Source organism: Streptomyces sp. OR43 (assembly GCF_008042275.1).
In the GTDB taxonomy this organism is placed as follows: Bacteria; Actinomycetota; Actinomycetes; order Streptomycetales; family Streptomycetaceae; genus Streptomyces.
Genome location: NZ_RDBK01000022.1, coordinates 25,888 through 82,098, shown reverse-complemented (window position 1 = coordinate 82,098; position 56,211 = coordinate 25,888). Strand labels below are relative to the sequence as shown.

Here is a 56,211-nt window from a genome sequence, read left to right as displayed (position 1 = left end):
AAAACGTCGGCGGTGAGGACTCCGGTGGCGGAGGCCGTCCACCACAGCACCAGGAGGGCGACCGGGCCGATGGTGCGGACGGTCAGCGCGTAGCCCCGGCTGCGGTTCCTTCCGGTCCGGGGGCGCGGCCGGACGAGTCCGGCGGGCGCAGCGGTGTCGCTCATGTCAGCTTCCCGACGTCGAGCAGGTGCGCGGCGACGTCGACCCGGTCCTTGGTGACGTTCTGGTCGGCGTAGAACGCGGCGACGTCCTCGAAGCGCGCGATGTCCTCGGGCCCGATGGGATCGACGGTCCCGCCCTGCGCGGTGAACCCGGTCTGGACCTCCGCGGCCTTGCCGGTCACGGCGGTCGGGCCGACGTCCGTGAAGACGTTGAGGTACGCGGCCGGGTTCTGCTTCTCCTTGGTGCTCGCCTCGTGGAGGTACTGGTAGAGGGCCTGTACGACCTTCGGGTGCTGCTCGGCGAACTCGGTCCGCACGGCGTTGAGGCTGTAGTTGTCGGAGCCGATCGCGGCGCCGTCGGCGACGAAGTGCGCCTTGCCGCTGCCGATCTCGGCGACCGCGTACGTGGCCCAGACGGCCCAGGCGTCGACCTTGCCGGCGTTGAAGACCGCCGCCGTCTGGTCGGGGCGCAGATAGACCCGGGTGACCTTGTCCGCCGGGATGCCTGCCTTGGCGAGGGCCTTGAGCAGCAGGTACTCGCCGGTGCCGCCCTGGTTGACGGCGACCTTCTTCCCCACGAGGTCGGCCACCGAGCCGATGTCCGAGCCGTTCCTGACGAGGATGCCCTCCCCCGCGGCGTCCGGGTCGACGGCGGTGAAGAACTTGAAGCCGGGCCGCTGGGCGAGTGAGGTGATTCCGGAGGTGATGGAGCCGGTGGCGATGTCCAGCTGGTCCGCGTTCATCGCCTGGGCGGCGGGGGCGAACGGGCCGGCGCTGCCGGTCCACCGCACCTTGGCGCCCGCCTTGGACAGGGCTTTGTCGAGGCTGCCGTCCTTCTTGCCGAGGGCGAGCACCCCGGAGTTTCCGGGGTCGGGGATGCGGACGGTCACCGTGGCCTTCGAGCCCTCCGCGGCGCTGTCGGCCTCGGAGGTGCCGCAGGCGGTGAGGGCGACGAGCGCCGAGACCGTGAGGAGCGCCGGAACGGCGGTGGTGCGCAGTGGTCGGGCGAGATTCATGACGAGGGTTCCTCTGGGATCGGGGGCGCGGAGGTGCGGCGTACCAGTGCGGCGGCGCGGCGCAGCGGTTCGGGGTCGGCCCACGCCGCCACGTCGACGGGTTCGGGCAGGAAGCCGTGGGCGCGCAGCCCGGCCTCCTGTGCGGCGAGCAGGGCGAGGCGTTCGGCGGACAGGTCGGGGTGGAGGGTCAGGTGGGTGCCGGGCCGGTAGGCGCCGGCGACTCCGTCGGCGCCCGCCCCGGTCTCGGCGCCGAGGATGCGCCGGACCTCGCCGGGCTGTCCGGCGGCCCAGTCGGCCGCCCTCAGCAGGACGGCGAGGAAGCGGTCGACGAGGTCGGGGTGTTCGTCCAGGAGCTGCTCGTGGACGGTGATGGGACGCGGGGTCCCGTTGTTGACGCGGAAGCGGCGGTCGGGCAGTTCGTCGAGTTCGACGGCGACCTCGGCGCCGGCCCGGCGGGCCGCCTCGACGGCCACCGCACCCTTCACGTACACGGCGTCGACGTCGCCGCGCCGCAGTGCCACGAGTTCGGCCGCCCACTGGCCGCCGTTCCCGTCGGCGGGTACGTCGACGAACGAGGCGTCTTCCAGGGCGAGTCCGGCGGAAACGAGCGCACCCTCGAAGCCGCGCAGGGCCATGGCCCGCCAGAAGTCGATGGCGATGTCGTGCTTCGGCGCGGCGAGGCGCAGCCCGCGCAGTGCGGCAGCGCCCCGGATCCCGGAGCCGGGCGCGACCAGGACGGCCTGCCGTTCCTCGATCCAGGTGAGGCCGACCAGCCGGGTGCGCTCGCCGCGTGAACGGGCCCACAGGGCGGGCACGTTGCCGCCCTCCCGGAAGAGGCCGGGCAGGGCGTGGGTGTAGTGCGCGGCACGGTCGGCGTCCGGGGAGGCGTCCTGGAGGGAGCGCACGGAGATGCCGTCGGCGGCGAACTCGTCGGTGAGCCACTGCCGGTCGGCGGCGATGCCGGTGGCGGTGGGCACGGGACAGCGGGTGAACCAGAGGGTCCGGGGCAGGACGGCAGGCGTCATGGAGTCTTCCCGAGGATCGGCGAAGCAGGGGGAGCCCAGGGGCACGGCACGTACGTCCCGGATCCGGAACGCGGATACGTCCCGGAGCGGGGAGGTACGTACGGCACGAGCCCGTGACGCGTCGGATCGACGCGTCAGGCGTGAAGAAAGTACGTGGGGAGAAGAGCGTGTGCGAAGGGTCAGCGACAGGCGGCGCTGGAGACGCGGGCCAGGTCGATGTGACGGCGCAGCGTGAGGGCGAGCAGGACCGGAGCGGTGCGTGCGGAGTACGCGGATCGGCGGCCGGTCATGGCACTGCTCCCTTCAGCTCGTCGGTGGTGAGGGCTGCAGCCTGCCACGGGGGGCAGCCCGCCCACAACTTGCTTCCCATGATGTGGGATTGGGTATGAACGGCGTGTTTCACCAGGAGATTCGGGCCCCGATCGACTCCCGCAATGTGGCAAGGTCGGACCCCGCATCCCCCTGAGCGGAGAGTGAATCCCATGACCGAGGCCGCAGCGGTACGCGCTCCCGGTGGGGCGCAGGCGGTACAGCGCGCCCTGGACGTCCTGCACTGTTTCCACGACAACGGGCCCGATCTGAGCGCCTCCGATCTGGCCCGCCGTCTCGCGCTGTCGGTCTCCACCGCCCACCGGCTGGCGCGCACCCTGCTCGGTGCCGGGTTCCTGGAGCAGGACGCCCGGACGTCCCGCTACCGGCTGGGGCCCGCCGTGACCGAGCTCGGCCGGCTCTCCTACCACCAGCGCGGTCTGCATCTGGCCGCCCCCGAGCTGGCCGATCTCGCCGAGCGCACAGGCGCCACCGCCGACCTGGCGCTGCGCAGCGGGCCGCACGCGGTGATCGTCGCGGGCGGTTCGGTGACCCCCAAGGTGGGGCTGCGCCGGCCGCTGCACTCCACTGCTCTGGGCAAGGTCCTGCTGGCCTGGGCGAGGCCCGGCGAGGGCGGCCCTTCCTCGCTGCCGCCACTGCCCGCCTTCACCGACCGGACGATCGTCGAACCGGCGGCCCTGGAGGCGGAGCTGGCCCGGGTGCGGTCCGACACCTATGCCGTCAACGACGGCGAGTCGGCCCATGGGGTGCGGACCCTGGCGGTGCCCGTGCTGGACGGCGCCGGGTACGCCCGTTTCGCGCTGGCGGTACGGGCCACCCCGTCCGTGATCACCGAGGAGCGCGGCGACTGGTTCCTGGCGCGGGCGCGTTCCTGCGCGCGTGCCCTGGAGGTGCTGCTGCTGTCACCGGCGGAGCGTCGGCCGCCCGCGCCCTGAACCGTCCGCCGGGCCTGGCTGTCAGTCGCGCATGGGACGATATGAGTCGCTCCGGGCGGAAGCCGGGCGCAGCGGCAAGGCGGCGGGGACAGAAGGTACGACATGACTGAGGCCGGGTCCACGGAGGGCGGGGCGCCGACCGGGCGGGCGGCCCGTGAACTGCTGGCGCGGGCCGACGGGCTGCTGGAAGCGGCGCGCGGCGTTCTGGCGGATCACACCCGCGCCGTGGGGGCCGTGCGCACGGCGCTGGATCCGCTCCTCGACGCCCTCGTCCGCAAGGAGCTGTCGGCCATCCCGGTGTCCCGGCTCAAGGACGTCACCGAGGGCCGGCTGCGCCTCGGCGCGGTCGAGCAGGCAGGCTTCACGACGGTGGAGCAGGTGTACGGGGCCGGCCGGTACGAGCTCCGCCAGATTCCCGGCGTCGGTGCGCAGACGGCCGACCAGACCCTGGCCGCCGCGGGCCAGATCGCGCACGCGGTGCGGGACACCGTCGCCCTGCGGATAGACGTGGACACCCCGGACGATGCCACGACGTCCCTGGTCACGGCGTTGTACCGGCTGGTCGAGGCCGGGCCGGACGTGCGGCGGGCCGTGGACGGGGCCCGGCGGCTGGCCACCGGCCTGGAGCCGTTGCTGGCCGCTGCCGGACCGGCCCGCGGGCGGCTGCGGATGGCCTTCACCCGGCGGGAGGCGCGGGCGCGCGTGCTCGAAGCCGTCGCGCACGTGCGGGCGGCCGTCGCCGATGCGGTGGAGCGCGGACTTCCGCCGCTGTTCGCGCAGGTGTCGGTGGACCTGCTGCGGGACCCCGGGTCCGATGTCGCGGCCTGGGTCGACTTCGAGCTGCGGTCCGCGGAGTACTACAGCCTGCTGGCGGAGATGTCCGGCACCGGTCCCGACCGGGACGCGGCGGAGGGGTTCCTGCCGTCCGGGATCGCCGACCGGGTGCGCGGGCTGCGGCTGGACGACGCCCGGCTGCGGGTCTCGCTGCGCGGCTACCAGTCGTTCGGCGCGCGCTTCGCGCTCGCGCAGAAGCGGGTGATCCTCGGGGACGAGATGGGGCTCGGCAAGACCGTGCAGGCCATCGCCGCGCTGGCCCATCTCGCGGCGCGCGGGGAGACGCACTTCCTCGTGGTGTGCCCCGCGAGCGTGCTGATCAACTGGACGCGGGAGGTCCGTGCCCGCTCCACGCTGCGGCCCCTGCCGGTGCACGGACCGGAGCGGCAGGAGGCGTTCGCCGAGTGGCGCGAGAGCGGCGGGGTCGCGCTGACCACCTTCGACGCCCTGCACACGCTCCCCCGCGCGGGCGAGAGCGGGGTGCGGCCCGGCATGCTCGTCGTCGACGAGGCGCACTACGTGAAGAATCCAGCCACCCGTCGTGCCCGTGCCGTGTCCGGCTGGTCGGAGGGGACCGAGCACGTGCTCTTCCTCACCGGCACGCCCATGGAGAACCGGGTGGAGGAGTTCCGCAGCCTGGTCCGCCATCTCCAGCCCGAACTGGCCCCGTCCGTCAGCACCACGCACGGCGTCGCCGGCTCGCACGCCTTCCGCCGGGCCGTCGCCCCCGCCTACCTCCGCCGCAACCAGCAGGACGTGCTCACCGAACTGCCCGCGCTCGTACAGGTCGACGAGTGGGAGGAGTTCAGTGAGGCCGATCAGCAGGCGTACCACGAGGCGGTGGCCGCCGGGCACTTCATGCGGATGCGCCGGGCCGCGTACGCGCACCCGGCCACGTCCGCGAAGCTGAACCGGCTGCGGGAGCTCGTCGCGGAAGCCGAGGACAACGGCCTGAAGGTCGTCGTGTTCTCCTACTTCCGCGAGGTGCTGGACACGGTCCGCCAGGCCCTGGGGGACGGGGTGTTCGGCCCGCTGTCCGGCAGCGTGCCGGCCGCGCGGCGCCAGGATCTGATCGACGGCTTCGCCGCGGCGGACGGCCACGCGGTGCTGCTCAGCCAGATCCAGGCGGGCGGGATCGGGCTGAACATGCAGGCCGCGTCGGTCGTCATCCTCTGCGAGCCGCAGATCAAGCCGACGATGGAGCACCAGGCCGTGGCCCGCGCGCACCGGATGGGCCAGATACGCACGGTCCAGGTGCACCGGCTCCTCGCGACGGACAGCGTCGACCAGCGGATGCTGGACATCCTGGCCCGCAAGGAGCGGTTGTTCGACGCGTACGCACGGCGCAGCGACGTCGCCGAGACGACGCCGGACGCCGTGGACGTGTCGGACGGTTCGCTGGCCCGCCGCATCGTCGAGGAGGAACAGCAGCGCCTCGCCGCGGTGGCGGACGCGGCCGGCTAATGGCCCTCGTGCGCCGATGCCTTCGCCGAGGGGTCCGCCTCCGGCGCTGACGGCATGGCGTGTCCGTCGTGCCCCGGCACCGTCCCGTCCGCCTTGGCGACCAGCAGCATTCCGGCCATGCCCATGTCGGAGTGGCTCTGCACATGGCAGTGGTACATCCAGGCCCCGGCACCCACGTGTTCACCCGCGATGACCTGGAAACCGAAGGAGTCCGCAGGCCCGACGATCTTCGTGTCGATCACCCGGCTCGGATCGTCGGGCCCGGTGAGCAGGCCCGTGCGGTTGTCCGCCCAGCGGTGACCGTGGATGTGGAACGTGTGGTAGTACTCGCCATGCGTGATCATGACAACTTCGAGCCGGTCCCCCACCGTGGCCTCGAAGTCGGGGCTCTTGTCGGCGGGTTTGTTGTTGATCGTCATGTCGTTGAAGACGATCGTGATGGTCTTGTCGGGCAGGATGTCGCCCTTGCGCCGCACGACCACCGGCCCGTACAGCCCCTTGCGGATGCCGCCCGTGCCGTGGTCCGTGCCGACGACGTGGTCGTGGTAGTGCCAGTAGCCCGCGCTGCCCGGCTGCCAGGTGCCGTCCTTGCGCCGGCCCGGGGCGTGGGTTCGCCAGGTGTACGTACGGGTCTCGCCCGGTTCGACGATGCTCCGGTTCATCCGGGTGCCGTCGCTCGCGATGTCGTAGTCGACGCCGTGCGCGTGGAGGCTGGCCGCCACGTCCATCGTGTTCTCGAACTCGATGTGCAGGGTGTCGCCTTCGTTGATGTCGATCAACGGCCCGGGAACCGATGCCTTGCCCTTCTCGAACCCGTAGCCCATCGAGCCGTCCGCCAGCTTCTCGGCGTACAGCTTGAGATGACGGACCACTCCTCCCGCGGGTGCCGTCCGGGGTGGGTTCTCCGCCGAGGTGGCCTCGATCGCACCGAGAGACAACGATGTCACTCCGGCCGCCGCCGCCACCCCGCCGCCCATCAGAACCCGCCGGTTGAAGCTCCTTCGGTCCATGTCGAACTCCCCACTGTGGGATGGATGTTGCGGAGATCGGGCCATACCGTAGCCGGGGCGGCTTCGTTTATCCACACTAAGGACAAAGTTGGTGTCATTGCTGCCATAGCTATTGGCGAGTCGCGAAAAGAGGTCTAGCTTCATGCGCTGTTGCAGTGACCGATGCTGTTGCAGCGACCAAAGAGGGGTGGGTGACCACATGCAGCGCACACCACATCACAGGTCCGGATCACGACGCGGACTCGCGGCGGCCGTGGCGGCCGGCGCATTGACCGCGTCCCTGCTCGGCGGCAACGCCGCCAGCGCCAGAACGGATCCCGGCGCGCCGGAGTCCATGGCGACAACGTTGTCCCTGCCGTCGCCACCGGGCGGCGCCAACGTCAAGGTGCTCGTCTTCCATGCCTCCGCCACCGAGGAGTCCCCGACGGTCGACGCCGGGATCGCGGCGATCGAGAAGATCGGGCTCAGCGGGCCGGAGGCGGGCCGGTTCAGGACCGTGGCGTCCGACGACCCGGCCGTGTTCACCAACGGCAAGCAGCTCGGGAAGTACAACGCCGTCGTCTTCCTGACGGGTGGCGGCGACGTCCTGGACCCGGAGCAGGAGGCCGGTCTCGAGGCGTACATGGAGGCCGGCGGCGGCTTCCTCGGCATCCATGACGCGGCGCGCACCGAGCCGTACTCGGACTGGTTCACCGGACTGGTCGGCGCGCGTCCGGCGGCCGGCAGCCCCACCTCCGTACAGCGTGCGACGGTGGAGATCGGCGACCGGCAGCACCCGGCGACGAAGAACCTGCCGCTGGAGTGGAAGCGCCCGGACAAGTGGCTGAACTGGAAGGACAATCCGTCCGGGGACGTCCACACCGTGGCGCGGGTCCGGGAGATCACGTACAAGCCGGGCACGAGCGCCAACGGGTGGGACCACCCGGTCTCCTGGTGCCGTGACTACGACGGCGGCCGGTCCTTCTACACCGCCATGGGCGGCACGGTCGACAGTTTCGCCGAGGCGGACTTCCGTGACCATCTGCGGGGCGCCCTGGACTGGACGACCCGGATCTCACAGGCCGACTGCAAGGCGACGATCACCTCCAACTACACGGCGGAGAGAGTCACTCAGCCCAACCAGCCGGGCAAGAACGACCAGATCGGCGAGCCGCACGGCCTGGTGACCGCCCCCGACGGACGGGTGCTGTACATCGGCCGCGGCGGCGCGGACAGCAGCGTGCCGGTCGTCACCGACTGGACCGACCCCGACGTCGGCAAGGGCCTCGGCCAGATCCACGTCTACGACCCGGAGACCAAGAAGGTCACCCTCGCCGGGGAGCTGACGATCTTCGGCAACAAGGGCGGCGGAGACGAACTGGTCAAGGTCGAGGAGGGTCTGCTCGGCATCGAGCTCGACCCGGACTTCGAGAAGAACGGCTGGGTGTACCTGCACTACACACCCCATGACAAGCTCGACCGCGACAAGCAGATGGCGGTCCGGCAGGTCTCCCGCTTCACCCTCGACCTGGCGACGAACAAGCTGGACCTCGCCTCCGAGAAGGTGCTGCTTCAGTGGCCGGTCCAGGTCCACAGCTGCTGCCACGCCGGCGGCGGCATGGCGTGGGACTCCAAGGGCAACCTGTACATCGCGACCGGTGACAACAACTCCTCCGGATTCAGCGACGGTTACTCGGGCAACAACCCGCAGCCCAACTACAAGGGCGTCTCGTTCGCCGACGCCCGCCGCACCGCGGGCAACACGAACAACCTCAACGGGAAGATCCTGCGGATCCACCCCGAGGACGACGGCACGTACACGCTCCCCGCGGGCAACCTCTTCACCGGCAAGGAGCCGGACGAGGGCGGCGGCAAGACCCGCGGTGAGATCTACGTGATGGGCGTGCGCAACCCGGCCCGGATCTCGGTCGACAAGTCGACCGACACGCTGTACGCGGGCTGGGTCGGCCCCGACGCGGGCGCTCCGAGCACCACCTGGGGCCCGGCCAAGTACGACACGTTCGCCGCGATCACCCAGGCGGGCAACCACGGCTGGCCGTACTGCATGGGCAACAAGCAGCCCTACCGGGACCGCAATCTGCCGGATCCGGGCAAGCCGCTCGGCTGGTACGACTGCGACCACCCCAAGAACGAGTCGCCGAACAACGACGGTCTCGTGAAGCTGCCGCCGATCACCTCCAACACCATCTGGTACTCGCCGCAGGGCGGTGGCGTGGACTACCCGCGCGACGAGAACGGCATCCCGAGCTACAAGGTCGAGGACCAGAAGGAGCTCCTGCCGTGGCTCAAGGGCGGCGGCCAGGCCACGATGAACGGCCCGGTCTACCGGTACGACGCGGCGAGCACGAGCGCCGGCAAGTGGCCGTCGTACTGGGACGGCAAGTGGTTCGTCGGCGACTTCTACGACGACACCCAGCCGCGGCACGCCGTGCTGACCGATCCGAAGACGGTCGGCAAGGGCGGTCTGCCCACCCACGCCGAGTCGCTCAAGGAGATCATCCCGGTGGGCGCGGACGGCATCCGCAACCTGATGGACTGGAAGTTCGCCCCGGACGGTTCGCTGTACGTCCTGGACTACGGGCGCGGCTTCTTCACCTCCGACTCCAAGTCCGCGCTGTGGCGTGTGACGTACAAGGGCGGCGCGGCGACCCCGGCCGTCAAGGATCTGGCCAGGAAGGCGGCAGTGCAGTGAGTCACCGTTCGATCTTCTTCCGGAGGCGGCTGAGGCCCGCGCGGCTGTGGCTCGCGTTGCTGGGGTCGTTCCTGATGGTGCTGGGGCTGACGTCGACGGCGGCGTACGGCCGTGCGGCGGCGCCGGCGGACGCGGCGGCCGACCAGGTGCTGACCTGGACGGCCGGCAATCCCATCGACCACTACCTCTCCGCGCCGAAGACGGCGGTGGCCGGCAAGGCGACCATCGTCTTCGAGAACAGCGAGGCGACCGGCAACACCACGGGCATGCCGCACACGCTGACCTTCAGCGTGTCGGACCCGGAGTTCAACAACGACGTCCCGCTGAACCTGCTGGCCAACCCGGGCGACGACCAGGGCGGCAAGCAGACGGCGGAGGTCACCCTCTCGCCCGGCCGGTACTTCTACCACTGCACGATGCCGGGGCACGAGGCGATGCAGGGCATCCTGACCGTGACCGACGGGGGCGGCGGTGAGGACACCACCGCGCCCGAGACCTCGGCGAAGGTCGACGGCGACAAGAACGCCGACGGCGCGTACATCGGTCAGGCCACGGTCACCCTCGCCGCCACCGACGAGGGTTCGGGCGTCGACACCGTCGAGTACGCGGTCGGGGCGGACGGCGCCTGGCAGCCGTACACCGTGCCGGTCGTCGTGAACGAGGTCGGCGCGCACACCATCCGCTACCGCGCCACCGACAAGGCGGGCAACGCGGCCGCGGAGAAGACGGCCGAGTTCACGGTCGCCGCTCCGCCGACGGACGACACGACGGCACCCGAGACCTCGGCGACCGTGTCCGGGGAGAAGGACGACCAGGGGCGGTACCTGGGCATGGCGACGGTGACCGTCACCGCGTCCGACACCGGTTCGGGCGTCAACACCATCGAGTACGCGCTCGGGGCGGACGGCGCCTGGCAGGCGTACGCCGGTCCCGTCATGGTCCACGAGCCGGGAGCGCAGAAGGTCCGCTACCGCGCCACCGACAAGGCCGGCAACGCGGCCGCGGAGAAGGCGGTGGACTTCACCGTCGTCGAGCCGCCCACCCAGGACACGACGGCACCCGAGACGTCCGCGAAGGTCGAGGGCGACAAGAACTCGGACGGCGCCTACCTCACCAGCGCCAAGGTGACGGTCACCGCGACCGACGCCGGCAGCGGGGTGGACAAGGTCGAGTACTCCTTGGACGGCGGCCCGTACCTCGCGTACACGGCCACCGTCATCGTCGACCGGATCGGCTACCACACGGTCGCCCACCGGGCCACGGACAAGGCGGGGAACACCTCCGAGGCGAAGCAGACGTCGTTCACCATCGCGCAGAGCGGCGGCGTTCCGGCGCCGAACTGCCCGGAGTTCGACGAGCGGCTCACCGTCATCGTGGGGACCGTCGCCACCGGGGTTCCCAACCGCATCACCGGGAACCGGTGCACGATCAACGAGCTGATCGAGGACGAGAAGGACTGGTCGTCGCACGCGCTGTTCCTCAAGCACGTCGACACGGTCCTCGACAAGCTGCTGACGGCCGGGGTGATCGACGCCCGCGAGCACAAGAAGATCTACCGGGCGGCCAAGCAGTCAGGCATCGGCAAGCCGGGCCAGGACGAGGGCTACCGCAAGCTCTTCGACGGCACGGCCGCCTCGCTCGCCAAGTGGCAGCAGGTGGGTGGCGGGCAGTTCGCGCTCAACGAGGCGGACAGCGCGATCACCAGCTCCACCACGGTGGACGGCATGGGCATGCTGTGGTTCCCGGGCCGCCAGTACGGGGACTTCTCGCTGAAGCTCCAGTGGCGGGACGACGCCCCCGGCACGGGCAACGCCAACGGCGGGGTGTTCGTACGCTTCCCCAACGTCCACGACAATCCGGAGGAACCGCGTCCGGAGTGGGCCGCCATCAAGTTCGGTCATGAGATCCAGGTCAACGACCGGCCGGACGGCGACATGTACAAGACCGGTTCCGTCTACGGATTCGACCGGGTGGGTCTCGCCGGCGCCGGGGTCACCCCCAAGGGCACCTGGAACGACTACGAGATCCGGGTGGTGGACCAGCACTACTCGATCTACCGCAACGGTGTCCTGCTCAACGAGTTCGACAACACCGGCGGTCAGCTCTTCGAGCCGCCGCGGGGTGACGACCCGGGCACCGACGGCCGGCGGTACGCCTCCGGCTACATCGGGCTCCAGGTCCACAGCACCTCGGACGTGATCTCCTACCGGGACATCCGGATCAAGGAGCTGTAACGGCACCGTCCGGCATCAGGTGGCCGCGGCCGCATGCTCGGGCATGTGGTCGCGGCCTCCCGGGTGCCGGTGGCGCCACACCCAGAAGACCGTGATGGAGACCAGGCACCAGACCGCCAGCACCAGGAAGGGAAAGAGCTTCTGGTGGCCCTGGTAGTAGACGGCGGTGTGCTGGGCGTTGACGGACGCGCCCGGCGGCAGCCAGCGTCCGATGTGCCCGAGCAGTGACGGCAGCAGCGGCCAGGACACGGCCCCGCCCGAGGACGGGTTTCCCAGCAGCACCATCACGCCCCAGGTCGGAAGCATGGCCCACCGCCCCATCAGGGTGTTGAACATGGTGAAGACCATGCCCGAGGTGAACATCGTGAACGCCAGGATCAGCCAGGACTCGGCGAAGGGCAGATCGACGGCGCCCAGCAGCCAGTCCACCACCGCGGCGATGGCGAAGGCGCCCAGCAGCGAGTAGGCGATGGTGAAAGCGATCCGTTCCAGCGGGATCAGGCTCCTGGCGTGCACGCTCAGCTGGATGGAGCCGACGAAGCCCACGATCACGGCGGCGAGCGAGATGTAGAAGAGCGCGAGTCCGCGCGGGTCACCCTTCTGCAGTGGTTTGACGTCCGCGYCGGCGACGGGGATGTTCAGCGCGTCACCCACCTTCACGGCCGATTCGGCGAGCAGTTGGGCGACGGCGGCGCCGGAGGCACTGGCCACGTCGAGCTCCACCCCGCGGCTGCCCGAGCGCACGATCGTGAAGACCTCCTGCTCCTCCAGCGCCTCACGTGCCGCGGCCGGCGTCCGGTAGACGTGGATGACGAGGGAGGCGTCGAGGGCCTTGTCCATCGCGGCGACGAACTCCTTGCCGCGGGCCGTGTCCGGCTGGCTCACCACGGCGGTCGGAATCCGGTGGGGGGTCGGATTGGCCATGGCGTACGTGTACGAGCCGGCGAAGAGCCCCGCGGCGGCCGCGAGGATGAACAGCAGGACCGTCGCCGGGAAGTAGGGCGACTCCTTGTACGCCGCCCATTTCTCACCCCTGGTCAGCGGCCTGCCGTGCGCCCCGTGGTGTGTCTCCCGCGGTGCGTCGTGGTGCGCCTCGGGCTCCTGGCCGGATGTGCTCATGCGTCGCTGTCCTCGTCGTGGCGGGCGCGGCTGGGCTGTACGCGTTTCGGTTCGCCCGGCATCTTGGGGTACTCCGGCGGGTAGGGCAGGTCGCCGGGGCCGCCGTCGCTCTCGTGACGGTCGGCGAGCTCCAGCAGTGAGTCGAGGCGGAAGGCCTCCTGGTCCATGTCCTCGTGCACATCGCCCAGTTCCGCGTAGCGCACGGGCATGGTCCGGATGTCGAAGTCGCGCGGTTCGGCGTCGTCGATCTCGTCCCACCGCAACGGGGCGGAGACCGGGGCGTGCGGGCGGGGGCGTACGGAGTAGGCGGAGGCGATCGTGCGGTCCCTGGCCGTCTGGTTGTAGTCGACGAAGATCCGTTCGCCGCGCTCCTCCTTCCACCAGGCGGTCGTCACCCGGTCGGGCATCCGGCTCTCCAGCTCGCGCCCCACCGCGATGGCCGCCCGCCGGACCTCGGTGAACGTCCAGCGGGCCTCGATCGGCACGAAGACGTGGATGCCCCGGCCGCCTGACGTCTTGGGCCAGCCGCGGAGCCCGTGCTCGTCGAGGACCGACCGCAGCTCATGGGCGGCCCGGACAGCGTCGGCGTAGTCGGTGCCGGGCTGCGGGTCCAGGTCGATGCGCAGCTCGTCGGGGTGGTCGGTGTCGCCGCCGCGGACGGGCCAGGGATGGAAGGTGAGCGTCCCGAGGTTGGCCGCCCAGATCACGGCGGCGACCTCGGTCGGGCACATCTCGCGGGCGGACCGGCCGCTGGGGAAGGCGATCTCCGTGGTGGGGATCCATTCGGGGAGGTTCTTCGGGGCGCGCTTCTGGTAGAAGAACTCGCCCTCGACCCCGTCCACGAACCGCTGGAGGGTGGTGGGCCGGTTGCGCAGGGCGCGCAGGATTCCGGGGCCGACGGCCAGGAAGTACTCGGCGACGTCCCGCTTCGTGTAGCCCTTCTCCGGGAAGTAGATCTTGTCCGGACTGGACAGCCGTACGACCCGTCCCGCTGCTTCCAGCTCCACCGCTTTGCCCGCTGCTGCCATGTCGGCCACGGTAGGCCGGGCACACATATGCCGCATATCGGAAGACTCCGGTCGCCGCACGGTTCACAATCAGGGCATGGACCTGCCGGTGATGCCGCCCGTGAAGCCGATGCTCGCGAAGTCCGTGAAGCGCATCCCGCCGGGCATGCAGTATGAGGCGAAGTGGGACGGCTTCCGGGCGATCGTGCACCGGGACGGGGACGAGGTGGTGATCGGCAGCCGTACCGGCAAGCCCCTGACCCGCTACTTCCCCGAGCTGGTCACCGCGGTCCGGGAGAATCTGCCGCCGCGCTGCGTCGTCGACGGCGAGATCGTGGTGGCGTACGACGGCCGGCTGGACTTCGACCGGCTGAGCGAACGCATCCACCCGGCCGACTCCCGGGTACGGCTGCTGGCCGGGCAGACCCCGGCGAGCCTGGTCGCGTTCGATCTCCTCGCGCTGGGCGACGACTCGCTCCTGGACACCCCGCAGTCGGACCGGCGGACGGTACTGGAGGCCGCGCTCGCCGATGCGTCGGCCCCGGTCCATCTCGCTCCGTCGACCACCGATCCGGCCGTGGCGCGGGAGTGGTTCGAGCGGTACGAGGGGGCGGGCCTGGACGGGGTCGTCGCCAAGCCGCTCGATCTGCCCTACCGGCCGGACACCCGCGCCATGTACAAGATCAAGCACGAGCGGACCGCCGACTGCGTGGTGGCGGGCTACCGCTTCCACAAGAGCGGCCCGGTCGTCGGCTCCCTGCTGCTCGGGCTGTACGACGCGAGCGGAACCCTGCAGCACGTGGGCGTCTGCGCGGCCTTCCCCATGAAGCGCCGTGCCGAACTCGTCACCGAGCTCGAACCTCTGGTGACCGATGTTGCCGGGCATCCGTGGGGTTCCTGGGGCGACGCCGAGGCGCACGAGGGTTCCCGGATGCCCGGCGCACCGAGCCGCTGGTCGGGGAAGAAGGACATGTCCTGGGTGGCGCTGCGTCCGGAGCGGGTCCTGGAAGTGGCGTACGACCACATGGAGGGCGACCGCTTCCGGCACACCACCCAGTTCCGCCGGTGGCGGCCGGACCGCACCCCCGACAGCTGCACGTACGCGCAGCTGGAAGAGGTGGTGCGGTACGACCTGGCCGAGGTGCTGTCGGCGGGCGGCTGAGACCACCGCCCGCCGGGGCTCAGTCGGCGGCCGGCGGCACCGATGCCGTGGAGCACGGCTCCTCGGTGTCCGTCGGGTCGGGCGCGGGCGTCTGTGCGGTGCCCGCGGTGTCCGTCGGGTCCGGGGACGCCGGGTCCGCCGGGCAGCCGGGCTCCCCCGGGCCGGACGGCGTGGTGCCGGGATCGGGAGTGGTGCCCGGGTCGGGAGTCGTCGTCGGGTCGGGAGTCGTCGTCGGGTCGGGACTGGCGGAGCCGGTGCCGGTGGGGTCGGGCGTGGTGCCCGGATCCGGGGAACCGCCGGGGTCCGGGGAGTCCGTGTCGCCCGGCGAGGGGCTCGTGCCCGGGTCCACGGTTCCCGGGGCGGTCGGCCGCGTGGAGTGACCGGGCTGCGGGCCGACCTCGATGCCGCCACCGCCGTCGCTGTCCACGCCTCCCGTGCCCGGTCCGCCCACGGGGTGCGTCGGCTCGTTCGGGCTGCCGGCGCCGGGGCTCCTGGGCACCGTGCCCCGGCCGTCGGGCACCACGTGGATGCCGTTGCGGTAGAACGCCAGCCAGGACAGCACGGTGCGCAGATAGACGTCCGAGTGGTTGTAGCTCAGGATCGCCCGGTCGAGGTCGGCGCGCACCGTCAGATCGCGGGTGCCGGCGCAGAGATAGGCGCCGGCGGCCAGGGACGCGTCGTAGATGTTGCCCGGGTCGCTGCGCCCGTCGCCGTTGCCGTCCTTCGCCCAGTGCGCCCAGGTCGAGGGGATGAACTGCATCGGGCCGACCGCCCGGTCGTAGGTCCTGTCCCCGTCGTACGCGCCGCCGTCCGTGTCGGGGATGTTCGCGAACCCGGCGCCGTTGAGCACCGGTCCCAGGATCGGGGAGAGCGTCGTGCCGTGGCTGTCCACCCGGCCGCCGGCCGCGTGCCCGGACTCGACCTTGCCGATCGCCGCCAGTAACTGCCACGGCAGCCGGCAGCCCGGGTCACTGCGTCCCAGCGCGCTCTCCGCCTTGCGGTAGGCGGCGAGCACCGTGGACGGGATACCCGCCTCGGCCCACGACTGGACGACGGCCTTGCTCTGCTTCACGCCGGGCTTCGGCGGCTCGGGGCTCTTCAGGGGCGGGAGTTCGGTGTGGTACACATCGTCGTTGGGTACCTGTGACCACTTGACGTCGTCCGTCTCCGTGTTCCGCTGCTGCGCCTCGTCGTGCGCCACGAGCCCCGGCGCCTGGGACGCGGTGAGGGCTGCCATCGCGGCGACGGCGGCTGCGGTGCCGCCGATTCCGCGGCGCATGGTGCCGTTGAACCTCATGCGTGCTCTCCTCTCCCCGGGTCACCGGGTGAACGTGTCGATGGCAGATATCCGCCAGGTGCCGCCCCGGCGAACAGCGTCCACGGCGAACATGGCCGCGGCGTACGTGGTCTCCTCGGACTTGCCCGTACGGGTGTTGCTCTGGTCGGCGAAGATGATCAGCCGGGCGCGGTCGCCGTCGAGCAGTTCCACACCGCTCTCGGTGACGGTCGTGGTGAGGACGAGCTTCTGCTTCGGCGCCTGCGCCCGTACCTCGGCGAGCATGTCCTCGTGCTGCTGGACGGCCTTGCCCGTCAGGTACTTCTTCACCGCGGCGTCGGCCTTGGCGGGCGAGGCGTAGTCGAACGAGAACACCGCGCCGACGGCCTCGGTGATCTGCCCCTTCACCTCGCTGGTGCGGGCGATGTCGGTGAGCGCGGTGTTCTGCCGGCCCGGTTCGTCGTTCAGGGCGGCGGCCGAGGCGAACGCCCAGGCGGCGAAGCAGAAGCTCGTCCTCACCACGACCGTCACCGAGAGCGGTGTGGAACTGCTCGACGGCGACCGCGCCCGGCTGATCATCTTCGCCGACCAGAGCAACACCCGTACGGGCAAGTCCGAGGAGACCGCCGGCTGCCGTGGCAGTTACTGGCGGCGATCGGCAAGGTCGAGTCCGGGCACGCGGCCGGCGGCCGGGTGGACAGCCACGGCACGACGCTCTCCCCGATCCTGGGACCGGTGCTCAACGGCGCCGGGTTCGCGAACATCCCCGACACGGACGGCGGCGCGTACGACGGGGACGGTGGCCAGGCGGCGCTGCCGGTTGACGAGGTGACGGGTCGTCGACATGTCCGGGTTCCTCTCGGTGCGGGTGGGAGTCGGTGACGTCAGCCGTCAGCCGGCGGTGTTGCCGACGGGTGCCTGGCCGAGGGCGCTGAGCTTCCACCCTTCGGAGGTACGGGTGAGCTGGCCCAGCATCCGGCTCTCCTTGACCGCGGGCTCGCCCTTGGGCGCGGTCACGGTCACCCGCAGCGCCACCATCACGCCCGCCTTTCCGGCCCGTTCGTCGAGCTCGGTGACCGCGCCGGACAGCACCTTGGCCGTGCTGACGGTCTTCGCCTCCTGGATCTGCTTCACGAACCCGTCCCGCCCGTCCACGAGTTGCTGGTGCAGGTCCCCGGTGGTGGAGTCCTCCCAGCTGTCGAGCCCCTGGTCGAGCCGCTCGTGATCGAGCGTGTTCATGTTCTGCACGGCCTGCTCGCCGGCGGCCYGCGCGTCGTCGCGGACCTGGGCGTACGCCGCCGAGTCGTCGTGGGCCGCCTGGTACCGGGTCACTCCGCCCCAGCCCGCGGCGCCGGCCGCCGCGACGGTCAGCACGATCGCTGCCGCCACCAGCGGGTTCCTCGTCATCCGTACCCGTGCCATCGCTGCCTCTCCCTGCCGGCCTGTCCGTGCTGTGCCTGCTGCCGTGTGGTGCGGTCGTACGTCGTGCGGTCGGGGCGCGCTATCGGGCGTCGATCTCCACGATCGTCCAGCGGCCTTGCCGGAGTTGGGCCGTGACGGACAGCTGCGCCGCCGCGGTGCTCGCGGCCTTGCCCCGGCGTTCGTAGACCTGGTCCATGAAGACCAGGAGGTGCGCGCTGTCGTGGGTCAGCCGGGTGACCCCGGCGCGCACGACATGGGTGGTGAGGGTGAGCTTCTGGTCGGCGGCCTGCTTCTCGACCTGACCGAAGAGCGCCGCGTACTGCTGGAGGGCCTTGCCCGCCAGGAGTTGCTGTGCGGAGGCCTTCGTGGCGGCGGTCTCGCCGGGACCGTAGGAGAAGACCTTGCCGAGCGCGTTGGTCACATCGCCGGCGACCTGGGTGGTGGCCGCGCTGTCCGTGAGCGCCTTGTTCGAGGTGGCGGGGGTGTCGCGGAGTTGCCGTCCCGCGACGTAGAACGCGCCACCGGCCGCCAGCAGAACGACGACGAGCAGCCCGGCCAGCACGCGGGGCCACCGCCGGGAGGGCCCGGCTTCGGTCTCGTCAACCCCGGAGGCACCGTCGGCGGCACCGGTCTCGCCGTCGCTCGCGCGCTCGGCGGTTTCCGGCACGCGCCCTTCCGCCGCGCGCTCGGCATCCGTCTCATCGGTCACGACCTGCGTCGTGGTCCCGCTCCCCGGCTTCATGCGCCGCCCCCTATGCCGAGCGCCGTGAGCGCCTTGATCTTCCAGCCGTCCCCGGTCCGGACGAGCGTGGCCTCGAACCGTTTGCGTTCGGTGCCGGCCTTTCCGGTACGCGGGCTGACCTCGACGTCGACGGTGGCGATCATCAACGCGGTACCCGTCCGTTCGTCGACTTCGGTGAGGGCCGCGTCGGTGACCTTCCCGCGTGCGGTGGCGCCGGACTTCTTCAGCTCGGCGGCGTCCTTCTTGCGGGTGCGCTTCAGCTGGTCGTGCAGCGGGCCGGTGGAGGCGTCGAGCCAGGCGGCGAGACCGGCGTCGACGCTCGCGCCGTCCTTGCCGTCGAGGCTGTTGAGCCGGGCCAGGTCCACCCTGCCTTCGGCCAGCGCCGCGTCCCGGCTCTTGGCGTACGCCAGGTCGTCGTCGCCGCGAGCCTGGGCGTACGACCAGCCGCCGAGGGCGCAGACGAGCGCGGCGACGAGGACAACGGCCCAGCCGCTGAGGGTGCGGGTACGGGAGGTCATGCGCCGCCCTCCTGTCCCAGGCCCAGCAGTCCGGCCATTCCGCCGGCGGGGGGTGCGCTGTCCGCCGGGGCACCGAGCACCCCGGGCAGCCGGTCCTCGGTGCTGTCGTCGAGAAGCAGCGTGCCGGGCTTCGCCGGTGCCGGCAGGGCGCCGCCCTTCGGGGCGTTCGCGCTGCCGCGGACGTTGATCCCGGTGCCGGGCGAGGAGGCGCAGCGGGCCTTGGTGTTGAGCGCGGGCGCGGGTGCGAGATCGAGTCCGTTGCGGTACTTCGTGGCGCCGTAGCCGGCGGTGCAGGGCAGGGGTTCGAAGAAGGTGAGCGACATCCCGAACCGGGCACCGTCCTCGTCGACCGCGCTGGCACCGGCCGCCGCGACGGCGGGGAGTTTCACGAGGAGTTCCTCCAGTCCGCGCTGCCGGGTGACGGCGACGTCCGACGTGGTGAGGAGGTTGGCGACGACGACCCCGAAGCTCGGGTCGAGGTCGCGCAGCAGCCCGCTGATCTGACCGGTCGCGTCGGGTCCGGCGGCGATCAGCTTGCGCAGGTCGGTGTCCGAGCCCTTGAGCTGGGCGGCCAGTTCCTTCGCGCCCGAGGCGAAGCCCTTGAGGGCCTCGCCCTGTTCGACCTGGGTGCGCAGGACGGTCCTGCCGTCGGCCATCAGCTTGGTGTTGACGGGCAGTGCCTCGTCGGCCGCCTCGACGAACTCGCTGCCGGTGTCCAGGAGGACCTGGAGGTCGTCGCCGCGTCCGGAGAACGCGGTGCCGAACTCGTCGACCACGGTGCGCAGCGACTCCAGGTCGACCGAGGAGGCCAGGTCGTTGACGCTGGTGAGGACGTTCGTCACCGGAGCCGGGACGGTGGTCTCGGCCTGGTCGATGACCGAGCCGTTGGCGAGGAAGGGGCCCTCGGTGCGGGTCGGCCGCAGGTCGACGTACTGCTCGCCGACCGCGGAGAGGTTGGCCACGACGGCCTTCAGGTCGTCGGGGATGGACGGCGCGGACTTCTTGATCCGCAGTTCGGCCTCCACACCGTCGTCGGTGAGCTCGATGGGGCCGACGCGGCCCACGGAGACGCCGCGGTAGGTGACGTTGGAGTGGGTGAACAGGCCGCCCGTGCGCGGTAGTTGCATCTTCACCGTGTAGTAGTCGCGCATGCCGACGTAGTGGCCGAGGTCGGCGTAGCGCACGCCCAGATAGCCGAGCACCAGCACCGCGATGATCAGGAACGCGATGTTCTTCAGCCGGATGGCGAGGGTGATCATCAGTGGCTCCCCTCAGAGGCCGAAGTCGCAGGGGCCGAATTCGCCGGGGCCGGAGCCCCGGGCTTCGACGTGGCGGGCGCCGAGCTCACGGGAAGAGGCAGGGGCAGTCCGGCGCCGCCGACCGCCTTCGCCCCGGCCGGGGGCCGCGTCTTCTCCGGTTCGTAGGCGGGAATGATCTGGGTGCCGGGTTCCGCCGTCATGTCCAGGTACACGTTGAGGTAGTCGCCCTTCACGCCGCGCAGCACCTCGTCCGTGAACGGGTAGGTGAGCAGCACCTGGAGGGAGTCGGGCAGGTCGTTGCCGGAGTCGGCCAGGGCCCTGAGGGTGGGGGCGATGGCCTTCAGGTCGGCGATGGTGTCCGCCTTGCTCTTGTTGATCGTGGTGACGGCGACGGTGGAGAGCGTGTCCAGGGAGCGCAGCATCGTGAGGAGCGAGCCGCGCTGCTTCTCCAGGACCTTCATCCCGGGGCTGAGTTTCGTGAGTACCTTGCCGACGTCCTGCTTGCGGGTGGCGAGCGTGGTGGAGAGCCGGTTGACGCCGTCGAGCGCCGCGGTGATGTCGCCGCGGTGGTCGTCGAGGTTGGTGACGAGCGTGTCGACGCGTCTGAGCATGGACCGGACCTGGGGTTCCTGGCCGGTCAGGGCCTTGTTGAGTTCGGTGGTGATGGTCTTCAGCTGGTCGATGCCGCCGCCGTTGAGGAGCATCGACAGGGCGCCGAACACCTCCTCGACCTCCGGGTTGCGGTTGGTCCGGGTGAGCGGGATCCGGTCGCCCGAGGCGAGCGTGCCCACGGCGGTGCCGCTCGCGGGGGGCGAGAGCTGGATGTACTTCTCGCCCAGCAGGCTCGACTGCTCCAGGTGCGCGTAGGCGTTGGCGGGCAGTTTGATCTTCCCGTTGACCTTCATGGTGACCCGGGCCTGCCAGGTGTCCGGGGCGAGGGAGATCTTGGTGACGCGGCCGACGGCGACGTCGTTGACCTTGACCGAGGACTGGGGGGCGAGGCTGAGGACGTCCCCGAAGTCCGCCGTGATCTCGTACGGGTGGTCGCCGAGGTCCGCGCCTCCGGGCAGCGGCACGTCCTCGATCCCGGAGAAGCTCGGGGCTCCGCATCCGGTGACGAGGAGCGTGCAGCAGAGGCCGAACGCGATGAGGGTGGATGCGCCCGTGGTCGCGAGGGCGCCGGGTCTGCGCAGGGTCCGGCTCACTGGTTCGCCCCCTTCTTGTCGTTCTTGCTCTCCCGCGTCGTGCCGTAGACCGTGCCCACGGCCGGCAGGGGCAGGGCGGGCAGCGCCGCCTGCTGCTCGGCGTCCACCGGGGCGAGCCCCGCGATACCGAGGGACGGCGCGATGAGCGGACCGCCCATGCTGAGCTCGTTGAGGTCGGTCCGGCCGTTGAGCGTGCGATGGGCCGGGTCGTACGCGTTCAGGACGTTGCCCGCCGACAGCGGCAGGGTGTCGAGCGATTCGGCCAGGGAGGCGCGCTGGTCGACGAGAGTCTGCGTGATCGGCACCAGAGCGTCGACGTTCTCCTTGAGCGCACCCCGGTTGTCCTTGATGAACGTCTTGACCTGGCCGAGGGCGGTGCCGAGTTCCTTGAGCGCGGCCCCGAGGTTCTTCTTGTCGTCGGCGAGGAAGCCGGTGACGGAGTTCAGCTGGTCCTCGGCCGTGCGTACGTTGCTGTCGTTGTCCTTCAGCATCGTGGTGAACGTCTGGAGGTAGGCCAGCGTGTCGAAGAGGTTCCCGCTGCTCCTGTCGAGGGTCTTCGTCGCCTTGCCGAACTGCTCGATGGAGTCGCCGATGTCCTTGCCGTTGCCCCGGAGGTTCTTCGCGCCGGTGTCCAGGAGACCGGCGAAGGCCCCTTCCGCGTTCGCCCCGTCCGGACCGAGCGCGGCGGAGATCTCGGTGATGGACTCGTAGAGCTGGTCCACCTCGACCGGTGTGGCGTTCTTCTCGGCGGGCAGTTCGGCTCCGTCGGCGAGGACCGCTCCCCCGGTGTACGCGGGGGCGAGCTGCACGTACCGGTCGGCGACGAGGCTGGGCGCGACGACGACGGCGTGCACGTCCTTGGGGACCTGGATGCCCTTGTCGACGCGCAGGACGACCTTGACGTCCTTGCCGCGCGGCTCGACCGACTCGACGGTGCCGACCTGTACGCCGAGGATCCGCAGGTCGGATCCGGCGTAGACGCCGGTCGCCTGGTCGAAGTACGCGGTGACGGTCGTCGTGCCCTCTTCCTCCATGGCCATCACACCGGTGGTGGCCGCGACGGCGACCACCGCGAGGCCGGCCCCGATGCCGATGATGCGGGTGAGTCTCATCTCAGCTCCCGCCTTCCTGCTTGGGAGGCATGCATCCGGTCGCCGGCGGAGTGTTGGCGGGCAGGTAGTTCTTCGGGACGACGCCACAGACGTAGTTGTCGAACCAGCGGCCGTTGCCGAGGGTGTTGCCGACGAGCCTGTTGTACGAGCCGGAGAGCGCGAGCACCTTGTCGAGGCTCTTGCGATTCTTGTTCAGTACCGCGGTGACCCGGCCCAGCGCCTTGAGCGTGGGCTTCAGCTGCTTGTTGTTGTCGGCGACGAGACCGGTGAGCTGGACGCCCAGGTCGCGGGTGCCGGTGAGCAGCAGGTGAATGGAGTCGCGGCGGGCCTGGATCTCGCCGAGGAGCAGGTTGCCGTCCTCCAGGAGGGTTTCGAAGCTGCTCTTCTTGTTGGCCAGCGTCTTGGTGAGCTGCTTGCTGCCCTTGAGCAGGGTCGCCAGCTGGGCGTCACGCTCGGAGACCGTCCTGGAGAGGGCGGAGAGCCCCTTGGCGGCACTCTTCACGTTCGGCGGCGAGTCCTTGAACGTGGCGGAGATCGTCTCGAAGCTCTTGGCGAGCTGCGCGGTGTCGATCTCCTCGATGGTCTCACCGAGCCCGTTGAAGGCCTGGGTGACGTCGTACGGGGAGGTGGTGCGGCCGGCCGTGATGCGCTCGTCCGGGTTCTGCGGTGACTCGCCGAGCGGGTCCACGGCGAGGTACTTGTCGCCGAGGAGCGTCTTGATGGCGATGCCGACGGTGCTGGCGTTGCCGATCCAGGCGTCCTTGACCTTGAAGGTGACCTTGACCTTGGCGCCTTCGAGGGAGACCCCGGTGACCTTGCCGACCTTGACTCCGGCGATCCGCACCTCGTCGCCCTCGTCGAGTCCGGCGGACTCGGTGAAGTCGGCGCTGTACGTGGTGCCGTCGCCGATGAAGGGCAGGGAGTCGGCGCGGTAGGCCCCGTATCCCAGGAGGGCGAGCACGAGCAGTCCGACGAGGCTGACGGCGACGGGGTTGCGGTCGCGTACGGGCTTGATCCTCATGACAGGCACCTCGGCTGGGTGATCTCGATGCCGGTCGGCGGGGTGCTGCCGTCGCTGGTCGTCACTCCGCTGACCTTGGCTTCGCAGAGGTAGAGGTTGAGCCATGAGCCGTACGAGGCGAGGCGGCTGATCGCCTCCATCTTGGCCGGCGTCTTCCGGAGGAAGTTCTCGATCTTCGGCGAGTTGTCGCCGAGCCGGTCGGAGAGCCGGCCGAGCTGCTTGATGTCCTCCTTGAGTGGCGCGCGCCCGTCCTTGAACAGGTCGGCCGTGACCGTGGTCAGGGCTCCCATCGCGGTGACGGCCTCGCCGAGCGGCTTGCGGTCGCCCGAGAATCCGGTCACGAGCGCCTGGAGGGTGTCGACGAGGTCGTTGAAGCCGGCCTCGCGGTCGTTGACGGTCTTCAGGACCGTGTTGAGGTTCTTGATCACCTCGCCGATCACCTTGTCCTTGGCGGCGACTGTGCCGGTCAGTGATCCGACGTGCTGGAGGATGCTGTCGACGGTGCCGCCCTCGCCCTGGAGCACCTGGACGATGGAGCCGGCCAGCTGGTTGATGTCGGGCGGGGAGAGCCCTTCGAAGAGCGGCTGGAAGCCGTTGAAGAGCTGGGTGAGATCGAGGGCCGGAGTCGTACGGGAGAGCGGGATGGTGGCGCCCGCGGTGAAGCTCTTGCCGACGGGGCCCGCGCCCTGGTCGAGGTCGATGTAGCGCTGGCCGACCATGTTGAGGTACTTGATCGACGCGGTCACCGACGCCGGCAGCTTCCGGCTCTTCTCGACGTTGAAGCGGACCTCGGCGAGCCGCCGGTCCGCGACCTCGACGGACTCGACCTGCCCGACCTTGACGCCGGCGATCCGGACACTGTCGCCGACGATGAGTCCGGTCGCGTCGGTGAACCTGGCGCGGTACGAACGGGTGTCGCCGACACCGGTGTTGGCGATGGAGAGACCCAGCACCGTGGTGGCGAGGACCGTCACCAGGATGAAGACGATCGATTTCGCGAGCGGTCCCGCGAGGGAGCGGCGCTTCACTTGAGCTTCACCTCCACACCGCGGAAGGCCGGACCGATGAGCACGCTGCTCCACTCGGGCAGGGCCTGCGGCCGGACTTTCAGTGAGGGAGCGACCAGTTCGTTGACGAGCCGGCTCTCCTGCGGGGAGTTGGGCATACCGAGGGACGGGTCGGCCGCGGGTACCTCTTCGGGGGCGGTCGTCTCCGGGTCCGCGGTGCTCGTGTCGTCCGCGGCGGTCCGGGCGTCGGCGGTCGGCACGCTCTGGCCGACATAGGGGACGGAGTAGCAGTGCGGTCCGCCGGTCGCGTGGTAGACCGGGGTGTCCCTGCCCGCCACGTACTTCCCCTTCGACGGCACGGTCTTGAGCGTGACGTGGAGCCCCGGCTGATCGGTGCCCTTGCCGAGCGCCTTGTCCATGGCCGGCACGAACCCGGCGATGGTGCGCAGCGTGCAGGGGAACTCCGAGGAGTACTTGGCGAGGGTCTCCAGCGTCGGCCTGCCCGAGGTCGCGAGCCGGATGAGGTTGTCCTTGTTCTTCTCCAGGAACGCGGTGAGGTCCCGGGCGGAGGCGGTGGTGGAGCCGTACAGATCGGCGAGTTCGGCCTGCTGTTCGGCGACGGTTCCGCTGGTGGTGGTGAAGTCGGTGAGCGCGTCCAGGACGTCGGGGGCGGCGTCCGCGTACAGCGCGCTCACCTTGACGAGTTGCTTGATGTCCTCGTTGAGCGTGGGGAGTTGGGGGTTGAACTTCTGCAGGTGGGCGTCGAGCGTGACGAGGGTGTCGCCGAGTTTCTCGCCGCGGCCCCGGAGCGCCTGTGAGACCGCGTTGAGCGTGGCCGAGAGCTTCTCCGGCTTCACCGCGGTCAGCAGGGGCAGGACGTTGTCGAGGACCTCTTCGAGTTCGAGGGCGTTGCTGGAGCGGTCCTGCGGGATGACGGCCCCGGCCCGCAGTGTCTGCGCGGACGGTACGGCGGGCGGCACGAGGGCCACGAACCGTTCGCCGAACAGCGTGGTGGGCAGCATCTGGGCGGTGACGTCGGCCGGGATGCGGTCGAGCTTGTCCGGCTTGATCGCCAGGGTGAGGCGGGCACCCTCGCCGTCGGCCGCGATGTCGCGGACCTGGCCGATGACGACACCGCGCAGCTTCACGTCCGCGTTGTCGTGCATCTCGTTGCCCACGCTCGACGTCTGTACGGTGACGGTCGCGTCATGGACGAAGTCCTTCTCGTACACGGAGACCGAGACCCAGATGAGGACGGCGGGCACGAGGAAGAACGCGACCCCGGCCGTTCTGCGGCCGGCGGTCCTCGCGGCCCTGGTGCTCCTGATGCTTCTTGTGGTCCGGGATGTCATCAGCCGGCCACCTTCACGGTTGTCGTGGCGCCCCAGATGGCGAGCGAGAGGAAGAAGTCGGTGACGCTGATCAGCACGATGGCGTTGCGCACCGAGCGGCCCACGGCCACGCCCACGCCGGCGGGTCCGCCGGTGGCGTGGTAGCCGTAGTAGCAGTGCGCGAGGATCACCATCACGCTGAAGATCAGCACTTTGAGCACCGACAGCAGCACGTCCTGCGGGGAGAGGAAGAGATTGAAGTAGTGGTCGTACGTGCCCGCTGACTGCCCGTTGAACAGGACGGTGACGTAGCGGGAGGCGACGTACGAGGAGAGCAGCCCGATCGCGTACAGCGGGATGATCGCGACGACCCCGGCGATGATGCGGGTGGTGACGAGGTAGGGCATGGAGCGCACGCCCATCGACTCCAGTCCGTCGATCTCCTCGTTGATCCGCATGGCGCCGAGCTGCGCGGTGAAGCCGGCGCCGACGGTCGCGGAGAGAGCGAGGCCGGCGACGAGCGGGGCGATCTCCCGGGTGTTGAAGTACGCCGAGATGAAGCCGGTGAAGGCGGCGGTGCCGATCTGGTTGAGGGCCGCGTACCCCTGGAGCCCGACGACCGTGCCGGTGGCCAGGGTCATCGCGATCATGACGCCGATGGTGCCGCCGACGACCCCGAGGCCGCCGCTGCCGAAGGCCACCTCGGCGAGCAGCCGCTGCACCTCCTTGAGGTAGCGGCGCAGGGTCCGCGGGATCCAGACCAGCGCCCTTACGTAGAAGGTGAGTTGGTCGCCCGATCGGTCGAGCCAGCTGAGCATCGACATCGGTCAGCTCCCCTTCGCGGGGACGATCTGGAGGTAGATCGCCGTAAGGACCATGTTCACGAAGAACAGCAGCATGAAGGTGATGACGACGGACTGGTTGACCGCGTCACCCACGCCCTTCGGCCCGCCGCGCGGATTCAGTCCGCGGTAGGCGGCGACGATGCCGGCGATGAAGCCGAAGATCAGCGCCTTGACCTCGCTGACGTACAGATCGGGCAGCTGGGCCAGGGCGGAGAAGCTGGAGAGATAGGCGCCCGGGGTGCCGTCCTGCATGATCACGTTGAAGAAGTAGCCGCCGAGTGTGCCGACGACGGAGACGAGGCCGTTCAGCAGGACGGCGACGAGCATGGTGGCCAGCACGCGCGGCACGACGAGGCGCTGTACGGGCGAGACGCCCATGACCTCCATCGCGTCGAGCTCCTCGCGGATCTTGCGCGATCCGAGGTCGGCGCAGATGGCCGAGCCCGCGGCGCCCGAGACCAGCAGCGCCACGATGATCGGGCTGGCCTGCTGGATGACGGCGAGGACGCTGGCGCCGCCGGTGAAGGACTGGGCGCCGAGCTGCTGGGTCAGCGAGCCGACCTGGAGGGCGATGACCGCGCCGAACGGGATGGAGACGAGGGCGGCGGGCAGGATCGTGACACTGGCGACGAACCAGAACTGCTCGATGAACTCCCGTAGCTGGAAGGGCCGTCGGAAGGTCTCCCGGCACACGGTCCCGGCGAGCGCGAACAGCCGGCCGGTCTCACGCAGGGGGGCGAGGGCCTTGCTGGGGCGCGGGGCCTCGACCGCCTTCTTCGGGAGCGGCGCCGCCGCCGGGGGCCGGTCCCCCGGCGGCCCCGGGGGTATCACCGGCATGGGGGCCGTCATGGGCGCCCACCGCCCGCGGCTGCCGGGCTGTAGCTGTTGAGGATGGCGGTGCGGGCCGCCTCCGGCAGCTGCCCCAGCATCGACATGACCCGCTCCCTGCGGCGCAGGGCGCCCTGGCGCACCGGGAGGCCCGGCGAGGGCTCCAGCTGCGGGACGACGGTGCGCGGGGCGTTGGCCGAACTGATGCCCTGCCCGTAGCCGTTCAGCTCCTCGGCGGCGAGGGTCGCGGCGTCCTTCTCCTCGGACATGCCGATGGGGCCTTCGCAACGCCCGGCCAGGAACTGGTTGACCACGGGCAGATCGCTGGTGAGGAGCACCTCGCGCGGCCCGAAGGTGACGAGGTTGCGGCAGAACAGCATCCCCATGTTGTCCGGCACGGTGGAGGCGATGTCCAGGTTGTGGGTGACGATGAGCATCGTCGCGTCGATCTGGGCGTTCAGGTCGACGAGCAGCTGCGAGATGAACGCGGTGCGGACCGGGTCGAGTCCCGAGTCGGGCTCGTCGCACAGGATGATCTGCGGGTCCAGGACGAGCGCCCGGGCCAGGCCGGCGCGCTTGCGCATACCTCCCGAGATCTCACCGGGCAGTTTGTCCTCGGCGCCCAGCAGACCCACGACGTCGATCCGCTCCATCACGATGCGGCGGATCTCGGATTCCTTCTTACGGGTGTGCTCCCGGAGCGGGAACGCGATGTTGTCGAAGAGCGACATCGAGCCGAAGAGCGCACCGTCCTGGAACATGAGACCGAATAGCTTGCGGGCTTCCATGATGTCCCGCTCGGAACCGTTCACCATGTCGACGCCATTGACGAGGACGCGGCCCTGTTCGGGCTTGAGCAGACCGATGATGGATTTAAGGAAGACAGTCTTTCCCGTTCCCGACGGGCCGAGCATGACGCTCACCTCGCCGGCCGGGAGAGTGAGGCTGACGTCCTGCCAGATGTTCTGCTTTCCGAAGGATTTCGTCAGGCCTTCCACGACTACTTCGATTCCCATCGGCCCTCCCTCGACGTGTCGGTGAACGAAGTCATCAGTCAGCACTCCGGCTCTGAGAAATCCAATGGCAGCTCGTCACACATGCATCAGGAGGCGCACGTTATGTCCGCCGAAACCGCCAGGACAAGCCGTTGAGCAGCGGAAATCGGTGAATCGATGGCTCAGCTGGGGCCACTTGTCACTGATTGACAATCCCACCCGGTGGGCTTGTCAGAATCTGCGCACATGACCCCGGTGTTCGGACCGGGGGCCCGGGGCTGCCAGGAGCCCGGGTCCCACGCCTTTCGGACAAGACGGCTGTCGCCCCCCTCAGTGCGGACGCTACGGCCCGGTAACCTGAGTTCGCAATACTGGTTCATGAACTTTCTCGACCGGTATCTCCGGGTGCTGATTTCTTGTCCCGCAGTGAGTAACCGGCTTTCGAAACCTGTCCGGATGTGAGTTGTTTCCGGAGGGCCTGCCGCGCCGACCGGAAGACCTTCGCCGTCCCTGGGCAGGACGCAGCCCGCCCCGGCCAGGAGTGACCTGACCGGGGCGGGCGCGAACACGGGACGGCATGGGGCACGCACGAAGTGACAAATCCGCTTCGGCCGGCCCGGAAGGGAATGGGCTACTTCACAGCGGAATGCCAGTTGTCGGAAAGAATCTTTCCGGCGTCGGGGACGACGGCGCCGGGCGCGGTCAGGCCGACGGTGTACGTCGAGGCGTTGTTCAGTACCAGGTTGTTCTTTCCGGACCCCGCGGGCAGCCCGGTCTTGAGGTCGAGCACGCCGTTGAGGAGGCCTGCCAGCCCACAGCCGCTGGACTTGGGTACGGAGAAGGTGCTGTCACCCTGGGAAGCGCCGGTCAGGGCGAACTGGATCAGCGAACCCTCCGGGTTGGTCGCCCCGTTGGGGTCGAACAGCGTCACGCCGAGCTCCGGCTGACTGAGGTTGCCCGGGTGCAGCACGATCGGGTTGGAGGACGAGCCGAGGTAGCAGCCCGAGCCGAGGAACGGGTTCTCCAGGTGGATCCTGATCGGCAGGGAGACGATCGGTCCGGAACTGAGTCCCGCCACCAGGTCGAAGTCCTTCGGCGCTCCCGCCGACTCGACCGTGGCCGTGACCTTGTTCAGCGTGCCGTTGGTGATCTGGTTGCAGATGGACGTCACGAACGGGATGTCGCTCGGACACATCAGCCCGATCAGACCGCCGGGAATGGTGGTCCGGTCACTGATGATGGACCCGGCGGCCGGCGGCACGACGCTGTAGGTGCCCTCGGCCGGGTGCTGGACCACCCCGAACTGGAGATTGGTCGCCCCGGTCGTCGCGGTGGTGTTGCCGAGCTTGATCGTGCCGCTCGGGGACGTCGAGGCCACGCACAGGGCGATCTCGGAGTCGCCGTCCGTGGCCAGCATGGCGGGATCGTCCACCGGACACCGGTTGAACGGCGCCCAGTTCCCGTTGAGCTGAGGTACCGCCGCTGCCGCACCGGCGGGCGAGGCGATCACCGGTACGACCAGTGCCGCGGTGGCCGCGGCCGCGAGGAGGCCGGTTCGCCAGCTCTTCTGGACAGGTCTCATTGTTCCTCGATTCGTTTCGCGCATCAGTGTGGAATGCCGGACGCGGTGCGATAGGGGACCTGCTGGGGCGATCCGGTTCAGCGCTCCGCGACGGGTACGCTGACCGGTTGCCCCTCGGGCGTGCAGTACACGGGGTCGGCGCTCACGGTCGCGCACGGGGCTCCCTGGGTCTGCTTGACGTAGCCGGACTCGCCGGAGATGGACGCCGTGAACAGACTGTCGAGGTCCTCACCGGCGGTACCGCATCCGCTGAACGACGGGATGGTGACCGAACCGGTCAGCACACCACCGCTGACCAGGGTGTACCCGTCGATGACACCCTCCGGCGTCATGGTCATCCGCCCCTCCAGCGTCAGCCGGAAGGGCTTGCTCGTACGGCACGAGTTCCCGACGTCCATCGGTACGCCGTTGACCTCGACATCACGCAGCCGCAGCATGAAGTCCATCGTGATGACCGTGATGTTCTTGCTGGAGTTGTCCGAGAGGTTGATCGCGATGTCGGACTTGATGTTGGGGACGAGGATGCCGTCGGGCCCGGCCTTCGGCGGTATCTGGGTCATCTCCATGACTGCCGTGGTCGGCATGAAGCCGAAGGTCAGGAACGTCCCCGAGGCCGGCGGGAGCTGTGCCTTGCCCTGGTAGTCCAGTACCACCGCGGAGTCCTGGTACATGTGGAGGAAGCCGGGCTCGGAGAAGTCGGGACGGGTCTCCCCCTGGGTGATCTGCGCGCAGGCCAGCGGGAACTTGGTCGCGCTCCTGAGTTTCGTCACGTCGGCGTAGCCGGTGACGTAGGCGACCATGTTGAGCCCGTCGTTCGGGTCACCCACGCAGGGAGGCGCCGCTTCGGCCGCGGCCGACGGCTCCTTGCGTGCGCCGGCCTCGGGCGCGGCAAGGTCCTTCGGCCTGGCCTCGGCCTTCCCGCTCCCGGTGTCACCGGGCCAGGTGGGCTCCGGTGTGATCTCTGTTTCCCCGCCCGTGATCCGCACCTTTCCCAGACCGGTCGGCTGGTCGGCCCCGGGGGTGCAGGCGAGTGGCGTGGCGGCCGGTTCGACGGCGGTTCCGCCGGCCGCCGTGGCCGCAGGTTCCACCGCGGTTCCGTCGGCCTTTCTGGGCGTCAGCACACCCACGAGCCCGAGGGCGTCGAACGTGAGGTCGCCCGCTGCCAGAGGCCGGACGAAGGGGACCTCTCCGGCCGAACTCAGGGTCAGCGGCCCCGAGGCGGGAACCGGCACAGCGGTGCCGGTCGTGCCGAGCCACTCGGTCTCCGTACGGTGGCCCTGCTGCCCGACCCGGGTGGTGAGCCGGGTCTCGGCGCTCAGCGTGACCGCGCCCGCCCCGGCCAGTTCCCTGACCACGGCGTCCGGAAGGGTCACTTCCGTCACGACGTCGGTGGGAGTGATCCTCTCGCCGGCCTTGGCGGAGTCGGGCACCGTCGCGGTGACACCCACCTGGACCTGCTGCTTGCCCGAGGCGAAGTCGCAGGTGTACACGAGGTGGGCGTCGATCTCGTGATCCCCGGCCGTCGCCTGGGCTCCGGGCAGCATCCCGCCCAGAAGCACCGCGGTCGCCACGACGGCGCCGCGTGCCGTGGTTCGGCGCCGGACTCCCGGCGCGAGGAGGGGCATCACTGACGGTGTCTCCCTTCGGACGGACCGGGCGGCGGCTCGCGCGGCGGGGAGCTCCCCGCCGCGCGGACCCGTTCCGGCCGGATCGTGCGGTGGCCGGATCAGCTGTAGACGATGGTCGGCTTGGTCGTGCCGCCGGCCGGGGTGACCGCCCCGTAGGAGGAGGTGAACGTCGGGACGTCACCGACCTTGGCGATACCGCTGCAGCCGCTGGCGCTGATCGTCGCGACGGACAGCTTGTAGGTGGCGTTGTTCGAGACCGCCAGCTTGCCGGTGGAGTTGGTGTAGGTCGCCGCGACCCGGCCCGTCACCGTGAAGGTGCAGGTGAGCACCTTGATGGTGGCCTGGACACCGTCGATGTAGCCGCTGGTGACCCCACCGCTGTAGGTGTTGGCCACCAGGCGCCACGCCGGCGAGGTGTTGGTGGTCGGCGTCACGGTGCCGAACGGGCTGGTGCAGCCGCTGAACGTCAGCGGGGCGATGGTGCCCACCTGGACGTTCGTCGTGCCGCTCGCCGAGGTCAGCGTGCCGGAGGCAGCGGACCCCGAACAGGTCATCGGGATGCTGTTGAGGGTGAGCACCGCGCTGGTGGCGGTGGCCGAGAATGTCTCGGGCGACGAGGGACCGACAGTCCACACGGCCGTGGCGCCGGCCGTTGCCGCGGGGGCGGCGAGAACGACAGCACCGACGGTGGCGCCTGTCGCGACCACGAGCCTTCTGAGGGAGTTGTGCACAGTAGTTCCTCCGATTCGACAATGCGGATGCACTGTTGTGGGGACGCACCGGGAATCCTGCGCCGAGGCAGGAAGTGCGGGATGAACCGTGTTGCGTGAGGGCCGTGCCCTGTTCAGCCACACACGTTCTGTGACAGGCCGGGACGTTACTTGCGGGAAACTTTGAGCACAATCCTGCTGGTCAAGATTCTCCGTAAGAGATTTTTTCCTCGTCCGCAGGTCACTAATTCAGGTGAACGGCTTAGCACTTACTGCGCAGTTTCCCGGCCACGGGCGGGGGCCGACCCCGGCCACCCGAGCCGGCACATACCCGCACACCCCGCCGTTTCGTGCGGCCAGGGGCTCGCGCATCACTGGTCGGGCGAGGCGGAACCGCCCCCGTGCCGAATCCGCGCGGGCCCGGCACATGCGTTCCGCCCGCACGGCACCGCGAGATGCGCGAGGAGCCGGCAACCCGGCGGCGGGCCGCCAGGGCCCGCGCCGGCTTCGGGCCACCGAGCCCGGTCCGGTGACGGACAGTAAGCTCGGTGCGCCGGAGGCCGAACGGGCGCGCATATTCGGAATGCGCGCCTCCGACAACTCTTCCGGCGCGCGACGCCCCCATGCCTGGACGCCGGAAATCCCTGTGCACACGGCGGTTCCGAACGGTACAGGACACCTGCCGCACCCCCTCCCCGGAAACCCTCCGGAGGCATGGCGATTCCCGACTCCCGGAACAGTCGGCAACGAATCGGGCCGAGCCCGCCCAATTTCCCCATTACCCAGGGTTACATAATTGTCGTGAGAGGAGTAAACGGCCGGAAAACATTGTCTTGAAGTGAGCATTCGCGCCCCACCTGCACGGAAGTACCACAACCCGGCCAGGATGTGTGGCCCCTGCACTTCGATCTTGTTCAAGTGGTGTGCACGATGCCCGACTTGGTCTATCTTCATCGCGAACTTGGTACGCACCTGTCGGTTCGTGGGAGCGCTTTCCCCCACTGCCTCACCCCCACCGGGCGCCGGAGAGCAAGGGGAAAGTCATGCCGCACCGCATTCATCCGTCCGACGCCGACGATCCGCTGGGCCCTCTCCCGCAGGAGTTCGCCGCAATCATGCGGCCCGAACTTCCCAGTCTCATCAAGGAAATAGGCGTCGAGGTGACCCGGGCGTATCCGGTGTACGCGCGTCTGCTCGACGGCCCCAACGGACAGGCGTTACGGGTCGGCGTGGAGCAGAGCCTCGCCTCCTTCGTCGACCTCGTCGCGGAGCCCTCCACGTCCACCAGCCTGCGCGACGACATGTGCCGCCGCTTCGGCCGGTTCGAGGCCTACGAGGGCCGGAGCATGGAGGCGCTGCAGGGGGCCTACCGCCTCGGCGCCCGGGTGGCGCTGCGCCGGGCGAAGAAGGTCGGCCGGAGCTACAGCTTCTCGCCCGCGCTCATGCTCAGCTTCGCCGACGCGCTCTTCGCCTATGTCGACGAACTGGAGTCGCTGTCACGGGAGGGCTTCCTCGAGGTCCAGTCCCAGTCGGGCGAACAGAGCGAGGCCACGCGCCGGCGCCTGCTCCATCTCATCCTCGCCGGTCGGCCGGTACCGCGCACCGCCATCGCCGAGCTCTGCGAACAGACCGGCTGGCCCTTGCCCGAACAGGTCACCCTGGTCGCCGCGCGGGCCCCCGCCGGGCTCGACCGCGTCGACGCGGACCGCGACATGCTGGTCGACCTCAGCAGCCCGCAACCACACCTGCTGATACCGGGACCGCTCGACGAGGCACGCAGACAGATGCTCGAGCGGGCCCTGATCGGCACCCGGGTCGCGATCGGCCCCACCGTTCCCACGGCACAGGCGTCCGACTCCATCCGCTGGGCCCGCCGGGTGCTGGAACTCATCGACAGCGGCGTCATCGACGACGCTCCACTCGTACTCTGCGAGAACCACCTGGTCACGCTCTGGCTGCTGTCCGACCCCGCGCTGCTCGAGCAGCTCGCACAGCGGGAGCTCGCCCCGATCGCGGGCATCACCGCCACCCGGCGGGACCGGCTGGTCGAGACCTTGCGCATCTGGCTCGACACCCGTGGCACAGCCGCCCACATGGGCGCCCTGCTCGATGTGCACCCGCAGACCGTGCGCTACCGCATGCGCAATCTGGAGACGATATTCGGTGAACAACTCACCGATCCCGAAAGCCGGTTCTCCACGGAGGCGGTGCTGCGCGCGCTCCAGCTCCGGTCACGCAGCGAGAACGTCCCCCTCTGACCAGCCGGGCCGTACGGGCCGGGGGCCGGTACGGCGCAGCGGGTCAACTTACTTATGGGTAAGCGGAAATAGCCGGTCAGTCGCGAACGGTTGCCACACGGAGACGTTCTCAACGAGAAACCCGGAACTGCGTCCCGTACATATGGAGGAGTCGTCCGCCCACCCGGCGGCGCAACGTCCGACCTCCTGGCCACCATTCGAGAGGGAACCCCCATGACCGCCTCGCACCTGCTCGTCCCCGTACCGATTCCGGACCGCATCGCGGCGCTGATCGGCTCCTGCATCCCGGCGCACATCCTGGAGGCGGAGTTCGACGCGGAGTGCGCGGCGCGCGAGGTCCGCAGCTTCCGCGGCCCGCGGCTCGACATCGAGGACCAGGCCGACCGGGAGCAGGCGCTGTCGGAACTGGCCCGCGCCAACAAGGTGCTCTCCGCCCACCATCCCCGGCTGGCGGTGCGCCCCGGCAGCTCCTGGTGACTCCCTCGCAGTACCTCCGTCTTGCGGAGGCGGCGCCATGCCCTTACCTTACTCGGAAGTAAGTTTACTCCAGAGTAAGGAACTGGCGTGGCCGACAACAGCAGCGGCAACCTCACCGACGAACTGACGGCCCTCGACTTCGCGGCCGTCTCCCCGCAGGAGTTCGCGCGCATCGTGAAGGGCCTGTCCGCCAAGCAGCTCGGCGAGGTCATGCACGGCGAACTGCGCACCCGGGTGCTCGGCGAGGTCTTCGGCCGGATGAAGCAGCAGTTCCGCCCGGAGGCGGCGGGACAGCTCAAGGCGCTGATCCGCTGGAAGATCACGGGTGACACCGACACGGTCTACGAGACCGCGATCGCGGACGGCGCCTGCACGGTCAGCGAGGGCCGCTCCGACGCCGAACCGCGCACGACGCTGGTGATGGCCGACGCGGAGTTCCTCAAGCTGGTCTCCGGCAACGGCAACCCCGTGACGATGTTCATGATGCGCAAGCTGAAGGTGGCCGGCGATGTCGGCCTCGCCTCGGGCCTCACCCGCTACTTCGACATCCCGAAGGCCTGAGGCCGATGAGCTACTTCTCCCTCGCCCTCACCGAGGAACAGCAGGACCTGCGCAACTGGGTGCACGGCTTCGCCGCCCAGGTGGTGCGCCCGGCGGCCGCCGAATGGGACGCCCGCGAGGAGACGCCCTGGCCCGTCATCCAGGAGGCGGCCCGGATCGGCCTGTACGGATTCGAGTCGCTGGCCGACATGTACGGCGACCCCACAGGGCTCTCCCTCCAGATAGCCAACGAGGAACTGTTCTGGGGCGACGCCGGCATCGGGATGGCCCTGTTCGGCACCTCCCTCGCCGTCGCCGGAATCTTCGCCTCCGGCACACCCGACCAGCTCGCCGAGTGGGTCCCCCAGTGCTACGGCGACGAGGACGACCCGAAGGTCGCGGCGTTCTGCGTCTCCGAACCGCAGGCCGGGTCCGACGTCTCCGCGATGGCCACGAAGGCCCGTTACGACGAGGCCAAGGACGAGTGGGTGCTCTCGGGCCAGAAGGCGTGGATCACCAACGGCGGGATCGCGGGGATCCATGTCGTCGTCGCCTCGGTCGACCCGTCGCTCGGCGCCCGCGGACAGGCCGCGTTCATCGTGCCCCCCGCGACGAAGGGCCTGGAGGCGAGCCGCACCATCAAGAAGCTGGGGCTGCGTGCCTCGCACACGGCGGATGTCTTCCTCGACGGCGTACGGGTGCCCGGCCACTGTCTGCTGGGCGGCAAGGAGAAGCTGGACGCCCGGCTGGCCCGCGCCCGCGAGGGCGGCACCGCCAAGGGCCAGGCGGCGATGGCGACCTTCGAGGTCAGCCGCCCGACCGTCGCCGCACAGGCGCTGGGCATCGCACGCGCGGCCTACGAGTACGCGCTGGAGTACGCCGGACAGCGCGAGGCGTTCGGCCGGCCCATCATCGAGAACCAGTCGATCGCGTTCGCGCTGGCCGACATCCGTACGGAGATCGAGTCCGTACGGCTGCTGATCTGGCAGGCCGCGTGGATGGCCCGCAACGACCGGACCTTCGACGCGGGCCAGGGCTCCATGTCCAAGCTGCGCGCGGGCGAACTCGCGGTGTCCGCCACGGAGAAGGCCGTCCAGATCCTCGGGGGCGCCGGGTACAGCCGCGAGCATCCGGTGGAGCGGATGTACCGCGACGCCAAGATCTACACGATCTTCGAGGGGACCAGCGAGATCCAGCGCCTGGTCATCGCGCGGGCGATCTCGGGGCGCCACATCCGCTGACGCGGGGCCATGGGCCGGGGGCGACCGGTCACCGACGCCACGGCCATGGGCCGACGACCGGGCCCAGGCACCCGGTCAGCGCCCGGCGACCGGGGTGAACCTCACCGGCAACGACTGCGGCCCCCGCGTGAAGACGCCCCGCTCGGACGGGATGAAGCCGTCTGCGAGCCGCACGTCGGGCATCGCGTCGAGCAGCATGTTCACCCCGGTCCGCACCTCGGCCCTGGCCAGCAGCGCGCCCACGCAGAAGTGCCGGCCGAGGGCGAACGCCAGATGGTCGGCCGCCGCGGAGAACGCGGTGGTGCTGGTCAGGTCGGTGCGGAAGAGGTCGAAGCGGTCCGGGTCGCGGTACCGGGACGCGTCCCGGTTGGCCGAGCCGATCAGGCACGTGACGGTCGACCCGGCCGGCACCCGGCCGCCGCCGAGCTCCACGTCGACGGCCGTCTGTCGCATGATCATGTGCACCGGCGGGGTGAGCCGCAGCGTCTCGGCGAAGGCCCGGTCGACGAGGGTGCGGTCCTCCCGTACGGCGGCGAGCTGCTCGGGGTGGGTCAGCAGGTTGGCGAAGATCGAGGCGATGGCCTTGTCGGTGGTCTCGCCACCCGCGGCGAGCAGCAGGCTGCAGAACGCCTTGATGTCCTCGTCGCTCATCCGGACACCGTCCACCTCGGCGGCGCAGAGCGCGGAGAGCAAATCGTCGCCGGGTGCCTTCCGCCGCTCCTGGATGACCGGGATCATGTACTCGGCGAATTCCTGCCGCGTCCGGTCGCCGGCCGCCGCCACCTCCGGGTCGCCCGCGAGGTTGCCGAGGAAGGCGATGACCGTGGTGTACCAGCCGTGGAAGCGGTCGTGGTCCGCCTTGTCCAGGCCGAGCATGTCGGCGATGACGAGGACGGGGAAGCGCGTGGCGAACGCCTCCACGAGGTCGGCCTCGCCGGTGTGCCGGAAGGTGTCGATCAGCTCGCGTGCGTTGCGCTCGATGACCGGAAGGAACTTCTCCTGGAGGTCCGTGCCCCGGAAGGCCGGGGCGACCAGGGCCCGGCGTACGGCGTGCTCACGGCCGCTGAGCTGGAGAATGGTCTTGCCGTGGACGGGCTCGATCTGCCAGTCGTAGTTGTCGGTGGTGAACTCGCCGGCCTTGTCCTTGAAGACCCGCTCGACGTCCTCGTAGCGGGAGACGACGTAACTGTTCGTGGCTTCGTGCAGGATCAGCGGGTGACTCTCCCGCATGATCCGGTAGGCCCCGTAGGGGTCGGCGGCGAAGGAGGGCGAGAGAATGTCGGGCACGGGCGGTGCTTGCGAGGCGAGTGACTCTTGTGGGGCGGATGTCATGACGCTCCAGGGTCGTTGACGGGCAACGCCGCCCAGGCTATTGACTTGCCGTCAGCCCTGAAACCCCTGGGGGAACCATGTCCGCCGGACTCCGCCCGTCCGTTCTCTTCGTCACCGATCTCGCCTACGAGGCCCGCGGTCGCCGCTACTGCGACGAGGACATCCACCTGACGTCACGGCTGCGCGAGGACTTCGACATCGCGCTCTGTCACCCGCGCGACGCCGCCGCGCTGCTGGAGGGCTTCGACGCCGTCGTCGTACGCAACAGCGGTCCGGTGCTGCACTACCGGGAGGCGTACGACGCGTTCTGCGCGCGGGCCCGGGAGCTGGGCACGCGGGTCTACAACCCGCTGACCGGCCGGGGCGACATGGCGGGCAAGCAGTACCTCGTCGATCTGAGCCGGGCCGGGTATCCGGTGATCCCGACGGTGGACCGGGCGGCGGATCTGGGGCTGCTGCCCGAGGCCGAGGGCTATGTCATCAAGCCGAAGCTGGGCGCGGACTCGGCCGGGCTGCAGTTCGTCCGTACCCCGGTCCTGCCTCCCGGGGCGGACGGTACGCAGCTGGTCCAGCCGCGGATCGACTTTCGCTACGAGGTGTCCTTCTACTTCGTCGACCACGACTTCCAGTACGCGCTGTACACACCGCACCCGGAGCAGCGGTGGGTGCTGGAGCCGTACGCGGCCGGCGCGGCGGATCTGGCGTTCGCACGCGCGTTCGTCGACTGGAACACCCTCGACCACGGCATCCAGCGAGTCGACGCGTGCCGGACGGAGGGGGGTGAGCTGCTGCTCGTCGAGCTGGAGGACCTCAATCCGTATCTCTCGCTGGACCGGGTGGGTGAAGCGGTGCGGGAGGCGTTCGTCGCGCGGATGAAGACGTCGTTGAAGGACCTGCTGGGCTGACCCGTTCACCGTCCGGCCGCCCCCCGCATGCGGGTGACAGGGAGCGGTGTGAGGGTGCAAGGGTGACCACTGCCAGCGAGACCGCCCCCGCCGCGCAGGCCGCCGGCGCACCGCCCCTGCTCGATCCACGCCGCCGGAACATCGTCTTCGCGACCATCGTGCTCGGTATTCTGCTGGCGGCCCTGGACCAGACAATCGTGGGCACGGCGCTGCCCACGATCGTCTCGGACCTGGGCGGCGCCGCCCATATGTCGTGGGTGGTGACCGCGTACCTCCTGGCGGAGACCGTGGCGACGGTCCTGGTCGGCAAGTTCGGCGACCTGTTCGGCCGGAAGATCGTCTTCCAGCTCTCGGCGATCATCTTCATCACCGGTTCGTTCCTCTGCGGGCTCGCGACCAACATGACGCTGCTGATCGTGTGGCGCGGCCTCCAGGGCATCGGCGCGGGCGGTCTGATGGTCACGTCGATGGCGCTCATCGCCGATGTGATCCCGCTGCGCGACCGCGGCAAGTACCAGGGTGCGATCGGTGCCGTGTTCGGCGTGTCGACTGTCATCGGGCCGCTGCTGGGCGGCCTCTTCACCGACCATCTGACCTGGCGCTGGGCGTTCTACGTCAACGTCCCGATCGCGATCGTGGTCGTCATCGCGGCGGCGCGCACCATCCCGTCCGTGAAGGCGGCGGGACGTCCGGTGATCGACTATCTGGGCATCGCGATGGTCACGGTCGGGGCGAGCTCCCTGATCCTGGCGACGAGCTGGGGCGGCAACGAGTACGCCTGGGGCTCCCCCGTCATCATCGGCCTGTTCGTCCTCGGCCTGGTCGCCCTCGCCGCGTTCTGCCTCGTCGAGTTCCGGGCGAAGGAACCGATGCTGCCGATGCGGCTGTTCAACAATCCGGTCTTCACGGTCTGCTCGATCCTCAGCTTCATCGTGGGGTTCGCCATGCTCGGCGCGATGATCTATCTGCCGACCTATCTGCAGTACGTGGACGGGGACTCGGCGACGCTGTCGGGGGTCCGGACGCTGCCGATGGTCATCGGTCTGCTGGCCGCCTCGATCTTCAGCGGCAACGTGGTCAGCAAGACCGGCCGCTACCGGGTCTTCCCCATCGTGGGCTCGCTCGTCATGGCCGTCGGACTGTTCCTGCTCTCCCGGATGGGGCCGGACAGCGGGGTGTGGCTGGAGTCGCTGTACATGCTGGTACTCGGGCTCGGCATCGGGCTGTGCATGCAGGTGCTGACGATCGCGGTGCAGAACACCGTCGACTACGCGGACCTGGGCACGGCGACCTCGGGCGTGACGTTCTTCCGTACGCTCGGCAGCTCCTTCGGTACGGCGGTGTTCGGGACGATCTACGCCAACTCGCTCGGCCCCAACCTCGAGGACGGGGTCGCGGCGGCGGTGCGGGCGGGCGGGGATCCGGCGGTGGTGGCGAAGGCCGCGCAGAGCCCGGAAGGACTGCACTCCCTCCCCGACGCCCAGTCGGCGCCTCTCGCCCAGGCGTACGCCGACACCCTGCACACGGTGTTCCTGTGGACGGTGCCGGTCGCGGTGCTCGGGTTCGTCGTCGCGCTGTTCCTGAAGCAGGTGAAGCTGCGGGACACGGCACGGGCCTCCTCGACCGACATGGGTGACGGGTTCGCGTCGCCGGGCTCCGGGGACTCGGCCCGGCTGCTGGAGTTCTCGGTGGCCAAGGTCCTGCGGCGGGTGGACCCGGACACGGCCCGGCGGATCGTGGCCTCGTCCGACACCCGGCTCGACATGGCGGGGGCCTGGGCGGTGATGCAGGTCGAGCTGTTCACCCGGATGGTCGGCCACGCGGGACTCCGGCTGATCGCGGCCCGGCACCGGATCCCGCCGGAGGTCCTGGTACCCGTCTTCGACCGGATGATCGAGGAGGGCTACCTCACCGGGGACGGCCATCTGTTCACGCACACCGAGGCGGGCAGCCGGGAAGCCAGGACCATCAACGACGCCTGGTCCCGCTGGCTGACCGAGCAGCTGGGCGACCAGCAGGAGCAGGCGGACGACGCACGGCTGCGCGCGGCGGTCGACGTGATCGCCAAGCGGCTGCTGGCGGAGGACCTCACGCAGGAACTGGCCCCGGTCGCCCCGGCGGGCGCACCGGTCTGACGGCCAAAGCCATCTGTTCGGATCATGCCGGACCCCATGAGCCCGGCATGATCCGGACGAAAGGCCCTACGGCCTCTCCGCCGCCGACTCGTACGCCTCACGCGCATCGAGGAGCGCGGGCAAATGGTCCTTGCTCCAGCTTCTTGCGGCTTCGATGAGGAGCGTCAGGGAGTGCCCGAGCGGCGTCAGTTCGTACTCGACCCGGGGCGGGTTCTCCTCGTAGGCGGTACGGGTCACGAGTCCGTCCCGCTCCATCGCCCGCAGGGTCGCCGCGAGCACCCTGGGGGTGATGGCGCCGAGCGGCACGCGGAGTTCGCTGAACCTGCGGCGGCCTCCCTGGAGGCAGAGCACCACCATCGCGGTCCACTTGTCACCGATCCGGATCGGCAGCGCGGACGACGGGCACACGGGGTCGAACATGTCGGGGTCCAGCGGCTCGTGCTCCATGGTCGGAGGCCCTCCCGGTATCGTTGAGGTAACCAGTATCCCGTGGATACCGTCGTTTCCGGTGGCGATCGTCGCCGCCGGAAGGGGGCTGGTTCCATGGGCGACATCGTCGTATTCGGTGCGGGCGGCCGGGCGGGACGGGCGGTCACGGCCGAGGCGCGTACGCGTGGGCACGGGGTGACCGCAGTGGTGCGCGATCCGGACAAGTACGCCGCACTCGCGGGGGACGACGGCGTGCGATGGGTGCGGGGCGATGTGACGGAGGCCGGGACCATGGCCGGGCTCGTCCGGGGCCACGACGCCGTGGTCCACGCGGTGAGCCCGTTCTCGGGGCCGGAGCAGGGCTTCGCCGGACTCGATCCGCTGTTCTACGTCAAGGCCGCCGACGCGCTGCTGGAGGGCCTGGCGGAAGCGGGCGTGGCACGGCTGCTGGTGGTGGGCCTGTTCGCCAGCCTGGAGGGGGCCGACGGACGCCTCGTCCTCGACGACCCCGCGGCCTTTCCGCCCGGGATCAGGCCCTTCGCCCTGGCCCACACGGCCGGCCTCGACCGGCTGCGCGCGCGGGGAGGCGTCGTCGACTGGCTGATGCTGACGCCGCCCGCGCTGCTGGAGGCGGACGGGGCCAGGACGGGCCGCTACCGGATCGGCGGGGACCGGGTGCCCGAGTCGCCGTCGGCCCGTCTGTCGTACGCGGATCTGGCCGTGGCCCTGATCGACGAGTACGAGGAGCCGACCCTGCACCGGAAGCGCGTGTCGGTCTTCAACTGACGCCTGCCGAGTCCGCCCGGACTCGCGCCTCTGTTCAGTCGGCGAAGACGGCGGACTCGTAGACCCAGGCACCGTCGTGCCGGACGAAGCGGCTCTTCTCGTGGAGCGAGTCGCGGTGGCCGCCCGCCGTGAAGTGCGCCCGGAAGGTGACCGTTCCCGTGGTGTGGAAGGCGCTGCCCTCTGTCGTCTCCAGGATCTCCAGGCCCTCCCAGCGCTGTCCGGGATCGAGGTCGAGGACGGCCGGCCGGTGGTCCGGATGCCAGGTGCGCAGCAGGTACGCGACGTCCCGGACGGCGAAGGCGGCGTACCGTGAGCGCATCAGCGCCTCGCACGTCGGAGCCGGCGTTCCGGCGTGGAACCGCCCGCAGCACTCCGCGTAGGCGGCGGGCAGCCCGCAGGGACACGGCGAGGCGGCCGAGACCGGAGAGACGGGGGCGGCGGAGGGCCGCCGAGGGCGTGCGGTGCGTCGGGACATGGGTCCATTGTGACCTGCGGGGTCACCGGGCCGGGTGCCGGGCGCCGTCGGTCTCGCCTCCGGAACAGGTCCGGACCACTTGCCTTTCCTGCGCGATGTTGATCAGATCGATGCATGTTCGAGCGGCATCAGCCGTTCACCGCCGGGGGGCATCGTGGAATCCGACCGTCACAGCCGATCAGTGAGTACCGCACGTGTCAGGTTCCCGACAGCGGCTGCCTACGCCGTGGCGGGGGCGGTCCATCTCGTCACCGCCGGGCTGTTCCTCATCGGCCTGCAGTTGACCGTGCTCGGTTTTCGCACCTTCTTCCAGCCGGTCATCGGGCTGTTGCTGCTGGCCCTGGCCTTCGTGATGCGACCACGGCCCGGCCGGCTGGATCCTGACGCGCCGACCGTGCGGGAAGGCGACGCGCCGGCCCTGTTCGCACTGTTGCACCGCACGGCGGACATCGCCGGAGTGCGACGCGTCGACGCGGTGCAGTTCACTGCGGACTTCTCCGTGGGCGTCCTCCACTACGGCCTTCGCCGCCGGCGATGCCTCGTCCTGGGCCTCCCGCTCTGGGCCGCCTCCCCGCCTCAGCAACGTGTTGCCGCCCTGGCACAGGCCCTGGGCCGGAGCGCTCCGCGCAACGTCCGGGACGGCGCGTTCGTCGGCTCGGCCCTCAGGTCCCTGACAGCCGGGTCGCGGGCCGTGCAGGAGGGCGAGCCCTCCGCCACGCCGCCGCGCATCAGCGCTGTCGCCCTGGGCGCTGCCGCCGTGGCAGACGGAGCGCGACGCTTCGACGCGCGGTCGCGGAAGAGTGAGTGGCTGCTGTGGATTCCCCGGACGGTACTGGCCGCGACGGCCCGCCTGCTGCTGTGGCTCACGGAACCGGCCGCCCGGCGTGCGCTGTTCAAGGCGGACGACGCGTCGGCCCGTGCCGCTTCCTCGCAGGCCGCTCTCGCCGCCCTGCGGGACAGGCGCCTCGCGCGTGCCGTCGGCGTCGAGATGCACCGGCTGGCCATCGAGAAGCGCACCATCGTCGAGGCCCCCGGCCCTCCGGCCCCGCAGGAGGATCTCTGGGACCTGGTCCACGCGCACGCGGACCGTCTGCGATCACAGGAGACGCCCCCGCCCTTCGGACGGGACACGCCGGGTGCCGGGCCCGGCTCCACCGGCGGCGATACGTACACCCTGCGCATCGAACGGCTGGTCCGGGCCCCGCAGCACCCCGCCACGATCACGCTCGACGGGCCCGGCCTGGCCCGCATCCGGGACGAGCTGGCCGGGCCCCGGCAGACGGTGGCGCGACAGGTGCTGCGTGACGGCGTACAGCTGTAGGGAGCCCGTGGCCTCAGCCCTTGCGGGCCACGCCCGCGTAACCCGGGATCGGCTCGTCGCCCGGGACCTCGATGACCTCGCCCAGCTCCGGGTGCCAGTCGGCGGAGAGCGAGACGCCCGGGTCGACGAGTTCGAGACCGTGGAAGAAGGCGGTGAGTTCGGCACGGCTGCGCGGGCGCAGCGTCATGCCCCGGGCCCTGTACATGGCGGCGGCCTTCGCCGCGCCCTCCGGATCGAAGTCGCCGGTGGTCTGCGAGAGGATGAGGTAGCTGCCGGGGGCCAGTTGGTCGACCAGACGGTCCACGAGTTCCGCGGCGCCGTCCTCGTCGTCCAGGAAGTGCAGCAGCGCCAGCAGGGACAGGGCGATCGGCCGGTCGAAGTCGAGGACCTTGCCTGCCGCCTCCAGGATGACCTCGGGCCTGCGGGCGTCGGCCTGGATGTACTCGGTGGCGCCTTCCGGGGTGGAGCGCAGCAGGGCCGCGGCGTGGGCCAGGACGATCGGGTCGTTGTCGCAGTAGACGATCCGCGCGTCCGGCGCGGTCTGCTGGGCGATCTGGTGGAGGTTGGGCTCGGTCGGTATCCCGGCACCGATGTCGAGGAACTGCCGGATGCCGTTCTCCGCCAGCCAGCGGGTGGCCCGGTGCATGAAGGCCCGGTTGACGCGCGCCATGTCACGGCCGCGCGCGTCCACGGCGAGGAGCTGCCGGGCCATCTGCTCGTCGATCGGATAGTTGTCCTTGCCGCCGAGGAACCAGTCGTACATCCGCGCGGGATGCGGCTTGCTCGTGTCGATCTCGACGGGGGGCTCGTGCCCGGTCATAGCGCGCTCCTTGGATCCGTGGCCGGCGAACAGAGAATCGAAGTCGGTGCGCGGCGACCGGGAACCGCCCGCGCGATGAGGTCAGGTCAGGAGGAAGTCTGCCTGACCGGCCTTGGCGCCCTGTATGAAAGCGGCGATCTCACGGTGGGAGTAGATGAGGGCCGGGCCGTCGGGGTCGGCGGACTGGCGCATGGCGATTCTTCCGTCGGAGAGCTTCATCGCCTCGACGCAGTTGCCGCCGTTGCCACCGCTCCACGGCTTGTACCAGCCCTCGGAGCCGAGTTCGGCGGCCGGCATGCCGTTGTATATGGGTGTCATCACAGCTCCTTGCGGAAGTCCCGAAGGATTTCCTTCGTGCGTTGTGCAGTCGCGGCCTGGGCCGCCATGCGGTCCATGACCTCGAGGTAGGAGGCCACCTCGGGGCGCGCGTCGAAGTAGACGGCCCCGGTCAGGTATTCGCTGTAGACCATGTCGGGCAGTTCGGGGACGGCGAACCGGAAGAGGACGAACGGCCCGTAGGTGCCCGGGTGATGGCCGGTGGAGAACTCGGCGATCTGGAGGGTCACGTTGGGCAGCTCGGTCGCTTCCAGCAGCCGGTCGGTCTGGGCGCGCATGGCCTGGGAACTGCCCACCGGGCGGCGCAGCACCGTCTCGTCCATGACGACCCACAGCCTCGGGGCATCCGGCCGGGTCAGCAGGGACTGCCGCTCCATCCGCAGCGCCACATGGCGTTCGATGTCCTCGGGCCTGGTCTGGCCGACGGCTCCGGTGCGCATCACCGAGCGCGCGTAGTCCTCGGTCTGAAGGAGTCCGGGGACGAAGTGCGGCTCGTACATGCGCAGGAGGCTCGCGGCGCCCTCCAGGCTGACGTACATGCTGAACCAGTCGGGCAGCACGTCGTGGAAGCGCTGCCACCAGCCCGGCTTGTTGGCCTCCTCGGTGAGGTCGACGAAGGCGTCGGTCTCCTCCTCGGCGACCCCGTAGGCCCTCAGGAGCGACTGCACATAGGGAACCTTGAGAGCGACCTCGGCGGTCTCCATCCTGCGGATCGTCGCCGGAGCGACGCGGAGCACCTTGGCTGCCTGGTCCCGGCTCAGGCCGACACGCTCCCGCAGATCCTGCAGACGCTTGCCGAGAACGACCTGACCCACGGTCGGGGCGGACCGCGGTTCGCTCACTTCAGACCTCCCCATGCGCTGTTTGGCAGCAGTGTGCCATGCGCGTGCCACCAAAGACACTGCCACTCTGAATTTTTCAGAGTGCCTCTTGCCAAGTGTTCGCGACAGGGGGAGAGTTGGTGAGTGAACCAGTTCACTCGTCATGCCCGCCCTTTTTCAGGAAGATCGCGAAGCGTGACACAGCCCCCACTGTGAGGATTCGGTCGTGGCACCTGGCAGTGCGCTCATCCCCCGGCTCATGGACCTCAGCCCCGGGACGGAAGCGCTCCGATACTGCTTCGCGCTGCCCGCGCAGCCCGAGTCGGTCGCCGGCGCCCGGCGGCTGACCCGGGCCCGGCTGGACGAGTGGCGGCTCGACGACGACGCCCACGACGCGGCGGTCCTCATCGTGTCGGAGCTGGTCACCAACGCGGTGGTGCACACCGCCAGCGCGCGTGTCGTGTGCGAGTTGCGCTGCCTCGAGACCCGGCTGCGCATAGCCGTACAGGACCAAGGACACCAGCCCGGCGGGCCGCGTCTGGGCGGCGGCGCCGACGACGAGCACGGACGCGGCCTGCTGCTCGTCGACGCGATGTGCAGCGCCTGGGGGTCCCGCGACGCCGGGAACGGCTCGGGCCGCATCGTCTGGGCGGAACTGCCGCACGGCTCGGAGCACTCATGCTGAAGAACGCCATGTCCCATCTGCTCGGAGCCAGGCGCTCCCGTGAACCCGGCTGCGCCGCCGGCGTCGGCCTGGTGCAACTGCCGCTGCCGGCCGCCCTCTCGGCGAGCCTCGGCTGTGACGCGGTGGGCGTGCCCGCGCGCTACGGCTTCCGCCTGATGTCCCATCTTCCGCGTACGGGCTGCGTCTTCGCGGACGCGGACCGCTGGTGGTGGATCGTGCCGTCCGGCTCCGACCTCGATCTGGACTGGCCCGCGCAGGCCGCGTACGCGCGCGGGGCGTACGTTCCCGCCGTACGGCCCCGGCTGATCCACCAGCCCGACAGCCGCACGCCGTACACCCCGCCCATTCCGCTGTTCCTCATGGTCTGCCAGGTGATGGGGGTGACGCCTTCATGGGCGCCCGCGGGCGGACCGAGCGTCGTCCCGGCTCCGTGAGCCCGCCCGCACGGCGCAGAAAGGGGCGCCGGCCGGTCGTCCTAGCGCAGGTACGAGAGCCCCGGATGCACCTTCGTGTAGCCGTCGACCAGCCGGCGCGCCACCGAGACCGAGTCCACCAACGGGTGCAGGGCGAAGGCGCGGACCGCGTCGGCGCGTGAGCCGCTCGCCGCCGCGTCGAGCACGGCCCGTTCGACGGCCTTCACCGCGGTGACCAGCCCGACGGCGTGGTACGGGAGCGGATCGACGGCGACGGGACGGGCGCCGTTGGCGTCGACGAGGCACGGGGCCTCGATCACGGCGTCGGCGTCGAGCACCGCGAGGGTGGTCCGGTTGCGGACGTTGAGGATCAGGGACGTCCGCTCGTTGCGGGCGACGGCCCGCATCAGGGCGAGCGCGACCTGCTCGTAGCCACCGGAGTCCAGATCGCTCTCGTCCCGCTCCCCCGCCCCCGCGACATCACGGTTCTCCGCCATGTACGTCGCCTCGCGCTCGGCCCGGGTGCGGTCCCAGGTGGCCAGGGCCGGCGTTGCCGGGTCCTTCATCCGGCCGTAGAAACCCTCCTGCTGTTCACGGAGGAACGCGCCGCGGGTCTGCTCGGCTTCCTGGTAGGCGCGGACCGCCTCGCGGTTGAAGTAGTAGTAGTGCAGGTACTCGTTGGGGATCGCGCCCAGGGAGCGCAGCCAGTCGGTGCCGAACAGCCGGCCCTCCTCGAAGGAGCCGAGCAGCTCCGGGTCGGCGAGCAGGCGCGGGAGTTCGTCCCGGCCCTCGACGTACAGACCGCGGACCCAGCCGAGGTGGTTGAGGCCGACGTAGTCGATGCGGGCCCGGTCGGGGTCGGCGCCGAGCACGCGGGCGATGCGGCGGCCGAGGCCGACGGGTGAGTCGCAGATCCCGATGACCCGGTCGCCGAGGTGGTGGGACATGGCCTCGGTGACCAGGCCCGCGGGGTTCGTGAAGTTGATGACCCAGGCATGCGGGGCGAGCCGGGCGATGCGGCGGGCCAGATCGACGGCGACCGGTACGGTGCGCAGTCCGTAGGCGATGCCGCCGGCGCCGACCGTCTCCTGGCCGAGGACGCCCTCGTCGAGCGCGACGCGTTCGTCGGCGGCCCGGCCGGCGAGGCCGCCGACCCGGATCGCCGAGAAGACGAAGTCGGCGCCGCGCAGCGCCTCGTCCAGTTCGCTGGTGGCGGCGACGGTGGGCGCGTCCGGGATTCCCTCGGCCTGGTCGGTCAGGACCCGGGCCATGGCGGTGAGCCGGTCGACGTCGGTGTCGTAGAGGGTGACGGCCGAGACGCGGCCCTCGGCGTGGTCGGCGAGCAGCGCCCCGTAGACCAGTGGAACCCGGAATCCGCCGCCGCCCAGAATTGTCAGCTTCACGCTTCCGCATAGTACGTGGGGTGGTGGAACGAGAGGCTCCGGGCGCGCACGACCGGCCGGTGGCCGACGTCCGCGCCCGGCTGTCGCCGCCGGTCAGTAGCCGTTCCACCAGCGGGTCACGACGCGCCACAGCCTGGCCGGGGCCGCGGGCCTGCGCTGCTGCGGGATCATCCCCGCCGCGGACCCCTCACCGGTCCGCCCGTCGACGGATCCGTCGACGGCGACGGTCGCCCCGGCCGGATGCGTGCCCGGTGCCGCGGCCGCCGGTTCCGACGGGACGGGAGCGCGTACCGGGGTCGGCGCCATGTGCCGTACCGCGGACTGCACCTCCCAGTCCTGGCGCGCCGGGTTCGGCTTGCCCATGGACGGCGGTTCCCGGTCGTCCTGCGGGGCGCGCGGCGCGAACTCGGCCGGGAGTTCCACCAGGTGGCGGCCCATGAGGTTGCCGACCCAGCGCAGTTCGCTCTCGTCGACGGCGAGTTCGAGGTCGGGCAGGCGCATCAGCAGGGCGTCGACGCCAACGTCCGCGATGGCACGGCCGATGTCCTGGCCCGGGCACTCGTGGGGGCCGCCGCTGAACGCGAGGTGGGCGCGGTTGCCCTCCATGTTGGCGTCGAGGTCGGGACGTACCACCGGGTCGGTGTTGGCCGGGGCGATGCCGACGATCAGCGCGTCGCCGGCCTTGATGCGCTGCCCGCCCAGCTCCGTGTCGCCCACGGCCCAGCGGCCGAAGACCGCGGTGAACGGCGGCTCGTCCCACAGCGTCTGCTCGACCGCCTCGGGCACGGTCATGTGTCCGCCGCTGAGCCGGGCCCGGAAGCGCGGATCGGTGAGCACCATGCGGAGCACGTTGGCGATCAGGTTGGTGGTCGCCTCGTAGGACGCGATCAGGATGAGCCGCAGATGCTCGGCCACCTCCTGGTCGTTCATGTCGGCGGGGTGTTCGACGAGCCAGGTGGCGAAGTCGTCCGCCGGTTCACGGCGGCGCCGTTCGACAAGGCGGCTCAGCGCGGCCAGCACGTAGGCGTTGCTCTCCACGGCGGTCGCGGTGCCCCGGGTCATGTCACGGGCGGCCTGCACCATCCGGTCGTTGTACTCCTCCGGCATGCCGAGGATGGCGCACATCACCATCATGGGCAGCCGTTCGGCGAAGGCGTTGACCAGGTCGGTGCGGCCCTCCCGGCAGAATTCGTTGACGAGCCGGTTGCTGTAGCGGTTGACGTGGCGCCGCACACCGCGGGTGTCGATCCGGCCCATGGAGTCGGTGACGGCCCCGCGCTGACGCTCATGGGTGGCGCCGTCGGCGAAGACGCAGATCGGCTGCCAGGTGAAGATGGGCGCCAGGGGGTGGTCCGGCGCGACGCTGCCGTCCTGCAACGCCCGCCAGCGGCGCGAGTCCCGGGAGAACTGCGAGGGCGTACGGGTCATGTGCAGGTTCTCGCTGTGCCCGAGGACCAGCCAGGCGGGTACGTCCCCGTGCAGCAGCACGGGCGCCACCGAGCCGTGTTCGGCACGCAGTTTGTCGTACAGGCCGTGCGGGTCCTGTTCCGCCTCGGGGCCGTAGAGGCGTCGCAGGCCGCCGGGGCCGATACCGAGGCCGTGGGCCGGGCACTCGGGGGGCGGAACCGGCCCCGTGGCCTCGCCGGGTTCGTAGTGGAATGGGGATGTCACGATCGCTCCAGGGATCAGTCTGCCAAGGGCCGGGCGGATGGGGGTACGCGGTGGGGGCGCGAGGATCGGGTGCGGGCGACGTCAGCCGAGCGGGAGGGCCAGACTGTGCAGATAGCGCATCAGGGTCATCAGCACATCGCGGCTGGAGGCGCGCAGCCGGGCGTCGCAGTCGATCATCGGGACCTCGTCCGGCAGGTCCAGGGCGCTGCGCAGCGCCTCGACGGGGTGTTTCGGCGCGTCGGGGAAGGTGTTGACGGCGACGACGAACGGCACGCCGCGCTCCTCCAGCCGTCCGATGACGTCGAAGCTGACTTCGAGGCGGCGGGTGTCGATCAGCACGACGGCGCCGAGCGCGCCTTCGAACAGTCCGTTCCACAGGAACCAGAAGCGCTCCTGGCCCGGAGTGCCGAACAGGTAGAGGATCAGCTCCTCGCTGATGCTGATGCGGCCGAAGTCCATCGCGACGGTGGTGGCGGTCTTGCTCTCCACCCCGAAGTTGTCGTCCACGCCGACGCCGGCCTGGGTCATGGTCTCTTCGGTGGTCAGCGGCCGGATCTCGCTGACCGAGCCGACCATGGTCGTCTTGCCGACCCCGAACCCGCCGACGATCACGACCTTCACCGCGGCGGTGGCCGTGGTGGGGAGGACGTCCTCGCTCCGGGGGCCCGTGATCGTGTCAGAGTTTCTGAAGTCCATGCATCACCGCTTCGAGGAGGGACCTGTCCGGGAGGGTCGCGCGGACGATCGGCGCGCGTGATTCGATCAGTTCCGTGGCGAGGAGTTCGGTGAGGAGCGAGGTCACCACGCTGAAGGGCAGGCTGAGGTAGGCGGAGATCTCGGCTACGGATAACGGCGCCTGGCAGAGCCGCAGGATCACGGCCTGCTCGGGCTGGACCGTCGGGGTCGGCTGCGACTTCGAGACGACCATCGTGACCAGGTCGAGCGCAGCCCGCTCGCTGCCGTCGGGATCGCCGGTGATGACGTAGAGCCGTTCCGGATCGCTCAGTGCCGGATCGGCCTTGCGGCGTTCTCGTCGGGAAGAACTCATCCGGCCTGCCCGTCGTGTCGGGGCGGGCTCGTCAGATGGGCGCCGATCCGTACGACCATGTCGCGCATCCGTGCTCCGACGAGGCCGGCGTCGACCGTCTCCCCGGCGAGTACCGCGAGGTACGCGCCGGCTCCCGCGGCCATCAGATAGAAGAATCCGCCGGTCACCTCGATGACCACGAGCCGCATCCTGCCGTCGCTGTAAGGGATTTCGGAGGCGACGGCGGCGGCCAGGCTCTGCAGCCCGGCACAGGCCGCCGCGAGCCGGTCGGCGACGTCGGGGTCGCCGCCGTGCCGGGCGATGCGCAGTCCGTCCGCGGAGAGCACGACGATCTGGTGGATGTCCGGAACGTCGTCGGCGAGCTCTTTGAGCATCCAGTCCATGTTGCCCCGCTGCTGGATCACTTCAGGTCTCCCTTGTCCCACGCGTCGTCGGAGTCTTCGTCTGTTCCGGGCTCCCGGGGCACGCCGTTGGCTGCCTTGGTGAACGCCTCCAGCCAGATGCCGGGGGGCGGCTCCTTGCCGTTGGCCTGACCGTGGCCGTGGCCGTGGCCGTTGCCGTAGCCGTTGATCCGTCCGGCGCCCGTGTCGGTGGACTGGGCGGGGAGGTTGTGCGAGCCCAGCGGTGCGCGGCCGCGGCTGCGGCGCTGCGGGAGTCCGCCGGAGGTCCATTCGGTCACCACGGGGACGTCGTCCTCCATGGCGACGGCGGGGGTGACGGGCCGGGGCTCGGGCGCGACCGGTCCGGTGGCCGGACGGGAGGCGACGGGGCTCGGCTTGCGGTGGGTGCTGCGGGCCGGGACGACGTGCTTCATGTCCGCGAGGTCGATGTCGCTGGTGGGCCGCGAGGTGGCGCCGATGCCGTGGGCGATGCCGGGCGCGGGACCGGTGGTGATCATGGAGCGCGGCACGATGAGCACGGCGCGGACACCGCCGTACGCGGACTGCCGCAGCGACACCTGGAGGTCGTACATCCGCGACAGCCGGCCGACGACCGCCATCCCGAGCCGGGGGGACTCGCCGAGGTCGTTCATGCTGGAGCCGGCCTGGGCCCTGGCGAGCATGTTCTCGGCCCGCGCGCGGGCCTCCTCGCTGAGGCTGACGCCGCCGTCCTCGATCTCGATGGCGATGCCGGTCTGGACCTCGACGGCGGTGACGTGCACGCGGGTCTGCGGCGGCGAGTACCGGGTGGCGTTGTCGAGGAGTTCGGCGCAGGCGTGGATGAGCGGTTCGACCGCGGTGCCGATGATGGCGACCTTGGCGATCGAGTGCAGATCGACGCGCGGGTACTCGAGGATGCGCGACATGGCGCCGCGCAGCACGCTGAACAGCGGTACGGGCTTGGGCCACTGGCGGCTGGGCCGGGCACCGCCGAGCACGGCGATGGAGTCGGCGAGACGGCCGATCAGCGCCGTGCCGTGGTCGATGCGCAGGAGGTCGTCGAAGACGTCGGGGTTGCGTCCGTGGTGCTCCTCCATCTCCCGCAGCTCACTGGCCTGCCGGTGGACGATCGCCTGGACGCGGCGGGCGACGTTGACGAAGGCGCGCTGCGCGGAGTCCCGCGTCGCCTCCTCGTTGTCGATGATGTCCAGCACCGTGTAGACGAGCGAGCGCTGGGCGTCGGAGAGATAGCGGTAGACCTCGTCGTTGTCGACGACGTCCCGCAGCACCTCGTCGGGCGAATTGCCCACGCGCAGCCGGTGGATCGCCGCAGGGAGGAGTTCCTTGCTGATCCGTACGCTTTCCTCGTCGTAGCCGGCGATGCGCCGTTCCAGCGCGGTGACGCGCTGTTCGTAGTGGGCGCGCTGCCGCCGGTTCGTGCGTGAGCGGCGGGCGAGTTCGGCGGTGAGTACGGCGACCACGACGGTGGCGAAGGCGCCGAACCAGACGACGGGGATCCGCGCGGCCTCGGCAACCAGCGCCACCGCGGCGGCGGTTGCGCCGGCCATCACGACGACGGGCAGCAACACGGCACGGACGACGGGTGTTTCTCGGTCGATCGGTGGTGATTCAACACGAACCATCTAAAACCTCTGGCGGTTGATTCGGGAGGTAATCGGGAGGTACAGCGCTTGCACGGCAGTAGGGAACAAGCGCTCGAATTCATATCAACTCGGCTTCACTGCGCGTGAGCTTAGTCAGATCGAAACAGTGCTTCGGCACATTCACCCAACCCCCTGCGCGAGCGCTCCCGCGGTAATACACTCACGAGTTTTCGCACGCACCGCAAACAGTCGTGCGCGCGGAGTGACGAACGGCAGAGATGTACGACAACCGGTGCCATCCGTCCCGCAGGCAGGGACGGAGACTCCGCGGCTCGTCCACGACGGGCAACATGCCAGCCGTAAGCCGTAGGCTGACGGCTCGCATTGCCGGGCGACCCCACCGCAGGCGATTGGTCGCGTCCCGCAGAGAGGGACAAGGGCACATCTGATCGAAGCGGATCGAAAGAAGCGGGTTGATGACCACCGCAGGGGTGGATGCCCCTCCGGGACACGAAGGGGAACAGACATCTGATGGAGCCTGCGCGGGACTACACCATCGAATCGCTCGACACCGGCCTGCGGCTGATGCGGCTCTTCCTCACCCACGACGCGCTGACCGTCTCGGAGGCGGCCGGGCTGCTCTCCATCGGCCGCTCCACCGCCCACCGGGTCCTCAGCACCCTGGAGGGTCGCGGCTTCGCCACACGGGAGCCGTCCGGGCGGGGCTACTCGGCCGGGCCCGAACTGGTGCGGCTGGGCCGCCCGGCCGGATTCGGCGCACCGGTCCGGGAGCAGGTGGCCGCGGTGCTGGAGGACGCCGTGCGGCGCACCGGTGAGACCGTGCTCAGCGCCGCGCTGATCGGCGATCAGGTCCTGGTCACCGATGGCCGGGAGTCCGGACATCCGGTACGGGTGATGCTGGAGCGGGGCCGCACCCGTCCCGCGCACGCCACGGCGGGCGGCAAACTGCTGCTCTCCCGGCTGACAGCCGAGCAGGTCCGCGTCCTGTATCCCCGGGAACGGCTCGACGCGGTCACCCCGGACACCCTCACGTCGCGGCCGGAACTCCTCGCCGAACTGGACCGGATCCGTGACCGCGGCTACGCGACCGGCCGCGGCGAATCGGTGCCGGGCCTGCACGCGGTCGCCGTACCGCTGGCCGGTGCCACCTGGCGTGACCGGCTGGCACTGGTGGCGTGCGCACCGGCCGCCCGCGGCGACGGGGCCGCACTGGAGCGCCGCGCCGGGGAACTGCTGTGCTCGGCCGCGCGGTTCGACCCGGCCGGGTAGCCGGCCGGGGGCCTCGCGGCCCGGCTACGGGCCCCCGGTTTCCGCGGTCGGTCAGCGGCGGCCGCCGCCGATGCGGCCCTCCAGCTGGACCAGCAGTTCACTGAGCTGTGCGCTGAGCCGGTCGCGGGATTCCGCGTCGAGACCGGAGAGCACCGCGCGTTCGTACGCGAGTTGCCGCGGCAGCAGTCCGTCGACCAGTTCCCGCCCCTCGTCGGTGAGTCCGACATGCGCGACCCGGCGGTCCCGGGCGTCACTGCGACGGGCGATCAGGCCGCGCTCCTGCAGCGTCCGGAGCCGTTTGGTGACGGCGGCGCCGGAGGAGAACGTCTCCCGGGCCAGTTCGCCCGGGGTGAGTTCACGGTCGGTGCGTCGTACGGCGCCGAGCAGGTCGAACTCGGCGCGGGTCAGTCCGACACCCCGCAGCGGTGCGTCCTCGGCCTGTTGGAGCAAGGCGGAGCAGCGGTTGATGCGGCCGATGAGCTCCATCGGGCCGGTGTCGAGTTCCGGGTTCACGGCCTGCCACTGCCGTACCACCGAGGCGACGATGTCGTCGGTCACACCGCTCCGTTCTCCTGGGCCGGGGCGATCGTCCCCTGCCGTGTCGCTGTCGCCGCGAGCGTACGGTGTCCGGCCTGCTCCGCCGCGAGCACCGCCTCCTGCGGCAGGGCGCGCTGCCACCATTCGCCGGCCGCGGCGTCCTCCGCCTCGCGCAGTTCGACCAGGGACCCGGTGAGCCTGCGGCGCGCCGCGTCCAGGGCGGCAGGGGTGGGCGCGGGGGCGGCCAGGGTCTGCACGGCGTGGGCGCGGGCCTGCTCGGCGTCGGCGAGCGCCTGCTCGACGCGGCCCGTGGCGCGGCGGTTGGTGACGAGCACCGCGGCGAGGAACCCGACGCCGGCGCCGATGACGGTGTCCAGGATCCGGTCGCCGATGAGCTCACCGGCCGGGTGGCTGCCCGCGTACTCCAGGACGAGCAGCGCCATCGGCGTGACGGCCACCGAGCCGAGCCAGTAGTTGCGGGTGATCAGGGCTTCGGCGGCGAACCCGAAGAGGAGGCAGAAGCCGATCAGGGCCAGCGGGTCCATCCGGGCGGCCGGCAGGACGGCGGCGAACACCAGGACCCCGAGGAGGTTGCCGAGGGTCCGCTGCAGTGTGCGGTTCCACGAGAGCATGACGTTGGCCTGGTAGAGCGAGGCGGCGGTCACGATCGCCCAGTAGGGGCGGCCGACTCCGACCGCCGAGCAGACGTACCCGGCCAGGGCGCAGCCGATGAGCGTGCGGGCGGCGACCGGCAGCAGCGGGGAGCCCGGGGCGAGGCGGTGCAGCAGGACGCGTACGGCCGCGCCGGCTGCCGGGCGGCGGGCGGCCCGTTCG

Annotated in this window: 53 protein-coding genes and 1 pseudogene (1 of these 54 only partly in view); 16 read left to right on the top strand and 38 right to left on the bottom strand. The window is 70.3% G+C overall.

Features of this window, described 5'->3' with window-relative positions:
* The 4 genes from EAO72_RS10160 to EAO72_RS43795 all read right to left on the bottom strand — a co-directional run.
* Positions 1-164 carry the start of an ABC transporter permease gene (locus tag EAO72_RS10160; protein WP_148016928.1) on the bottom strand. It extends 667 nt beyond the left edge of the window, so only the first 164 of its 831 coding nucleotides appear in the window; its start codon is at positions 162-164; the stop codon falls past the left edge of the window.
* Positions 161-1,177, bottom strand: a complete 1,017-nt coding sequence (locus EAO72_RS10155; RefSeq protein ID WP_148016927.1) for an NrtA/SsuA/CpmA family ABC transporter substrate-binding protein — start codon at positions 1,175-1,177, stop codon at positions 161-163. Before EAO72_RS10155 ends, EAO72_RS10160 begins: the two co-directional genes overlap by 4 nt.
* Entirely contained in the window at positions 1,174-2,202 is a 1,029-nt protein-coding gene (locus EAO72_RS10150) for an ABC transporter substrate-binding protein (protein ID WP_148016926.1), read from the bottom strand. The genes EAO72_RS10155 and EAO72_RS10150 overlap by 4 nt, the downstream gene beginning before the upstream one ends.
* A gap of 179 nt (positions 2,203-2,381) precedes the next feature.
* The gene (locus EAO72_RS43795) at positions 2,382-2,492 is read right to left on the bottom strand and encodes a putative leader peptide (RefSeq protein ID WP_315986300.1); all 111 of its coding nucleotides are present in this window, start codon (positions 2,490-2,492) and stop codon (positions 2,382-2,384) included.
* Between the two features lie 192 nt (positions 2,493-2,684).
* Here EAO72_RS43795 and EAO72_RS10145 point away from each other — a divergent pair, with 192 nt between their 5' ends.
* Positions 2,685-3,467 (top strand): IclR family transcriptional regulator, encoded by a 783-nt coding sequence (locus EAO72_RS10145; protein WP_148016925.1) that lies wholly within the window; start codon positions 2,685-2,687, stop codon positions 3,465-3,467.
* Between the two features lie 102 nt (positions 3,468-3,569).
* Positions 3,570-5,765: a DEAD/DEAH box helicase gene (locus EAO72_RS10140; protein ID WP_148016924.1), complete on the top strand. Its 2,196-nt coding sequence runs from the start codon at positions 3,570-3,572 to the stop codon at positions 5,763-5,765.
* On the opposite strand, the gene EAO72_RS10135 is transcribed toward EAO72_RS10140, so the two are convergent.
* Positions 5,762-6,775, bottom strand: coding sequence for a multicopper oxidase domain-containing protein (locus EAO72_RS10135; RefSeq protein WP_148016923.1), 1,014 nt, complete (start codon positions 6,773-6,775; stop codon positions 5,762-5,764). The genes EAO72_RS10140 and EAO72_RS10135 overlap by 4 nt on opposite strands.
* Before the next feature lie 199 nt (positions 6,776-6,974).
* Between EAO72_RS10135 and EAO72_RS10130 the strand changes: the two genes are divergently transcribed.
* Positions 6,975-9,467, top strand: a complete 2,493-nt coding sequence (locus EAO72_RS10130; protein ID WP_261991403.1) for a ThuA domain-containing protein — start codon at positions 6,975-6,977, stop codon at positions 9,465-9,467.
* Positions 9,468-9,541: 74 nt separating this feature from the next.
* The gene (locus EAO72_RS10125) at positions 9,542-11,701 is read left to right on the top strand and encodes an OmpL47-type beta-barrel domain-containing protein (RefSeq protein ID WP_410090233.1); all 2,160 of its coding nucleotides are present in this window, start codon (positions 9,542-9,544) and stop codon (positions 11,699-11,701) included.
* A gap of 15 nt (positions 11,702-11,716) precedes the next feature.
* Here EAO72_RS10125 and EAO72_RS10120 read toward each other — a convergent pair whose 3' ends face one another.
* The gene (locus tag EAO72_RS10120; protein WP_148016921.1) at positions 11,717-12,820 is read right to left on the bottom strand and encodes an ABC-2 transporter permease; all 1,104 of its coding nucleotides are present in this window, start codon (positions 12,818-12,820) and stop codon (positions 11,717-11,719) included.
* Entirely contained in the window at positions 12,817-13,827 is a 1,011-nt protein-coding gene (gene ligD / locus EAO72_RS10115) for a non-homologous end-joining DNA ligase (RefSeq protein WP_148017217.1), read from the bottom strand. Before ligD ends, EAO72_RS10120 begins: the two co-directional genes overlap by 4 nt.
* Before the next feature lie 97 nt (positions 13,828-13,924).
* Between ligD and EAO72_RS10110 the strand changes: the two genes are divergently transcribed.
* Complete coding sequence (locus tag EAO72_RS10110; RefSeq protein WP_148016920.1) at positions 13,925-14,989, top strand: ATP-dependent DNA ligase; 1,065 nt, start codon at positions 13,925-13,927, stop codon at positions 14,987-14,989.
* 19 nt (positions 14,990-15,008) lie between these two features.
* On the opposite strand, the gene EAO72_RS10105 is transcribed toward EAO72_RS10110, so the two are convergent.
* The 17 genes and pseudogenes from EAO72_RS10105 to EAO72_RS10020 all read right to left on the bottom strand — a co-directional run bounded on the left by EAO72_RS10105 (position 15,009) and on the right by EAO72_RS10020 (position 32,491).
* On the bottom strand, positions 15,009-16,286 hold the full coding sequence (locus tag EAO72_RS10105; protein ID WP_148016919.1) for a lytic transglycosylase domain-containing protein: 1,278 nt from the start codon (positions 16,284-16,286) through the stop codon (positions 15,009-15,011).
* A gap of 21 nt (positions 16,287-16,307) precedes the next feature.
* Positions 16,308-16,766, bottom strand: a pseudogene (locus EAO72_RS10100) (hypothetical protein); the annotation flags it as partial.
* Between the two features lie 390 nt (positions 16,767-17,156).
* The gene (locus EAO72_RS10090) at positions 17,157-17,687 is read right to left on the bottom strand and encodes a nuclear transport factor 2 family protein (RefSeq protein WP_148016917.1); all 531 of its coding nucleotides are present in this window, start codon (positions 17,685-17,687) and stop codon (positions 17,157-17,159) included.
* A gap of 79 nt (positions 17,688-17,766) precedes the next feature.
* The gene (locus EAO72_RS10085) at positions 17,767-18,429 is read right to left on the bottom strand and encodes a hypothetical protein (protein ID WP_148016916.1); all 663 of its coding nucleotides are present in this window, start codon (positions 18,427-18,429) and stop codon (positions 17,767-17,769) included.
* Entirely contained in the window at positions 18,426-18,947 is a 522-nt protein-coding gene (locus EAO72_RS10080; protein WP_148016915.1) for a hypothetical protein, read from the bottom strand. Before EAO72_RS10080 ends, EAO72_RS10085 begins: the two co-directional genes overlap by 4 nt.
* Positions 18,944-20,206 (bottom strand): MCE family protein, encoded by a 1,263-nt coding sequence (locus EAO72_RS10075; RefSeq protein WP_148016914.1) that lies wholly within the window; start codon positions 20,204-20,206, stop codon positions 18,944-18,946. Before EAO72_RS10075 ends, EAO72_RS10080 begins: the two co-directional genes overlap by 4 nt.
* Positions 20,206-21,411, bottom strand: a complete 1,206-nt coding sequence (locus tag EAO72_RS10070) for an MCE family protein (protein WP_148016913.1) — start codon at positions 21,409-21,411, stop codon at positions 20,206-20,208. The genes EAO72_RS10075 and EAO72_RS10070 overlap by 1 nt, the downstream gene beginning before the upstream one ends.
* Entirely contained in the window at positions 21,408-22,523 is a 1,116-nt protein-coding gene (locus EAO72_RS10065) for an MCE family protein (RefSeq protein ID WP_148016912.1), read from the bottom strand. The genes EAO72_RS10070 and EAO72_RS10065 overlap by 4 nt, the downstream gene beginning before the upstream one ends.
* A 1-nt stretch (position 22,524) precedes the next feature.
* Entirely contained in the window at positions 22,525-23,544 is a 1,020-nt protein-coding gene (locus EAO72_RS10060; protein ID WP_148016911.1) for an MCE family protein, read from the bottom strand.
* Positions 23,541-24,572 (bottom strand): MCE family protein, encoded by a 1,032-nt coding sequence (locus EAO72_RS10055; RefSeq protein WP_148016910.1) that lies wholly within the window; start codon positions 24,570-24,572, stop codon positions 23,541-23,543. The genes EAO72_RS10060 and EAO72_RS10055 overlap by 4 nt, the downstream gene beginning before the upstream one ends.
* On the bottom strand, positions 24,569-25,903 hold the full coding sequence (locus tag EAO72_RS10050; RefSeq protein WP_148016909.1) for an MCE family protein: 1,335 nt from the start codon (positions 25,901-25,903) through the stop codon (positions 24,569-24,571). The genes EAO72_RS10055 and EAO72_RS10050 overlap by 4 nt, the downstream gene beginning before the upstream one ends.
* A complete protein-coding gene (locus EAO72_RS10045; RefSeq protein WP_148016908.1) occupies positions 25,903-26,706 on the bottom strand; it encodes an MlaE family ABC transporter permease in 804 nt (267 codons plus the stop codon). Before EAO72_RS10045 ends, EAO72_RS10050 begins: the two co-directional genes overlap by 1 nt.
* Positions 26,707-26,709: 3 nt before the next feature.
* Complete coding sequence (locus EAO72_RS10040) at positions 26,710-27,576, bottom strand: MlaE family ABC transporter permease (RefSeq protein WP_148016907.1); 867 nt, start codon at positions 27,574-27,576, stop codon at positions 26,710-26,712.
* Positions 27,573-28,571, bottom strand: coding sequence for an ABC transporter ATP-binding protein (locus EAO72_RS10035; RefSeq protein ID WP_148016906.1), 999 nt, complete (start codon positions 28,569-28,571; stop codon positions 27,573-27,575). The genes EAO72_RS10040 and EAO72_RS10035 overlap by 4 nt, the downstream gene beginning before the upstream one ends.
* A gap of 610 nt (positions 28,572-29,181) precedes the next feature.
* Entirely contained in the window at positions 29,182-30,132 is a 951-nt protein-coding gene (locus tag EAO72_RS10030; RefSeq protein ID WP_148016905.1) for a hypothetical protein, read from the bottom strand.
* Between the two features lie 77 nt (positions 30,133-30,209).
* A complete protein-coding gene (locus EAO72_RS10025; RefSeq protein WP_148016904.1) occupies positions 30,210-31,757 on the bottom strand; it encodes a DUF6801 domain-containing protein in 1,548 nt (515 codons plus the stop codon).
* Between the two features lie 101 nt (positions 31,758-31,858).
* On the bottom strand, positions 31,859-32,491 hold the full coding sequence (locus EAO72_RS10020) for a hypothetical protein (RefSeq protein ID WP_148016903.1): 633 nt from the start codon (positions 32,489-32,491) through the stop codon (positions 31,859-31,861).
* 1,022 nt (positions 32,492-33,513) lie between these two features.
* On the opposite strand from EAO72_RS10020, the gene EAO72_RS10015 reads away from it, so the two are divergent.
* From EAO72_RS10015 to EAO72_RS10000, 4 genes are all read left to right on the top strand, one after another.
* A complete protein-coding gene (locus EAO72_RS10015; RefSeq protein WP_148016902.1) occupies positions 33,514-34,728 on the top strand; it encodes a PucR family transcriptional regulator in 1,215 nt (404 codons plus the stop codon).
* A 213-nt stretch (positions 34,729-34,941) separates the two neighbouring features.
* On the top strand, positions 34,942-35,205 hold the full coding sequence (locus EAO72_RS10010; protein WP_148016901.1) for a hypothetical protein: 264 nt from the start codon (positions 34,942-34,944) through the stop codon (positions 35,203-35,205).
* A gap of 87 nt (positions 35,206-35,292) precedes the next feature.
* Positions 35,293-35,766, top strand: a complete 474-nt coding sequence (locus EAO72_RS10005; RefSeq protein WP_148016900.1) for an SCP2 sterol-binding domain-containing protein — start codon at positions 35,293-35,295, stop codon at positions 35,764-35,766.
* Positions 35,767-35,771: 5 nt separating this feature from the next.
* The gene (locus EAO72_RS10000) at positions 35,772-36,986 is read left to right on the top strand and encodes an acyl-CoA dehydrogenase family protein (protein WP_148016899.1); all 1,215 of its coding nucleotides are present in this window, start codon (positions 35,772-35,774) and stop codon (positions 36,984-36,986) included.
* A 75-nt stretch (positions 36,987-37,061) separates the two neighbouring features.
* On the opposite strand, the gene EAO72_RS09995 is transcribed toward EAO72_RS10000, so the two are convergent.
* Entirely contained in the window at positions 37,062-38,318 is a 1,257-nt protein-coding gene (locus EAO72_RS09995) for a cytochrome P450 (protein ID WP_148016898.1), read from the bottom strand.
* 77 nt (positions 38,319-38,395) lie between these two features.
* Here EAO72_RS09995 and EAO72_RS09990 point away from each other — a divergent pair, with 77 nt between their 5' ends.
* The gene (locus EAO72_RS09990; RefSeq protein WP_148016897.1) at positions 38,396-39,223 is read left to right on the top strand and encodes an ATP-grasp domain-containing protein; all 828 of its coding nucleotides are present in this window, start codon (positions 38,396-38,398) and stop codon (positions 39,221-39,223) included.
* A gap of 62 nt (positions 39,224-39,285) precedes the next feature.
* Positions 39,286-41,358, top strand: coding sequence for an MDR family MFS transporter (locus tag EAO72_RS09985; protein ID WP_148016896.1), 2,073 nt, complete (start codon positions 39,286-39,288; stop codon positions 41,356-41,358).
* A gap of 66 nt (positions 41,359-41,424) precedes the next feature.
* Here the strand turns inward: EAO72_RS09985 and EAO72_RS09980 are convergent, their stop codons facing one another.
* Entirely contained in the window at positions 41,425-41,805 is a 381-nt protein-coding gene (locus tag EAO72_RS09980) for a winged helix-turn-helix transcriptional regulator (RefSeq protein ID WP_222724081.1), read from the bottom strand.
* A 96-nt stretch (positions 41,806-41,901) separates the two neighbouring features.
* Between EAO72_RS09980 and EAO72_RS09975 the strand changes: the two genes are divergently transcribed.
* Positions 41,902-42,573: an NAD(P)-dependent oxidoreductase gene (locus EAO72_RS09975; protein WP_148016895.1), complete on the top strand. Its 672-nt coding sequence runs from the start codon at positions 41,902-41,904 to the stop codon at positions 42,571-42,573.
* Between the two features lie 34 nt (positions 42,574-42,607).
* On the opposite strand, the gene EAO72_RS09970 is transcribed toward EAO72_RS09975, so the two are convergent.
* On the bottom strand, positions 42,608-43,048 hold the full coding sequence (locus tag EAO72_RS09970; protein WP_148016894.1) for a YchJ family protein: 441 nt from the start codon (positions 43,046-43,048) through the stop codon (positions 42,608-42,610).
* 181 nt (positions 43,049-43,229) lie between these two features.
* Between EAO72_RS09970 and EAO72_RS09965 the strand changes: the two genes are divergently transcribed.
* A complete protein-coding gene (locus EAO72_RS09965) occupies positions 43,230-44,369 on the top strand; it encodes a M48 family metallopeptidase (RefSeq protein WP_148016893.1) in 1,140 nt (379 codons plus the stop codon).
* A 13-nt stretch (positions 44,370-44,382) separates the two neighbouring features.
* On the opposite strand, the gene EAO72_RS09960 is transcribed toward EAO72_RS09965, so the two are convergent.
* The 3 genes from EAO72_RS09960 to EAO72_RS09950 all read right to left on the bottom strand — a co-directional run bounded on the left by EAO72_RS09960 (position 44,383) and on the right by EAO72_RS09950 (position 46,367).
* Positions 44,383-45,189 carry an SAM-dependent methyltransferase gene (locus EAO72_RS09960; protein WP_148016892.1) on the bottom strand — a complete coding sequence of 269 codons (807 nt, stop codon included), beginning with the start codon at positions 45,187-45,189 and terminating at the stop codon, positions 44,383-44,385.
* 81 nt (positions 45,190-45,270) lie between these two features.
* The gene (locus tag EAO72_RS09955; protein WP_123464329.1) at positions 45,271-45,507 is read right to left on the bottom strand and encodes a DUF397 domain-containing protein; all 237 of its coding nucleotides are present in this window, start codon (positions 45,505-45,507) and stop codon (positions 45,271-45,273) included.
* Positions 45,507-46,367 (bottom strand): helix-turn-helix domain-containing protein, encoded by an 861-nt coding sequence (locus EAO72_RS09950; RefSeq protein WP_148016891.1) that lies wholly within the window; start codon positions 46,365-46,367, stop codon positions 45,507-45,509. The genes EAO72_RS09955 and EAO72_RS09950 overlap by 1 nt, the downstream gene beginning before the upstream one ends.
* 205 nt (positions 46,368-46,572) lie before the next feature.
* Here EAO72_RS09950 and EAO72_RS09945 point away from each other — a divergent pair, with 205 nt between their 5' ends.
* Together EAO72_RS09945 and EAO72_RS09940 are read left to right on the top strand one after the other, a co-directional pair.
* Positions 46,573-47,031, top strand: coding sequence for an ATP-binding protein (locus tag EAO72_RS09945; RefSeq protein WP_148016890.1), 459 nt, complete (start codon positions 46,573-46,575; stop codon positions 47,029-47,031).
* Positions 47,025-47,465 carry a hypothetical protein gene (locus EAO72_RS09940; RefSeq protein ID WP_148016889.1) on the top strand — a complete coding sequence of 147 codons (441 nt, stop codon included), beginning with the start codon at positions 47,025-47,027 and terminating at the stop codon, positions 47,463-47,465. The genes EAO72_RS09945 and EAO72_RS09940 overlap by 7 nt, the downstream gene beginning before the upstream one ends.
* A gap of 41 nt (positions 47,466-47,506) precedes the next feature.
* Here EAO72_RS09940 and EAO72_RS09935 read toward each other — a convergent pair whose 3' ends face one another.
* The 6 genes from EAO72_RS09935 to EAO72_RS09910 form a co-directional block, all read right to left on the bottom strand.
* Positions 47,507-48,847: a 6-phospho-beta-glucosidase gene (locus EAO72_RS09935; protein WP_148016888.1), complete on the bottom strand. Its 1,341-nt coding sequence runs from the start codon at positions 48,845-48,847 to the stop codon at positions 47,507-47,509.
* A gap of 93 nt (positions 48,848-48,940) precedes the next feature.
* Positions 48,941-50,518 carry a cytochrome P450 gene (locus EAO72_RS09930; RefSeq protein ID WP_148016887.1) on the bottom strand — a complete coding sequence of 526 codons (1,578 nt, stop codon included), beginning with the start codon at positions 50,516-50,518 and terminating at the stop codon, positions 48,941-48,943.
* 81 nt (positions 50,519-50,599) lie between these two features.
* Entirely contained in the window at positions 50,600-51,214 is a 615-nt protein-coding gene (locus EAO72_RS09925; RefSeq protein ID WP_148016886.1) for a GTP-binding protein, read from the bottom strand.
* The gene (locus tag EAO72_RS09920) at positions 51,195-51,566 is read right to left on the bottom strand and encodes a DUF742 domain-containing protein (protein WP_136324766.1); all 372 of its coding nucleotides are present in this window, start codon (positions 51,564-51,566) and stop codon (positions 51,195-51,197) included. Before EAO72_RS09920 ends, EAO72_RS09925 begins: the two co-directional genes overlap by 20 nt.
* Positions 51,563-51,970 (bottom strand): roadblock/LC7 domain-containing protein, encoded by a 408-nt coding sequence (locus EAO72_RS09915; RefSeq protein ID WP_148016885.1) that lies wholly within the window; start codon positions 51,968-51,970, stop codon positions 51,563-51,565. Before EAO72_RS09915 ends, EAO72_RS09920 begins: the two co-directional genes overlap by 4 nt.
* Positions 51,967-53,589 (bottom strand): sensor histidine kinase, encoded by a 1,623-nt coding sequence (locus tag EAO72_RS09910; RefSeq protein ID WP_148016884.1) that lies wholly within the window; start codon positions 53,587-53,589, stop codon positions 51,967-51,969. Before EAO72_RS09910 ends, EAO72_RS09915 begins: the two co-directional genes overlap by 4 nt.
* Positions 53,590-54,081: 492 nt before the next feature.
* On the opposite strand from EAO72_RS09910, the gene EAO72_RS09905 reads away from it, so the two are divergent.
* The gene (locus EAO72_RS09905; protein WP_148016883.1) at positions 54,082-54,840 is read left to right on the top strand and encodes an IclR family transcriptional regulator; all 759 of its coding nucleotides are present in this window, start codon (positions 54,082-54,084) and stop codon (positions 54,838-54,840) included.
* Positions 54,841-54,891: 51 nt separating this feature from the next.
* Here EAO72_RS09905 and EAO72_RS09900 read toward each other — a convergent pair whose 3' ends face one another.
* Both EAO72_RS09900 and EAO72_RS09895 read right to left on the bottom strand, forming a co-directional pair.
* The gene (locus EAO72_RS09900) at positions 54,892-55,398 is read right to left on the bottom strand and encodes a MarR family winged helix-turn-helix transcriptional regulator (protein WP_148016882.1); all 507 of its coding nucleotides are present in this window, start codon (positions 55,396-55,398) and stop codon (positions 54,892-54,894) included.
* The coding region (locus EAO72_RS09895) for an FUSC family protein (protein ID WP_148017215.1) at positions 55,395-56,211 on the bottom strand (817 nt) is incomplete at its 5' end. The genes EAO72_RS09895 and EAO72_RS09900, both read right to left, overlap by 4 nt.

Bases quoted from the DNA above. Each gene is read 5' to 3' on its own strand.
- EAO72_RS10045 (WP_148016908.1), bottom strand. From the start codon at position 26,706: ATGTCGATGCTCAGCTGGCTCGACCGATCGGGCGACCAACTCACCTTC.
- EAO72_RS10145 (WP_148016925.1), top strand. From the start codon at position 2,685: ATGACCGAGGCCGCAGCGGTACGCGCTCCCGGTGGGGCGCAGGCGGTA.
- EAO72_RS10030 (WP_148016905.1), bottom strand. From the start codon at position 30,132: ATGAGACCTGTCCAGAAGAGCTGGCGAACCGGCCTCCTCGCGGCCGCG.
- EAO72_RS10110 (WP_148016920.1), top strand. From the start codon at position 13,925: ATGGACCTGCCGGTGATGCCGCCCGTGAAGCCGATGCTCGCGAAGTCC.
- EAO72_RS09925 (WP_148016886.1), bottom strand. From the start codon at position 51,214: ATGGACTTCAGAAACTCTGACACGATCACGGGCCCCCGGAGCGAGGAC.
- EAO72_RS10080 (WP_148016915.1), bottom strand. From the start codon at position 18,947: ATGACCTCCCGTACCCGCACCCTCAGCGGCTGGGCCGTTGTCCTCGTC.
- EAO72_RS09920 (WP_136324766.1), bottom strand. From the start codon at position 51,566: ATGAGTTCTTCCCGACGAGAACGCCGCAAGGCCGATCCGGCACTGAGC.
- EAO72_RS10150 (WP_148016926.1), bottom strand. From the start codon at position 2,202: ATGACGCCTGCCGTCCTGCCCCGGACCCTCTGGTTCACCCGCTGTCCC.
- EAO72_RS10075 (WP_148016914.1), bottom strand. From the start codon at position 20,206: ATGATCACCCTCGCCATCCGGCTGAAGAACATCGCGTTCCTGATCATC.
- EAO72_RS10010 (WP_148016901.1), top strand. From the start codon at position 34,942: ATGACCGCCTCGCACCTGCTCGTCCCCGTACCGATTCCGGACCGCATC.
- EAO72_RS10065 (WP_148016912.1), bottom strand. From the start codon at position 22,523: ATGAGACTCACCCGCATCATCGGCATCGGGGCCGGCCTCGCGGTGGTC.
- EAO72_RS10025 (WP_148016904.1), bottom strand. From the start codon at position 31,757: ATGCCCCTCCTCGCGCCGGGAGTCCGGCGCCGAACCACGGCACGCGGC.
- EAO72_RS09960 (WP_148016892.1), bottom strand. From the start codon at position 45,189: ATGACCGGGCACGAGCCCCCCGTCGAGATCGACACGAGCAAGCCGCAT.
- EAO72_RS10050 (WP_148016909.1), bottom strand. From the start codon at position 25,903: ATGACATCCCGGACCACAAGAAGCATCAGGAGCACCAGGGCCGCGAGG.
- EAO72_RS09980 (WP_222724081.1), bottom strand. From the start codon at position 41,805: ATGGAGCACGAGCCGCTGGACCCCGACATGTTCGACCCCGTGTGCCCG.
- EAO72_RS10000 (WP_148016899.1), top strand. From the start codon at position 35,772: ATGAGCTACTTCTCCCTCGCCCTCACCGAGGAACAGCAGGACCTGCGC.
- EAO72_RS10015 (WP_148016902.1), top strand. From the start codon at position 33,514: ATGCCGCACCGCATTCATCCGTCCGACGCCGACGATCCGCTGGGCCCT.
- EAO72_RS09910 (WP_148016884.1), bottom strand. From the start codon at position 53,589: ATGGTTCGTGTTGAATCACCACCGATCGACCGAGAAACACCCGTCGTC.
- EAO72_RS09905 (WP_148016883.1), top strand. From the start codon at position 54,082: ATGGAGCCTGCGCGGGACTACACCATCGAATCGCTCGACACCGGCCTG.
- EAO72_RS10105 (WP_148016919.1), bottom strand. From the start codon at position 16,286: ATGAGGTTCAACGGCACCATGCGCCGCGGAATCGGCGGCACCGCAGCC.
- EAO72_RS10125 (WP_410090233.1), top strand. From the start codon at position 9,542: ATGGTGCTGGGGCTGACGTCGACGGCGGCGTACGGCCGTGCGGCGGCG.
- EAO72_RS09970 (WP_148016894.1), bottom strand. From the start codon at position 43,048: ATGTCCCGACGCACCGCACGCCCTCGGCGGCCCTCCGCCGCCCCCGTC.
- EAO72_RS09975 (WP_148016895.1), top strand. From the start codon at position 41,902: ATGGGCGACATCGTCGTATTCGGTGCGGGCGGCCGGGCGGGACGGGCG.
- EAO72_RS43795 (WP_315986300.1), bottom strand. From the start codon at position 2,492: ATGACCGGCCGCCGATCCGCGTACTCCGCACGCACCGCTCCGGTCCTG.
- EAO72_RS10060 (WP_148016911.1), bottom strand. From the start codon at position 23,544: ATGAGGATCAAGCCCGTACGCGACCGCAACCCCGTCGCCGTCAGCCTC.
- EAO72_RS10155 (WP_148016927.1), bottom strand. From the start codon at position 1,177: ATGAATCTCGCCCGACCACTGCGCACCACCGCCGTTCCGGCGCTCCTC.
- EAO72_RS10130 (WP_261991403.1), top strand. From the start codon at position 6,975: ATGCAGCGCACACCACATCACAGGTCCGGATCACGACGCGGACTCGCG.
- EAO72_RS09990 (WP_148016897.1), top strand. From the start codon at position 38,396: ATGTCCGCCGGACTCCGCCCGTCCGTTCTCTTCGTCACCGATCTCGCC.
- EAO72_RS10085 (WP_148016916.1), bottom strand. From the start codon at position 18,429: ATGAAGCCGGGGAGCGGGACCACGACGCAGGTCGTGACCGATGAGACG.
- EAO72_RS09940 (WP_148016889.1), top strand. From the start codon at position 47,025: ATGCTGAAGAACGCCATGTCCCATCTGCTCGGAGCCAGGCGCTCCCGT.
- EAO72_RS10035 (WP_148016906.1), bottom strand. From the start codon at position 28,571: ATGGGAATCGAAGTAGTCGTGGAAGGCCTGACGAAATCCTTCGGAAAG.
- EAO72_RS09955 (WP_123464329.1), bottom strand. From the start codon at position 45,507: ATGACACCCATATACAACGGCATGCCGGCCGCCGAACTCGGCTCCGAG.
- EAO72_RS09995 (WP_148016898.1), bottom strand. From the start codon at position 38,318: ATGACATCCGCCCCACAAGAGTCACTCGCCTCGCAAGCACCGCCCGTG.
- EAO72_RS10040 (WP_148016907.1), bottom strand. From the start codon at position 27,576: ATGACGGCCCCCATGCCGGTGATACCCCCGGGGCCGCCGGGGGACCGG.
- EAO72_RS10135 (WP_148016923.1), bottom strand. From the start codon at position 6,775: ATGGACCGAAGGAGCTTCAACCGGCGGGTTCTGATGGGCGGCGGGGTG.
- EAO72_RS10140 (WP_148016924.1), top strand. From the start codon at position 3,570: ATGACTGAGGCCGGGTCCACGGAGGGCGGGGCGCCGACCGGGCGGGCG.